A 56,868-nucleotide genomic window follows, 5' to 3' on the forward strand; every position below is an offset into this window, starting at 1 on the left:
CGGCGCAGAAATTCAGCCCCTCCGGCGTTTGAGGAGCGGGGGTCCAGGGGCGGAGCCCCGGAAGACGGGAAGGGTAGGGGCGGAGGGGCGAAAACCCCGTAGGGCCCCTACCCCGTCATCTCCCACAGCAGCAGCTCCGCCGACCGACCCGCCACCGCCTCCAGATCCTTCGCGTCCGTGATGCGGGCCGCGTCGCCCGGCCCCAACTCCTCGCCGCCCAGGCGCACTTCACCCCGCACCACATGCACGTACACATACGCCCCGTCCGGCACCGCCGTCCGCTCCCCCGCCGTCAGGCGGCGTACGTGGAGCAGCGCGCCCGCCTCGGGGACGGCGTACGGCGTGGAGTCGGCGATTCCGTGGACGACCTCGTAGGACGGGTCACCGCCCGGCGAGAGCGGGGCCAGCCACATCTGGACGAAGGTCAGCGGCGCCGGACCCTCGTTGCGCTCGACGTGGCGGACACCGCCCGCGGCGCTGAGCCGCTGGACGTCACCGGGCCGCACGACGGACGCGTGGCCGGCGGAGTCGCGATGGGTGAGCTCGCCCTCGACCACCCACGTGACGATCTCGGTGTGACTGTGCGGGTGCTCGTCGAAGCCCGCGCTCGGCGCGAGCCGCTCCTCGTTGCAGGCGATCACCGCGCCGAAGCGGAGATTGTCCGGGTCGTAGTGCGGGCCGAAGGAGAAGGCGTGGAAGGAGGAGATCCCGGCCTCCGGGTCCCCTCCGCGGTAACGCGCGTCGGCGCGCCGGACGTCCATCACGCCCACCACCGTAGCCCCGCCGCCGTACCGTCCCGTCGCTTACTTGTGACCCGCCACCGCACACCTCCGTCCTGATAAGGCAGTCTTGTCCCGTGCCCGAACCCGAATCCAGCAACACCGCACCCCCGGCGCCCGCAGTCCACGCGCACACCGCGACGCTGAAGCGGCTGGAGAAGTCGTCCGGCAGTCTCGCCGCGCAGGCCATCGCGCGCATGGACGACACACTGCCGTGGTACCGGGCCATGCCCCCGGAGAACCGTTCCTGGATCGGGCTGGTCGCCCAGGCCGGAATCGCCGCGTTCACCGAGTGGTTCCGGCATCCCGACGCCCCCCAGGCGATCTCCACCGATGTCTTCGGTACCGCACCCCGCGAGCTGACCAGGGCGATCACCCTGCGGCAGACCGTCGAGATGGTGCGCACCACCATCGAGGTGATGGAGAGCGCCATCGACGAGGTGGCCGCTCCCGGCGACGAGTCCGTGCTGCGCGAGGCCCTTCTCGTGTACGCCCGCGAGATCGCCTTCGCCACCGCCCAGGTGTACGCGCAGGCCGCCGAGGCACGCGGTGCCTGGGACGCCCGCCTGGAGTCGCTCGTCGTGAACGCCGTCCTGAGCGGCGAGGCCGACGAGGGCGCCGTCAGCCGGGCCGCCGCCCTCGGCTGGAACTCGCCCGAGCATGTGTGCGTGGTGCTGGGTACGGCACCCGACGGTGACAGCGAGCTGACGGTCGAGGCGATCCGGCGGGCCGCACGGCACGCCAAGCTCCAGGTCCTCACCGGGGTGCTCGGGGACCGGCTCGTGGTGATCGCCGGTGGCAGCGACAACCCGATCGGTGTCGCCAAGTCCCTGATCGGGCCCTACGCGGCGGGAGCCGTGGTCGCGGGACCGATCGTGCCCGATCTGCTCGCCGCGACCCGCTCCGCGCAGGCCGCCGCCGCCGGACTGAAGGCGTGTTTCGCCTGGCAGGACGCTCCGCGCCCGGTCCTGGCGGACGATCTGCTGCCGGAGCGCGCGATCGCCGGGGATCCCTCGGCCCGCGAGCAGCTGGTGGAGGAGATCTACAGACCGCTGGAGGAAGCCGGGTCCGCTCTCCTGGAGACGCTGAGCGTCTATCTGGAGCAGGCGAGCAGTCTCGAAGGCGCCGCCCGGATGCTCTTCGTCCATCCCAACACCGTGCGCTACCGGCTCCGACGTGTGACTGACGTCACCGGCTGGTCGCCCTCGGATGTACGCTCCGCGTTCACGCTGCGGATCGCGCTGATCCTGGGGCGTCTGGCCGATGGAGATCCTCAGGCCTAGGCTTTTGTCGGGGGCCTACAATTCCCCCTCCTGTTCTTCGTCCCTGTCCCCACGGGCGGCCTGGGCCGTCCACAAGAGAGAGTGTGAGAGTGCTCGTACTCGTCGCTCCCGGCCAGGGCGCTCAGACGCCCGGCTTCCTGACTCCCTGGCTCGACCTCCCCGGTGCCGCCGACCGCGTCGCCGCGTGGTCCGACGCCATCGGGCTGGACCTTGCCCACTACGGCACGCAGGCCGACGCGGACGCGATCCGCGACACGGCCGTGGCGCAGCCCCTCCTCGTCGCGGCCGGACTGCTGTCCGCCGCCGCGCTGGGCGAGGTGGCCCCGGGTGCCGTCGCGGGCCACAGCGTGGGCGAGATCACCGCCGCCGTGTTCGCGGGAGTCCTCGACGACGCCACCGCGCTGCAGCTCGTCCGTACGCGCGGCCTGGCCATGGCCGAGGCCGCCGCGATCACGCAGACCGGCATGTCGGCGCTGCTCGGTGGCGACCCCGCGACGACGGTCCCGCACCTGGAGAAGCTCGGCCTGACGCCGGCGAACGTGAACGGCGCGGGCCAGATCGTGGCCGCGGGCACCCTGGCCCAGCTTGCCGCCCTTGAGGAGGACAAGCCGGAAGGGGTGCGCAAGGTCGTCGCGCTGAAGGTCGCGGGCGCGTTCCACACGCTCCACATGGCGCCCGCCGTGGAGACGCTGCAGAAGGCGGCGGCCGATCTGACGCCCGCCGACCCGAGGATCACGTACGTCTCCAACAAGGACGGCCGGGCGGTCGCCACCGGCGACGAGGTCGTCTCGCGCCTGGTCGGCCAGGTCGCCAACCCGGTCCGCTGGGACCTGTGCATGGAGACCTTCAAGGAACTCGGCGTGAGCGCGCTGATCGAGGTGTGCCCGGGCGGCACTCTGACCGGTCTCGCGCGGCGCGCTCTGCCCGGCGTGAAGACGCTGGCGCTGAAGACCCCCGACGACCTCGACGCGGCTCGCGAGCTCATCGCTGAGCACAGTGCCTGAGAAGGAGCCCGAGAGCATGTCGAAGATCAAGGCTAGGAAGGGCGCCCCGTACGCGCGCATCCTGGGCGTGGGCGGCTACCGTCCCGTCCGGGTCGTGCCGAACGAGGTGATCCTGGAGACGATCGACTCCTCCGACGAGTGGATCCGCTCGCGCTCCGGCATCGAGACCCGGCACTGGGCCTCCGACGAGGAGACCGTCGCCGCGATGTCGATCGAGGCGTCCGGCAAGGCCATCGCCGACGCCGGGATCAACGCGGACCAGATCGGCGCCGTGGTCGTCTCCACCGTCTCGCACTTCAGCCAGACCCCCGCGGTCGCCACCGAGATCGCCGACAAGCTCGGCACGAACAAGGCCGCGGCCTTCGACATCTCGGCCGGCTGCGCGGGCTTCGGCTACGGCCTCACGCTCGCCAAGGGCATGATCGTCGACGGTTCGGCGGAGTACGTCCTCGTCATCGGCGTCGAGCGGCTGTCCGACCTGACCGACCTGGAGGACCGCGCGACGGCCTTCCTGTTCGGTGACGGCGCGGGCGCGGTCGTCGTGGGCCCCTCGGACGAGCCGCACATCGGCCCCACCGTCTGGGGTTCCGAGGGCGACAAGTCGAACACGATCAAGCAGACCGTGCCGTGGGACGAGTTCGCGGCAGGCAGCGTCTCGACGCTGCCGCTCGACTCCAAGGGCGAGATCAAGTTTCCTGCCATCACGCAGGAGGGCCAGGCGGTGTTCCGCTGGGCCGTGTTCGAGATGGCGAAGGTCGCCAAGGAGGCGCTGGACGTCGCCGGGCTTTCGCCGGACGACCTGGACGTCTTCATTCCTCACCAGGCCAACGAGCGGATCATCGACTCGATGGTGAAGACCCTGAAACTGCCGGAGCACGTCACGGTCGCCCGCGACGTACGCACCACCGGCAACACGTCGGCAGCCTCGATTCCGCTCGCGATGGAGCGGCTTCTGGCGACCGGCGAGGCAAAGAGCGGCGACACCGCGCTCATCATCGGCTTCGGGGCGGGTCTCGTGTTCGCCGCCACGGTCGTTACCCTCCCCTAGGCACACCGTGCCGGATCGGTTTCCGGCCGGAGTACCGCCACACCCTCTGGATACACAAGAAGGAGCGCCTGTCATGGCCTTCACGCAGGAGCAGATCGTCGAAGGTCTCGCCGAGATCGTGAACGAGATCGCCGGGATCCCCACCGAGGACGTCCAGCTGGACAAGTCCTTCACCGACGACCTGGACGTCGACTCGCTGTCCATGGTCGAGGTCGTCGTCGCCGCCGAAGAGCGCTTCGAGGTCAAGATCCCGGACGACGACGTCAAGAACCTCAAGACCGTCGGCGACGCGACCGACTACATCCTCAAGCACCAGGCCTGATCTTTCCGGTCAGTCCGTTTGCCCCGCCACCCGGCGGTGGCGCCGCTGAATCCTCGGATCCGTTGGAGAAAGAATTCCCGTGAGCCCGACCAATCGCACCGTGGTCGTCACCGGTATCGGCGCAACCACACCGCTGGGTGGCGACGCAGCCTCTACCTGGGAGGGCCTGGTCGCCGGACGTTCCGGTGTCCGCCCCCTGGAGCAGGAGTGGGCCGCCGACCAGGCGGTCCGTATCGCGGCGCAGATCGCCGTGGAGCCGGGCGAGGTCATTCCGCGCCCGCAGGCCCGCCGCCTGGACCGCTCGGCGCAGTTCGCGCTGATCGCGGCCAAGGAGGCCTGGGCCGACGCCGGTTACACCGACAAGGCCGGGGCGGACAGCAGCATCGACCCGGACCGGCTCGGCGCGGTCATCGCCTCCGGCATCGGCGGCGTGACCACCCTGCTCGACCAGTACGACGTGCTCAAGGAGAAGGGCGTCCGCCGCGTCTCCCCGCACACCGTCCCCATGCTGATGCCGAACGGCCCCTCCGCCAACGTGGGCCTGGCCGTGGGCGCCCGCGCGGGCGTGCACACGCCGGTCTCCGCCTGTGCGTCGGGCGCCGAGGCCATCGGCTACGCCATCGAGATGATCCGCACGGGCCGCGCCGACGTCGTCGTCGCCGGTGGCACCGAGGCGGCCATCCACCCGCTGCCCATCGCCGCGTTCGGCAACATGATGGCGATGTCCAAGAACAACGACGACCCGCAGGGTGCCTCGCGCCCCTACGACGTCGCCCGTGACGGTTTCGTCCTCGGTGAGGGCGCCGGTGTCCTCGTCCTGGAGTCCGCCGAGCACGCCGCGCGGCGCGGCGCCCGCGTCTACGCGGAGGCGGTCGGCCAGGGCATCTCGTCCGACGCCCACGACATCGTGCAGCCGGAGCCCGAGGGCCGCGGCATCGCGCAGGCCCTGCAGAACCTGCTCGACAACACCGACCTGAACCCGGCCGAGATCGTGCACGTCAACGCGCACGCCACCTCGACGCCGGCCGGTGACGTCGCCGAGCTGAAGGCGCTGCGCAAGGTCTTCGGCGACGACACCGACCACATGGCGGTCTCCGGCACCAAGTCGATGACCGGTCACCTCCTCGGTGGCGCGGGCGGCGTGGAGTCGGTCGCCTCGGTGCTCGCCCTGTACCACCGGATCGCTCCGCCGACCATCAACGTGGAGAACCTCGACCCGGAGGCCGAGGCCAACGCCGACGTCGTCCGCGGTGAGGCGCGCAAGCTGCCCGTCGAGGGCCGCATCGCCGCACTGAACGACTCGTTCGGCTTCGGCGGCCACAACGTGGTCCTGGCGTTCCGATCGGTCTGACCGGTCCGATCGGTCTGATTTCAGCCGTACGCCGGTGAATTCCGGTCGTACGTGACGAAGGGCCCCCACCTGCTGGTGGGGGCCCTTCGCGTGGTCCTGGCGTGGTGTCAGACGACCTGGTGGAGCCAGCGGACCGGGGCGCCCTCGCCCGCGTACCGGAAGGGCTCCAGCTCGTCGTCCCAGGGTTTGCCCAGGAGCTTGGCGAGTTCGGCCTCCAGGTCGGTCTCGCCGCGCTGGGAGCGGACCAGTGCGGCGCGCAGCCGGTCCTCGGGGATCAGGATGTCGCCGTGGATTCCGGTGACGGCGTGGAAGATGCCCAGTTCAGGGGTGCAGCTGTACCGCTCGCCCTCGGCGGTGGGGCAGGGTTCCGCGGTGACCTCGAAGCGCAGCAACTGCCAGCCGCGCAGTGCGGAGGCGAGCTTGGAGGCGGTGCCGACCTCGCCCTTCCAGGAGAACTCGGATCTCCAGGTGCCGGGCGCGGCCGGCTGCCGGATCCAGTCGAGGCTGACGCGCGTACCGAGCACTCCCGCGACCGCCCATTCGACGTGCGGGCACAGTGCACGTGGCGCGGAGTGCACGTACAGGACTCCACGTGTCGTCACCTGAACCTCCGGGCAGGACAGGACATCTTGTAACTTAGCGGAACGGCAGTGGCGGGGCGGCCACGGGGCGAGGCTACCGTGCGACGGCGCAAGGAGTGTGACGTACCGTCGGTCCCAGTGCCTTGAAACGCCGGGTTTCACCCATGGAGACGCGGGGCTGACCGTCCGTGTGCGCCCGGGTGCCGACGACCGCGTACGCCGGGGTCGCCGACCGGCCCTGTACAACGAACGAGGGGACCAGGGGATGCGGAAGCACAGTCACCGTTCGCGGACCGCTCTCGCCGTCGTGGCGGCGGCCGTGCTCGGGATCGCCGGGTGCGACGCGACGGGGGGCAACTCCCCGGCGCCGCACGGCGCGACCGCGAAGGCGGTGCGGCCGTCCCCGAAGTCCACGCCCGCCTGGGACCGTTCCCCGCGCTCCGTGGCGGCCGTCGGCGACTCCATCACGCGCGGCTTCGACGCGTGCAGCGTGCTGTCCGACTGCCCCGAGGTGTCGTGGGCGACGGGCAGCGACACGAAGGTCCGCAGTCTCGCGGTGCGGCTGCTGGGCAGGAGCGGGGCCGCCGAGCGCAGTTGGAACTACGCGGTGACCGGGGCGCGGATGGCGGACCTGCCCGGGCAGATGGCACAGGCGGCGACCAGGAAGCCGGAGCTGGTCACGGTGATGGCGGGGGCCAACGACGCCTGCCGTTCCTCCGTGTCGGCGATGACCTCGGTGGCGGACTTCCGCACCGGGTTCGAGGAGGCGCTGGAGACCCTGCGCAGCGCCCTGCCCAGGACCCAGGTGTACGTGTCGAGCGTGCCGGACCTGAAGCGGCTGTGGTCGCAGGGGCGCGGCAACCCGCTGGGCAAGCAGGTGTGGAAGCTGGGCATCTGCCCGTCGATGCTGGCGGACGCGGACGCGCTGGACTCGGCGGCGACCCTGCGGCGTACGACCGTGCAGGACCGGGTGGAGCAGTACAACAAGGTCCTTGAGGACGTGTGCTCCCGGGACGAGCGCTGCCGCTTCGACGGCGGCGCGGTCTTCGACTACCGCTTCGGCACCGAGCAGCTGAGCCATTGGGACTGGTTCCACCCGAGCAGGAACGGACAGGCCAGGCTGGCCGACATCGCCTACCGGAACATCACGGCGAAGCACGCGTGACCTAATGTTTCGCTCATGAACGAACTCTTCGGCACACTTTCCGACGGCACGCCGGTCCACCGCTGGACGCTGGAGCGTGCCGGGGTGCGGGTGCGGGTCCTGACGTACGGCGGGATCGTGCAGTCGGTCGAGGTTCCCGACCGGGACCGGCGAACCGTGGACGTGGTGCTGGGGTTCCCGGACCTGGAGGGCTACCGCACGCACCCGGAGCCGTACTTCGGCGCGCTGGTGGGACGGTACGCGAACCGGATCGGCGGCGCCCGCTTCACGCTGGACGGCCGGGTCTTCCCGCTGGAGCCGAACAACGCGCCCAACTCCCTGCACGGCGGCAGCGGCGGCTTCGACAAGCGTGTGTGGGACGCGGAGCCGGTCGAGCACGGGGTGCGGCTGTCCCGGGTCAGCGGCGACGGCGAGGAGGGCTTCCCGGGGCGGCTGACGGTCTCGGCGACCTACACGCTCGACGAACGGGGCGCGCTGCGGATCGCGTACGAGGCGGTCACGGATGCGCCGACCGTGGTGAACCTGACGAACCACACGTACTGGAACCTGAGCGGCTCGGGGAACACGGCCGGGCACGAACTCCGCATCGACGCCTCGCGGTTGACGCCGGTGGACGCGGACCTGATCCCCACCGGGGAGCTCGCGCCCGTGGAGGACACCCGCTTCGACTTCCGCGAGTCACGCAAGGTCGGCGCGGGCTACGACCACAACTTCGTGCTCGACAAGGGCCTCACGGACACCGCCGTCGAGGTCGCCGAGCTGTACGACCCGGCGTCGGGGCGGGCGCTGACCGTGTCGACCACCGAGCCGGGCCTTCAGTTCTACACGGCGGACCACCTCGACCCGTCGCTCCCGTACGCGCCCGGCGACGGCGTCGCCCTGGAGACCCAGCACTTCCCCGACTCCCCGAACCGGCCTCAGTTCCCGAGCACGGAGCTGCGGCCGGGCGGGGTGTACAGGTCGGAGACGGTGTACGGGTTCGCCGTGCGGGACTGACCCTCCCGAGGTCAGGTGGTCTCGCCGCGCATCCGCTTGGTGGCCTTGCCCAGGAGGGACATGGCGCCCAGGCAGATCGCGGTGACCGCGCCGCCGGCGATCGCGGGGACGGGCTCGAACGACTTGACGCCGTTGATGAGCACCATCGCCGAGAGAGCCGTGATGATCGAGTAGAGGCTCTGGCCGACCCGGGCGCCGGCCGGGATGACCTGGAGCAGCTGCGGGATGGTCGTCGCGGCGGCGAGGCCCATGCCGAGCGGGATGAACGCGCCGAGCAGCAGTCCGCCGAAGCCGAACGAGTTCCCGTACGCTCCCCAGTCGGCTCCCTTGACCAGCAGGTAGCCGGCGGCCGAGAGGGACAGCAGGACGAGGACGCCGTTGAGGTACGCGGCCTGGGTGGCGGCCTTGCGGGCGCTCGGCAGGTGCGCGGCCGGGGAGCGCCAGGCGTCCGGGGTGAGGCGGCGCAACTGCTCCTTGAGGCCTCGCGACTTCATGAGCGCGAGGACGCCGACGACCAGGCCGACGAGCCCGGCCGCGGTGGCGGCGAAGCCGATCGGCTTCTCGGTGATGCCGTAGTGGGCGCCGCCGAAGGTGAGCGGTATGCCCAGCACGAAGGCGAACGCGAACGCCTTGGTGTGCTGCTGGATCTTCAGCACCAGCTCGCGCTGCCCCGCGCTGAGATTCGGGTCGAGCCTCATCTGCCCGTCCCCCAGGCCCTGTTGGGGTGCCTGGGGGTGCTGCGGCTGCTGCGGCTGGGGCGGGTAGGGCTGGTACGGCTGCTGGGGTTGCTGCGGCTGTTGGGGTTGCTGGGGGTAGCCCTGCTGGGGCGGGTAGTAGGGCTGCTGACCCTGGTACGGGGCCTGCGGCGGCTGCCCGGGCCGGCCTTGGTACGGGCCCTGCGGGTAGGCCCCCTGCTGCGGATACGGACCTTGCGGCGGGTATGGACCTTGCTGCTGACCTGGGTACATGCGCATTCCCCCGAACCGTCGTGTGTGAGTCCGCGAGTCTGTCACATGTGTCTCGGAGGTCGTGTTACGCCTCGATGGTCACGCTCACACGGCGGTCGGCGATCGAGCGCCCGGCCTGGACTTCGTACGAACCGTGCACGGGAGTCCAGGAGTTGGCGCTCTCGTCCCAGATCTCAAAGGCGGAACGCCAGAGTTCGACGACGACCTCGGCGCTCTCGCCGGGGGCGGCCTCCGCGGCGGCGAATCCGGCGAGCACACGGAGCGGGCGCTCGGCGTCCTGCCCGACGGGCGCCACGTACACCTGGACCACCTCGCGTCCCGCGCGCTCACCGGAGTTGCGGACCCGGACCGTGGCCGTCGTACCGGCGACCTCGATCGACTCGTACGTCCAGTCGGTGTAGCCCAGGCCGTGCCCGAAGGCGTACGAAGGGGTCCTGCCCTCCTTCTCCCAGGCGCGGTAGCCGATGAACACGCCCTCGCTGTAGGGGAGTACGCCGTCGGCCGGGACCACCTGGGTGACGGGGGCGTCGTCCAGGGAGCCCCAGGTCGTGGGCAGCCGGCCGCCCGGCTCGTGGCCGCCGGTGAGGACGTCGGCGAGGGCCGCGCCGCCCTCCTGGCCGGGGAACCAGCCGAGCAGCACGGCGGCGACCTCGTCGCGCCACGGAAGCTCCACCGGGGAGCCGGAGTTGACGACCACGACGGTGTTCGGGTTGACGGCGGCAACAGCGCGGACCAAGTCGTCCTGTCGGCCCGGGAGTTGAAGGTTCCTGCGGTCGAAGCCCTCGGACTCGACGCGTTCGGTGGTGGCGACCACGACGACGGCGGTGTCGGCGGCGCGGGCCGACTCGACGGCCTCGGCGATCAGTTCGTCGCCGTCGCGCTGCGGTTCCTGGTGGGCGAGCGCGAAGCCGACGACCTTCAGGGGGATGCCGCCGGGCCGGCCGACGACATGGCGCAGTGCCACCTCGTAGGTGTCGCCCGCGGTGAGGTCCACTCGGGCGCGCTCGACGGGGGCGCCGAAGAAGGCCTCGAAGGGATCCTCCTTGTCGGTGCGCTGGACGTCGTCGTAGTACGTCGTGCCGTCGACGGTGAGGGTGAACGCGCCCAGGCCCTTGATGCCGAAGGTGTGCGGGCCGCTCTCGCGCGGGGTGAAGGTGCCGGTCAGTTCGACGGTGTGGAGGGTCTCGTGGGTGACTCCCTCGGGGAGGTCCTCGCCCATCCACTGGAGCTGGCCGTTGGGCGCCGAGCCCGTGCCGATGACCGTGCCGTCGGTGTCCCGGCAGACCGCGGTCAGCGCGAACCCCTTGTCGGCGACGGCGAGTTCCTCGTTCGGGTCGGCGCCGACGGCGTATGTCACGCTGCCCGCGGGCAGGGCGGCGGTGAGGCCGTCGAGGGGCGAGACGATCCGGGCCGGGAAGACGGTGGCGGAGCCGCCGCCGAGGACGCGGGCGTCGCGGGCGGCGGCTCCGATGAGGGCGAGGGTGCCCTGCCCGAGGGGCAGCACCGAGTTCTCGTTGCGGACCAGGACGAAGGAGCGGCGGGCGATCTCGCGGGCCAGTGCCTCGCCGTCGACGGTGGCGGGCGGTTCGGTGACGACGGGCTCGGCGCCGGTCAGGATGCCGACGCGGGCAGCGAGGCGGAGCACGTTGCGGACGGCGTCGTCGACCTTCGACTCGTCGACGCGGCCGTCCCGTACGGCCTGGGCCAGGGGTGCGCCGTAGACGGTCTCCGGGCCGGGCATGGCGACGTCGAGGCCGCCTTCGACGGCGGCGACGGTGGAGCGGGCGGCCGTCCAGTCGGAGACGTTGAAGCCGTCGAAGCCCCACTCCTCGCGCAGGATCTCGTTCACGAGGTGGTGGTGCTCGGTCATCGTCGTGCCGTTGACCGTGTTGTAGGCGGTCATGATGCCCCAGGGTCGGGCGTTCTCGACGATCATCTCGAAAGGGACCAAGTAGAGCTCGCGCAGGGCGCGTTCGCTCACGAGGTTGTTCACGGTGAAGCGGTCGGTCTCGGCGTCGTTGGCGACGAAGTGTTTGACGGTGGTGCCGACGCCGCCCGACTGGACGCCGTTCACATAGCCCGCACCGATCCGGCCCGTGAGGGAGGGGTCCTCGCTGTAGGCCTCGAAGTGGCGGCCGCCGAGCGGGGAGCGGTGCAGGTTGACGGTGGGCGCGAGCAGGACGTGGACGCCCTTGCGTCGGGCCTCCTGAGCCAACAACACCCCTGCCCTGCGGGCGAGTTCGGGATCCCAGGTGGCGGCGAGCGCGGTCGGGGACGGCAGTGCTATCGACGGGTCGTCGGCGGTCCAGTGGACGCCGCGGACACCGATCGGGCCGTCGGACATGACCAGGGACTTCAGGCCGATCTCCGGCAGGGCGGGCAGGGACCACACGTCCTGGCCGGACAGCAGCCGGGCCTTGGCGTCCAGGTCGAGCTTGCCGAGGGCCGCCTCGACAACCGCCTCGCGTGCCTCGTCGGCCGGGGTTCCCTGCATCGCGGTGCCTCCTCGTTGAAGTCCGTGGACGCCTCAATCCTGCCTCGGCGGCCTGCGAAGCACTCGGGACCGCGACCACTATTTGAGGAACCCGCACGACGCGCAACGACATCCGCGGGAAAGGGCGGCGGGTCAGCGGGAGTCGGCTCCGATTCCTACTGGTCCCAGGTGACGGCCAGCGCCTTGCTCACGGCGCAGACGGCGGCGAAGGCGATCGCCCAGCCGTAGGTGCCGGCGGCGGCCAGTGCGGCCACGCCTGCCCCGAACCAGAGCAGTTCGAAGCCGACGCGGACCGCGCCCCGCGTCTTGTGCTTCGCCTTCTGCGAGCCGAACTGGGACCACAGCCCGATCAGTACGGCCGGGGCGCCGAGGCCGAGGAGCCAGGACAACGGGGTGGCGACGTCGCGGGTGAAGCCCCAGTAGCCGACGGCCGCGAGGGCGCCGAGTTCGATGAGGAAGAGGACGCCCAGGTTCGCTGCCTTCATGACCTTCATGCGCGGCAGTATCACCCGACCGCGGGCACCGCCGCCACGATTTCGATCTCGACGAGCGCCTCCGGCCGGAAGAGGCGGGAGACCTCGAAGGTCATGCTGGTCGGCGGAGTGCCGGTGAGGAACTCCCGGCGTACGGCGCCGTACTCGTTCAGCCCGGTGATGTCGGTCAGGTAGGTGCGGATGCTGAAGATGTCGGCGAGGGTCGCGCCGTGTGCCTTGAGCAGGGCGTCGATGGTCTCGAAGACACCCCGGCTCTGTTCGGCGAGGTCCGCGCCCTCGGCGATCTGGCCCGAGAGGTACAACAGGGCGCTGCCGTCGGCGTGTTCGACGCGGGCGACCTGGGAGTAGTAGGGGCTGAACGGCTGCGGCGCGGAGGCCGGGTTGTCGAGGGTGACGCGCATGAGGTTCCTCAGAAGGCCGGTGTTCAGGGAAAAGGGAAGACGGGAGGGAGAGGAAGACGGGAGGGAGGGGGAGACGGGAGGGAGGGGCGAGAGTCAGGACGTGCCGCGGATGCGGGTGACGGCGTGCGCGATGTCGGCGTGGGCGGTCTCGGGGTCGTCGGCGGCGCGCCGGAAGTGGGCCGACACCGCTTCCATGGCGGGGAGCCGGGCCGACGCGGTGGCGAGGTCCATGTCCTTCGCGGCGAGGGCGGTCTCGAAGTGCACGCCTTCGGCGAAGGCCCGGCCCACTGCGCCGCCGAGCGGGCTGCCGGCGAGGGCGGTGCGTGCGGTGTCCTCGTCGATGCCAAGGGCCTTAGCGAGGACCAGGGCCTCGGCCACCAGGGCGACCCCGCCCAGGACGGAGGCGTTGACGACGAGTTTCAGTGCGGCGCCGGAGCCGAGCGGCCCGGTGCGGGTGACGGTGCCGAAGCGGGCGAGCACGTGCGCGACAGCGGCCGTTTCGCCGCCCGCGAGGATGCCGAGCTCCCCGGCCGCGGCCCTGTCCGTGCTGCCCATGACCGGTGCGTCGACGAGGGTCACGCCGTCCTTCAGCCGGGCGGCCAGCTCCTTGACCGCGCCCGGGCCGACGGTCGACATCTCCACCCAGTACGTCCCCGGGCCCAGCTCGGGCACGATCGCGTCGGCCACGGCGTCGAGCGCGGCCGGTCCGGCCAGCATCGTGACGACCACGTCCGCGTCCCGCACCGCCTCGGCGGGGGAGGTTGCGAGCGTGGCGCCTCCGGCGACCAGGGGCTCCGCCTTCGCGGCGGTGCGGTTCCAGACAGTCAACGAGTGGCCTGTGACAAGGAGTTGACGGGCCATCGGGGCGCCCATGTGGCCGAGCCCGAGAAAGGCGATCTTTTCCATGCAGGCGACGTTAGGCACGGCCGGGCGATGCGACAAGCGAATGTCTAGCATGGCTGCCATGCCGGATTCACATGTCGTACAAGGCGCAGCGTCCGCCTCCGCACCCGACCTCTCCACCGCCTGGCTGCGGGTGTTCCTGGACGTGGCCCGGTTCGGGTCGTTCACCGTGGCCGCGCGGACGCTGGGCTGGACGCAGTCCGCGGTGTCGCGTCAGATCGCCTCGCTGGAGTCGGCGCTCGGCGGTGCGGTGCTCTTCGACCGGCTGCCCCGGGGCGTACGGCTGACAGAGGCCGGGCGGGTGCTGGTCCCGCACGCCGAGGCGGTGGTGGAGCGGCTGCACGGCGCGGGGCGCGAGCTCGCGGCGCTGCGCGAGGTGTCGGGCGGGCAGCTGCGGGTCGGCGCGTTCGCCACGGCCGACGCGGCCCTCGTGCCCCGGGCCATCGCCGCGTTCCGCGCCCGCCACCCGGGGGTGCGGCTCACCCGCAGGGAGGGGCTCACGCCCGTCCTGCTGGAGCAGTTGAGCGCGGGCGGCCTGGACCTCGCGGTCGTCTCCACCACGGGCCGCGCCCCGCTCGACGCGTACGCCCTGCACCATCTCCTCGACGAGTCCCTGTACGTCGCCGTCCCCGCGGACCATCCGCTCGCGGACGCACCCTCGGTACGGCTGGCCCAACTCGCCGACGCCGACTGGATTTCCGGCAGCCCCCGCCCCGAGGGCACCCTCCTCGACGCGGCCGTGCGGCACGGCTTCCGGCCGCGCGTCGCGCATGTCGTCGCCGAGTGGACCGCGAAGCAGGGGTACGTCGCCGCCGGGCTCGGCGTGACCCTGGTCCCGGCGCTGGCCGCGGAGTCCGTACGGCCCGACATCGTGCTGCTTCCGGTGCACGACGAGGGCGCTCCGGCGCGGGCGGTGTACGCGGCCACGGCACGGGGGCGGTCGCTGTCACCGGCCGCCGCCGCGTTCCTGGGGGCACTGCGGGAGGCGGCGGCGAAGATCCCCACCTGAGTCCCAGGCATGGCGTACGCCCCGTCCGTCACGTGATACTGCCGTCGTCCGGCGACGACGGCTTCGGCTTCCCCCACGCGCGACGGAAGGACCTGATCCTCCTTGAGCTCCCTACGCGTTCGAATAAGTGCACTCGGCCTGGCCCTGCTGGCGGGACTCACCGCCCCGGGGACCGCGACCGCGGACGAGACAGCCTCGGCGACCGTCGAGGAGCAGCGGCTCGACCAGGCCGCGCCCCAGGAGATCCTGCGCCGTTCCGGATTCGATTCCGTGGCCCCCGGGTTCGCGCGGGCGCTCGCCGCGTCCCACTCGTACGCGCAGGCCGAGCGGGTCGTCGTACGACAGGGTTCCGGGCTGTGGAGGCGTGCTGTGGACCGGGCCCAGGGGCGCGGGCCCGCAGGCGGCGACCTGAGCCGTGACGACGACCGGCCGCTGTACTGGGCGCGGCTGGGGATGACCCGCGAAGTACGGCAGTGGGACCCGGCGTTCGGGCTGACCGACGCCCAACGTGCCGAGTTGCTGGACGAGTTGGAGCAGAACTCGCGCGGCCGGACGGCCATCCGTTATCCCGGGGGGAAGCATGTCCCGCACGGCAAGGCCGTGAAGCGGATTCTCGTCACCGGGTTCGACCCGTTCACCCTGGACCGGGACATCCGGATCTCCAACCCGTCCGGAGCCACCGCCCTCGCCCTCGACGGCACGACGATCGAGACCGCGAACGGTCCGGCGCGCATCGAGACGACGGTGTTCCCCGTCCGCTGGCAGGACTTCGCGGACGGGACGGTGGAGCGGGCCCTGCGGCACCATCTCCCCCAGGTCGATCTGTTCACCACGGTGAGTCAGGGCCGGATCGGCCACTTCGACGTCGAGCGGACCAACGGGGCCTGGCGGGGCGGCTTTCCCGACAACGAGAACATCTCCCGCACGGAGACCGTCCCGGTCACCGACCCGGCCTCGCAGCCGCAGTGGACGACGACCACGCTTCCGTACAAGGAGATCGTCGCGGCGAGCACCGGCCGCTTCCCCGTGTACGACAACACGAGCGTGACCGAGATCCCGGCGGGCGGCACCGACCCGGTCGTGCGACCCGACGGTCCGACCGCCGGCTCCACGGCGCGGGCCGGGGGCGGCGGGAACTACCTCTCCAACGAGATCGCCTACCGCGCCACCCTGCTGCGGGACCGGCTCGGACTGCACGGCTCGCTGCCGGGCGGGCATGTGCACACGCCGGTGCTCCAGTTCGGGGCGGGCAACACGGACCCGGCCACCGGGGCGGTCACCGATCCCGAGTTCGTGCGGAACCGGCTGGACATCATCGCCCAGATGCGGGCGATCCTGACGGTCGCTGCGGACGCGGCGGGCTCCGGTCAGGGGGTCGCGGCCGTGTCCTGATCGCCGTCGCGGTTCCTGCGCCCGGTCCCGTCCTCGTCGTCCGCGTCGTCCATGTCGCCATCGTCGTCGCCGCTCTCCGTCTCCTCGCCCAGCAGGTCGCGGGCCAGCAGGGTGGCGCCCGCGACCGCGCCCGGCATCAGGAACACGGCGACGAACGGGACCAGGAAGGCCAGGCCCAGCGGGGCGCCGAAGCCCCAGACCAGGGTCTTGCGGGAGCGGAGCAGGGTGAGGCGGTCGCGGAGTTGCACGCTGCGGCGCTGGAGAGCGACCGCCGTCAGCTCCTCCGTCAGGAAGAAGCCCGTGACGAAGAACCCGATCACCGGGATGACGGTCTGCCCGACGAACGGGACGAAGCCGAGGGCGAAGAGGAGTACGCCCCAGACAACGGCCCGAAACACGATGCGCAGGCTGTCGCGCGCCGAGATCAACAGCTCCCGCCAGAGCGGCAGGCCCGACTCGGGGGCCGTGCCGTCCGGGGACACGTCACGGTCGACCTTCTCCGAGAGGGACTCGTAGAAGGGCTGGCCGACGAGCAGGGTGACCGCGGTGAAGGTGAGGACGGCGAGGAGGAGGGCGAGGGCGACGAGTACGGCCGTGAGGAAGCCGCGGAAGAGTCCCAGCCAGGGGCTGGACCAGTCGTCCGCGAACGGGGTCGCCCAGGCGATGAAGTCCTCGCCGTAGACGGCGAGTGCGATCAGGGCGGCGGCGTACAGGACGAGGGTGATCAGGCCCGGGAGCAGACCGAAGCCGTACTGCTTCCCGTGCCGGGCCACCCATCGCTGGCCCTGCACCAAGTAACTGAAGCCCACCCCGAGATCGCGCATGGGGGAAACTTTACCGGGGACGCGCGGTGGGGCTGACGTGGGGTTTTTCGCCCCCTCCGCCCCCACCCGTCCCGTCTTCCGCAGCTCCGCCCCTGCGCCCCGCCCCTCGGACGCCGGAGGGGCTGATTCCTATCGCTACGCCGGGGTCACCGCCACCACCACCCCCCGATCCGCCGCGGGCGACACCGCCGCCTCCACGCGGACCGCTGCCGCTCGGGCGACGCGGCCCGCGCGGGAAGCTGCCGCGAGCAGGAGGGGCTGGACCTGCTCCAGGCCGGAGACGAGGAGTTCCTCGGCGGCGATCAGGACGGGGCCGGTCGCGCTCACGGTGGCGGCGGCCGCCTCCGTGAGGTCGGCGAGCGGGGGCAGCGCCGCCCGGACCACACCGGCGCCCGCGGCGGCGGCCCGCTCGGCCAGCGCCACCTGGAGGGGCATCAGCGGGGCGAGCGCGGCCGTCAACGCGTCGGCGATACGGCGGAGTTCAGGCGTCGAACCGCGCAGGACCTCGGCGGCGGCACGGACCACCGGGGTGAGCGCGAGGAGCGTGCCCGCGGTGACACCCGCGGCGGCGGGCAGCAGCGGGGAGGTCGCGTCGACGAGTTCGCCGAGCGCGTCGGCGGCCTCCTCGACGGCGGGTTCCACGGCGTCGAGGATCGGCAGCAGGCTGTCACCGAGCGCGGTGAGAAGGGCCTGCGCGGGCTCGCTGACGGGGTGCACCGCGAGCGGGGCGCCACTCGTGCCGAGCCGGGTCAGCGTGTCCACGATCCGGTAGAAGGCCTCCTGCGCCTGCGGGGAGGCGCTCGCCTCGGCGAGTTCGGCCGTGGTGCGGCGCAGGACACGCAGGACCTCGGCGCCCGATCCGTCCCTCGGGTCGAAGGTGTTGATGGCAATTTTGGTGATGTTCCCTGCCGTGTCCAGGAGTTGGCCGGTGATGTCGGTCGTGCTGCGCGCCATGCGCGCGACCTCCTCCCGGCTGGGCAGCCTGCCGGGAAGCGACGGAATCGGGGACATGAGCCCTCCTCGCCACGCGTGGTGCCACTCGGCCGTCCTGACGACGTCGGCCCTCCGTCGCGCCGGCGCCGAGTCCAGCATGCCCCGTTCGACCCGCCGGGGATGCACCGTTCCGGGCATCCGTGACGCCGACGCCCTCTCCCCAAAGGGGAATTCCAGCAAGCGGGCGGTGCGTTGTCGACCGTGACCCGAACCGGATCAAGAGGGAGCGCGGATGACGCAGCAGAGCGACAGCACCGTCCAGGGAACCGTCGCCGAGGGCTTCGAGGCGGTGCGCGAGGAGTTCGCCGCCGTTGTCGCGGGCGAACGTCCCGACTACGCCGGGCAGTTGAGCGCCTACGTCGCCGACCGGCGGGTCGTCGACCTGTGGGCGGGGCCGGACACCGACGGCGAGACGCTCTACGGCGTGTACTCCTCCTCCAAGGGCGCCGCCCATCTCGTCGTCGCGCTGCTCGTGCAGGACGGCACGCTGGACCTGGACCGCGAAGTCGCCCACTACTGGCCGGAGTTCGCGGCCGAGGGCAAGGGTGCGGTGACTCTGCGCGAGCTGATCGCCCATCGCGCGGGGCTCGTCGGTGCCGACGACGGGTTCACCGCGGAGGAGATCGCCGACGACCGGCTCATCGCCGAACGGCTCGCGCGGCAGCGGCCGTTCTGGCGGCCGGGCACCGCCTTCGGCTATCACGCCCTCGTGATCGGCGCGCTGACGGGCGAGGTCGTACGGCGGACGACCGGCCGCTCCCTCCAGGAGGTGTACGAGGAGCGGGTACGCGCCCCGTACGGACTCGACTTGTTCCTGGGTCTGCCCGAGGAGCACGAGGGCCGCTTCCACTCCGTCCTCCCGATGGACCCGACGCCCGAGCAGCAGGCGGTGTTCGACGCTCTCCCGGGCGGCCCGCACACAATGGCGTCGATCGCCTTCAACCGTCAGGGGGCGGAGCCCACGGACCTCGAGTCGCTGCCCAACGCGCGCGCGGTGCGTGCACTGGGCCCGGCGTCCGTCGGCGGGGTCGCGTCCGCGCGGGGGCTGGCCGGGATGTACGCGGCTGCCACCACCGGGGCCGACGGGCGGGCGCCCCTGCTGAAGCCCGACACGGTGGCCGCCTTCGGCCAGATCCAATCCATCGGCTACGACGTGGTGGCCCGCTCGCACAAGTCGTTCGCGCTGGGCTTCCAGGCGACCGCCGACACCTGGTACCCGTTCCTCGGTGCCGGGGCGATCGGGCACAGCGGCGCGGGCGGCTCGCAGGGCTTCGCCGATCCCCGCAGCGGCCTCGCGTACGGCTACACGCGGCGCCGGTTCGCCTTCCCGGGCGGGGCGGCACCGGAGAACGGCCGGCTGGCGAAGGCGGTGCACACGGCGGCGCTGACGACGTCCTGACGCACCTCACCGCACGCCCCACGCGCCGGACGCCCGCCCGACGCACCGCACACACAGAAGAGGCCGCACCCCCGTCCTGGGGTGCGGCCTCCGCCGTAAGCAACGAGCGACCTCAGACAAGCGTCACGGTGATGTTGCCGCGGATCGCCTTCGAGTACGGGCACACCTGGTGGGCCTTCTCCAGGAGGGCCCTGGCGGTGGCGGCGTCGACGTTCGGGATCGCCGCGGATATCTCCACGATGATCCCGAACCCGTCCCCGTTCTTGCCGATGCCCACCTGCGCGGTGACCGTCGAGCCGGAGACGTCGGCGTTCTCCTGGCGGGCGACCACGCCGAGGGCGCCCTGGAAGCAGGCGCTGTATCCGGCGGCGAAGAGCTGCTCCGGGTTGGTGCCGGCGCCGCTGCCGCCCATCTCCTTCGGCGGGTTGACGACGACGTCGAGCCTGCCGTCGTCAGTGGCGACCCGGCCGTCGCGCCCGTTCTCGGCGGTGGCGACGGCGGTGTACAGGACGTCAGAACGTCGGATTGCTGAGCTGCTCATGCGGTGCGTTCCTCCTTGGTCCGCCGCGACTCGCGCCCACGATCGCGACGACTTCGGAAAGAAGTTACCGTATGCCGGAAGTTCAGCGACAGGCTCCCCGGCAGTCGGCTGCCCTCAGAGCTTGACGATCATCTTTCCGGTGTTGTCGCCGCGCAGGACGCCGAAGAACGCCTCCAGGTTGTTGTCGATGCCCTCGACGACCGTCTCGGTGTACTTGAGCTCACCGGAGCGGACCCAGGCGCCGACCTCCTGGATGAACTGCGGCTGCATGTCGTAGTTGTCGCTGACGAGGAAGCCCTGGATGCGGCCGCGGGTCGCGATCAGACGGGCCAGGTTCTTCGGGCCGGGGGCGGGCTCGGTGTTGTTGTAGACGGAGATCATGCCGCAGACGGCGATCCGGCCGTCCTGGTTGAGCTCCCCGATGGCGGCCTCCAGGTGGTCACCGCCGACGTTGTCGAAGTAGACGTCGACGCCGTCCGGGGCGGCCTCGTGCAGCTGCTCGGCCACCGAGCCGGTCTTGTAGTTGAAGGCGGCGTCGAAGCCGTACTCCTCGACGAGCAGCTTGACCTTCTCGTCGGAGCCGGCGGACCCGATGACCCGCGAGGCACCCTTGAGCTTGGCGATCTGGCCGACCTGGCTGCCGACCGCACCGGCGGCACCCGACACGAAGACGGAGTCGCCCTCCTTGAAGGACGCGGTGCGCAGGAGCCCGGCGTAGGCGGTGAGGCCGGTCATGCCGAGGACACCGAGGTACGTGCTCAGCGGCGCGGCGGCGGCGTCGACCTTGACGGCCTGCTTCGCGTCCACGACGGCGTACTCGCGCCAGCCGAGGAAGTGCAGGACGTGGTCGCCGACGGCGATCCCCTCGGCGTTCGAGACGACAACCTCGCCGACCGCGCCACCCTGCATGGCCTTGCCCAGCTCGAAGGGGGCAACGTACGACTTGGCGTCGCTCATGCGGCCGCGCATGTACGGGTCGACGGAGACGTACAGGTTGCGTACGAGGACCTGGCCCTCACCCGGCTGCCGGACCTCCGCCTCGACCAGGGCGAAGTCCTCGGCCTTGGGGGCGCCGACCGGGCGGCTGACGAGGTGCCATTCGCGGCCGGTGGTGGGGAGCGTGGGGGTGTCGGACATGGGGTGCGCCTTCCTCGTGCATTGCGGCTCAAATACTTCAGTACCTGAAACAACAATGCTCCTGAATATTTCATGATGTCAAGTAACGGAGTATCGTGGAGAGCATGGCCACACCACCGAAGACCCGCCGCCCCGATGAACTGACTCTTGAGGTCGTCGGCCTCATCGGCACGGTCGTGGCCCGCTACCACGAGGAGTACGAGGAGGCCGCCGGGCGGCATGCCCTGACCGGGGCGCAGGCACGGCTGCTCGGACTGCTGTCCCTGGAGCCGCTGCCCATGCGGCGGCTGGCGCAGAAGCTGAAGTGCGAGCCGTCCAATGTCACCGGGATCATGGACCGGCTGGAGGCGCGGGGGCTGGTCGAACGGCAGGCGGACCCCTCCGACCGGAGGGTGAAGCTGGCGGTCGCCACGGAGGAGGGGGTGCGGGTGGCCGGGAGCCTGCGCGACTCCCTGGGCTTCGCCCGCGAGCCGCTGGCCGGGCTCTCCCGCGAGGAGCGGCTGTCCCTGCGGGACCTGCTCCAGCGGATGCTCTCGGCGTAGGGGAGTTCTTTCGCCCCTACGCCCCTACCTGTCCCGCGTTCCGGGGCTCCGCCCCTACCCTCGCCCGCTCCTCAAACGCCGGAGGGGCTGGATGGAGCCTGTCCACCCGCTACGTGCACCACCACAGGAACCGGTTGCACGCCTCCGAGGGAGACGGAGCCGGGGTGGGGGCCGCCGAGGTGGAGTCCGAAACGGGAGTGGCCGTGGCTCCGGGGGCCGACGTCGGGGCGGGGGGCGCGGCGGTGACGCCGGGGGACGGGTCCGTGGAGGAGGACTGACCCTCGGTCACCTTGCCGTCTTCGCCCTTGTCCTTGTCTTTGTCCTTGTCCGTCTTGTCGTCGCCGGACTTCGAGGCCGACGGCGAGGCGGAGGGATCGGGCGAGCCGGACGCCGTACGGGAACCGGTTCCGGAGTCGGAAGCGGAACCCGAGCCCTTGCCTGACCCGGGCGCGTCGGACGCGGCCGAGGAAGCCGAACCGTCCGTCGACTCGTCGGCGGTCGCGGCCTGCGGAGTGGATCCCGGCGCCTCGATCCCCAGCTCGGCGAGGCTCAGCCCGCCGGCGGCGAGCAGCAGCCCGGCTCCCACGAACAGGATCTTGCGGCGCCGGCGCCGATGCGCGGCGGCCTTGCGGTCGCGCCTGCTGGCCCCGGAGGCGGGCCCGCGGGCTCGTCGGCTGCGGGCCCGCCCGGGGCGTTCCGGAGCGCCGTCGTCGCCCTCGTACGGCTCCGCGGTCCCGCCGGCGTCCGTACCCGCGTCGTGCTCGGCCTCGTACGCGCGGAGCTCTTCGACGGAGGTGCCGCACCCCGGGCATACGAGGGCGCCATTCAGGTGCCTTCGGCACGGGTTGCAGTAGTCCATGACGCCGGAAGACTAAGTTCCTCACAGGTAACGTTCCTAGGCACTCCTGTGAAGGTTCTGTAGTGAACTGCCTGTTCCGGCATGCCGAGTTGAGGACACCCCGGACCATTCCCCGCCATCCCCGCCCCACCCTGTCCAAACCGTTATGCGCGCACCCCATTGACACTCCCGCCGCCACGTCCTTACTGTCACGCCAGCATTTCGAACGTGTGACGAAATTTCGAACAGACCGAAGAGCACAGGGGGCAATTGCCGTGCGCATCACCGGAATCAGCACTCACGTAGTCGGGACGCCCTGGCGCAACCTGACGTACGTCCAGGTGCACACCGACGAGGGCATCACCGGAGTCGGCGAGACCCGGATGCTGGGGCACACCGACGCACTGATCGGCTATCTGCAAGAGGCGCAGGCCAATCACATTCTCGGCTCGGACCCGTTCGCTGTCGAGGACCTCGTCAAGCGGATGAAGTACGGCGACTACGGCCGGGCCGGCGAGATCGTGATGTCCGGCATCGCCGTCATCGAGATGGCCTGCTGGGACATCAAGGGCAAGGCCCTCGGCGTGCCCGTCTGGCAGCTTCTCGGTGGCAAGGTCACCGACAAGGTCAAGGCGTACGCCAACGGCTGGTACACCACCGAGCGGACCCCGGAGGCCTATCACAAGGCCGCCCAGGGAGTGATGGAGCGCGGTTACAAGGCGCTCAAGATCGACCCCTTCGGCACCGGGCACTTCGAGCTGGACCACGAGCAGACCCTCTACGCCGTCTCGCTCATCGAGGCCGTACGGGACGCCATCGGTCCGGACGCCGAGCTCATGCTGGAGATGCACGGGCGCTTCTCCCCCGCCACCGCCATCCGGCTCGCGAACGAGCTCGCGCCCTTCAAGCCCGCGTGGCTGGAGGAGCCGTGCCCGCCGGAGAACCTGAAGGCGCTGGAGAAGGTCGCCGCCAAGGTCGACATCCCGGTTGCCACCGGTGAGCGCATCCACGACCGCATCGAGTTCCGCGAGCTCTTCGAGAGCCAGGCCGTGGACATCATCCAGCCCGACGTCGGCCACATCGGCGGCATCTGGGAGACGCGGAAGCTGGCCGCGACCGCCGAGGCCCACTACGTCCTGGTGGCCCCGCACAACGTGGGCGGCCCGGTCCTCACCGCCGCCTCCCTCCAGGTCGGCTTCAGCTCCCCGAACTTCAAGATCCTTGAGCACTTCAACGACTTCGCGGACGCGGACATCAAGAAGGTCGTGAAGGGCGCCCCCCAGGTCGTCGACGGCTACTTCCACCTCTCCGACGCGCCCGGCCTCGGTGTCGAGCTCGACGTCGACGCCGCCGCCGAGTTCCCGCAGCAGCAGGCCCGCTTCGACCTCTGGGCGGACGGCTGGGAGCAGCGCAAGCCGAAGGGGTCGCAGTGACCGCGACCGACAAGGCGCCCACCGCCGTCGTCATCGAGGCGCCGGGCGAGCACCGGATCGTCCCGCACGAGCGGGTACGGCCGGCGGCCGGTGAGGCCCTGGTCCGGGTGCACGCGGTCGGCATCTGCGGCAGCGACCGCGAGGTCTACCAGGGCAACCGGCCCGACGGGTACGTCCGCTACCCCCTCACCCCCGGCCACGAGTGGTCCGGCACGGTGGAGGCGGTAGGGGACTCGGTGCCCGCCTCGCTCGTCGGCCGCAAGGTCGTCGGGGAGGGCTTCCGCAACTGCCAGGTCTGCGACCGCTGTCACGCCGGCGAGACAACGTTGTGCACGGCAGGGTACGAGGAAACCGGTTTCACCCAGCCGGGCGCGATGGCCACCACCCTCACGCTCCCGGCCCGCCTCCTCCATGTCCTGCCGGACGACGCCGATCTGACGGCCGCCGCCCTGCTGGAACCGGCCGCCTGTATCGCGGCCGCCGCGCTGAAGGCGAACGCGGTGCCCGGTGAGCGGGTCGCCGTCGTCGGCACCGGCACCCTCGGGATGTTCGCGGTGCAGTTCCTGAAGGCGGGCTCGCCGGCCGAGCTGCTCGTGGTCGGCACCCGCCCGGACCGGGCCGCGCTGTCGAAGGATTTCGGCGCCACCGACTTCCGCACGAAGGACCAGGAACTGCCCGACGACTTCGACGTGGTGATCGAGACCGCCGGGTCCGCGTCCGCCGCGCGCACCGCCGCCTCCCTGCTCAGGCGCGGCGGACGCCTGGTCCTGACGGGCATCCCGGCGCCGGGCGCCGAGGGCCTGGACCCCACCGATCTCGTCGTACGGCAGCTGGAGGTGCACACCGTGTTCGGGGCGCCGCCGGCGGCCTGGGCGCACACGGTGCGGGTCTTCGGAGCCGGGCTGCTTGATCCGTCGCCGCTGATCACGCACGAACTGCCGCTCGCCGAGTTCCCACAGGCCATCGAGCTGGTGGGGTCCGGCGACCCGAAGGTCGGAAAAGTCCTTCTGCACCCCTGATCCGTGCGCCGGTACGGGGACCCTGACGCTCCGTACCGGCGCACGCTCCACGTCACGAACTCTGTTCGAAATGTCGAACAGACCTCACTGAACGCTCTCTCATCGAACGCGAAGGACAGCTTGTGACCGACGCCCCGCCCACGGCAGCCCGTCGACCCGGCGAGCAGGCGCTCGCCGCGCTCGGCCTGGGCGCGCCCGCCCTCTCCCCCGCCGACGCCTCGCCGCACACCTTCCCGGGAGGCGGCCGCTGGCGCACCGAGGTTCCCTCCGTGGAGGGCCCCGAGGCGCTCGCCGCGGTCCTCAAGGAGGCCTCGCGGCTCGATGTGCCGATCCACCGGATCAGCCAGGGCAGCGGCGTCTGGATGCTGACCGACGCCGAGATCACCGAGATGGTCGAGTCGACCGCCGAGCGCGACATCGAGCTCTGCCTGTTCACCGGCCCGCGCGGCACCTGGGACATAGGCGCCTCCGTGCGCACCGACTCACGGGGCGGCGGGCTGCGCGCCCGGGGCCACGACGCGGTCGCCGGATGCCTCGAAGACGCCGTACGGGCAACGGAGTTGGGCGTCAAGTGCCTGCTCGTCGCCGACGAGGGCGTGCTCTGGACGCTGCACCGGGCGCGGGTCGCCGGGATCATCCCGGCCGACACCACGCTCAAGGTGTCCGCGCTGATCGGACCGGTCAACCCGGCCGCGTACGCGGTGTACGAGCAGCTCGGCGGCGACTCGCTGAACGTGCCGAGCGACCTGACGCTCGATCACCTCACCGAGATCCGCCGGGTTTCCGCCGCCCCCATGGACATGTACATCGAGGCCCCCGACGACCTCGGCGGGTACGTCCGGATGTACGAGGTCGCCGAGCTGATCCGGCGCGGCGCACCGCTCTACCTGAAGTTCGGCCTGTCCAAGGCGCCCGCGATCTACCCCTACGGGCACCAGCTGCGGGACGTCACCCTGGCCACGGCCCGGGAGAGAGTGCGGCGCGGCCGGCTCGCACTGGACCTGCTCGCGCGGCACGGAGCGGACGGCGACATGGCGCCGCTCGGCTCACGGCTGCCGGGCGAACTGAAGCGTTTCGATATCTCGTCATAACGTTCCGGAAACGCGCCTTCACAAAAGAACACACGGCCGCGCACAATCCCACACACCACACCTTCTCGGTCTCTCTCCGCACGGTCTTCAGAGCCCCTTCCGCACCCACAGACCGAGCCCTGCACACATCAAGGATGATGATCATGCGTAACCGCAGAGCTGCACTCGCCGCCATAGCCGGAGCCGCCTCGCTCGCCCTCACGCTGTCCGCCTGCGGCCAGTCCGGCGAGGGTGGCAAGGACGAGAAGAAGGGCGACGCCAAGGGCGGGACGATCGGCATCGCGATGCCGACCAAGTCCTCCGAGCGCTGGATCACCGACGGCGCCAACGTCGAGAAGGACCTCAAGGCCAAGGGCTACAAGACCAAGCTGGTCTTCGGCGAGGACGACCCCGACCAGCAGGTCTCGCAGATCGAGAACCTGATCACGCAGGGCGTCAAGGCGCTGATCGTCGCCGCGATCGACAACAAGTCGCTGAACAACGTGCTGCAGCAGGCCGCCGACGCCCACATCCCGGTCATCTCCTACGACCGCCTGATCCTCGGCACGAAGAACGTCGACTACTACGCGTCCTTCGACAACGAGAAGGTCGGCAAGCTCCAGGCCCAGTACCTCGTCGACAAGCTGGGCGTGGCGAGCGGCAAGGGCCCCTTCAACATCGAGCTGTTCGCCGGCTCCAACGACGACAACAACACCAAGTACTTCTTCAACGGCGCGATGAGCGTGCTCCAGCCGTACATCGACAAGAAGAAGCTCGTGGTGAAGTCCGGCCAGACCGCGCTCACCAAGGTCACCACCCTGCGCTGGGACGGCGCCACCGCCCAGAAGCGCATGGAGGACATGCTCACCTCCACGTACACGAGCGGCCGGGTCGACGCGGTCCTCTCGCCCTACGACGGCATCTCCATCGGCATCATCGCCGCGCTGAAGTCGGACGGCTACGGCTCCAAGGCCAAGCCGCTTCCGGTCATCTCCGGCCAGGACGCCGAGCTGGCCTCGGTGAAGTCGATCATCGCCGGTGAGCAGTCGATGACCGTCTACAAGGACCTGCGCAAGCTCGCCCAGGTCGCCACGGACATGGTCGACGCCTCGCTCAACGGCAAGAAGCCCGAGATCAACGACACGAAGTCGTACAACAACGGCACCAAGGTCGTCCCCGCCTACCTGCTCCAGCCGGTGAGCGTCGACAAGTCGAACTACAAGAAGGAGCTCGTCGACGGCGGCTACTACACGGCCGACCAGCTCAAGTAACCGTCGAACTCCACGGATTGGAAGGCACGACCATGGCGGGACCCGTCCTGGAAATGCGCTCGATCGTCAAGACCTTTCCCGGCGTCAAAGCGCTGTCGGACGTCTCACTGACCGTCCGTCAGGGCGAGGTCCACGCCATCTGCGGTGAGAACGGCGCCGGGAAGTCCACCTTGATGAAGGTGCTCTCCGGCGTCCATCCGCACGGCAGCTACGAAGGGGACATCCTTTTCGAGGGAGAGATCTGCTCCTTCAAGGACATCCGGGCGAGCGAGCAGCACGGCATCGTCATCATCCACCAGGAACTGGCGCTGTCGCCGTATCTCTCCCTCGCGGAGAACATCTTCCTCGGCAACGAGCACGCCAAGGGCGGGTTCATCGACTGGAGGCAGACCCTCGGACACGCCTCGGAGCTGCTGCGCCGGGTGGGCCTGAGCGACCACCCGGAGACCCGCGTCGCCGACATCGGCGTGGGCAAGCAGCAGCTCGTGGAGATCGCGAAGGCGCTGTCGAAGAAGGTCAAGCTCCTCATCCTCGACGAGCCGACAGCGGCACTGAACGACGAGGACAGCGACAAACTCCTGGATCTCATCCTGGAGTTGAAGAACCAGGGCATCACCTCGATCATCATCTCCCACAAGCTCAACGAGATCCGCAAGGTCGCCGACTCGGTGACGATCATCCGCGACGGGCACTCCATCGAGACCCTCGACGTGAAGTCGGCGGAGACGACCGAGGACCGGATCATCAGCGGCATGGTCGGGCGCGACCTCGACCACCGCTTCCCGGAGCGCACCCCGCACCAGCCGGAGAAGGGCGCGGCACCGGCCCTGGAGATCCGCGACTGGACCGTGCTCCACCCGATCGACCACCAGCGCAAGGTCGTCGACGACGTGTCCATCCAGGTGCGGCGCGGCGAGATCGTCGGCATCGCGGGCCTGATGGGCGCCGGCCGCACCGAGCTCGCGATGAACGTCTTCGGGCGCTCCTACGGCCGGTACGCGGGCGGCACGGTCCTCAAGGACGGCAAGGAGATCCGGACGAAGTCCGTCGCGGAGGCGGTCCAGCACGGCATCGCCTACGTCACGGAGGACCGCAAGCACTACGGCCTCAACCTCATCGACACGATCAACCGCAACATCTCGCTCACCGCGCTGAGCAAGGTGGCCAAGCGCGGCGTCGTCGACGAGCAGGAGGAGCGGCAGGTCGCCGAGGGCTTCCGCAAATCCATGAACATCAAGGCCCCGACCGTGTTCGAGCGGGTCGGCAAGCTCTCCGGCGGCAACCAGCAGAAGGTCGTCCTCAGCAAGTGGATCTTCGCGGGTCCTGACGTGCTGATCCTGGACGAGCCGACACGCGGCATCGACGTCGGTGCCAAGTACGAGATCTACACGGTCATCGACCGGCTGGCGGCCGAGGGCAAGGCGGTCGTCTTCATCTCCTCCGAGCTGCCCGAACTGCTCGGCATGTGCGACCGCATCTACACCATGGCCGCCGGCCGGCTCACGGGCGAGTTCCCGCGCGCCGAGGCCACGCAGGAAGTGCTGATGCGTCAGATGACGAAGGACAAAGAGGTAACGCGATGAGCACCGATGTGACCAAGAGCCCGGCGGCCGCGCCGCCCGGCAAGAGCGGCGGGTCCGCTTCCGGCGACGGACTGCTCCAGCTCGTGCTGGACGGCCTGCGCCGCAACATGCGCCAGTACGGCATGCTGATCGCCCTCGGTCTGATCGTGATCCTGTTCCAGGTGTGGACCGGCGGCGACCTGCTGCTGCCTCGCAACGTCTCCAACCTGGTGCTCCAGAACAGCTACATCCTGATCCTCGCGATCGGCATGATGCTGGTGATCATCGCGGGACACATCGACCTGTCGGTCGGCTCCCTCACGGCGTTCACCGGCGCCTTCGCAGCCGTGCTGATGGTGCAGCACGACATGGCATGGCCCCTCGCGCTGCTGCTGTGTCTGGCCATCGGCGCGGTGGGCGGCGCGGCACAGGGCTTCCTGATCGCCTACCTCGGCATACCCTCCTTCATCGTCACCCTCGCGGGCATGCTGGTCTTCCGCGGTCTGACGGAGATGCTCCTGAAGGGGCAGACGCTCGGCCCGTTCCCGGACGGCCTGCAGAAGATGGGCAACGGCTTCCTGCCGGAGGTCGGCCCGAACACCAACTACCACAACCTCACGCTGCTGCTGGGCTTCGCGCTGATCGCCTTCTCGGTCATCCAGGAGGTCCGCGACCGCAAGCGGCAGCAGGAGTTCGCCCTCGAAGTGGCGCCCAGGAACCTCTTCCTGCTCAAGCTCGTCGCCATCGTCGCCGCGATCCTCACGGTCACGATGCTGCTCGCCAGCTACAAGGGCGCGCCGATCATCCTGATCATCCTCGCGCTGCTGGTGGTCGGCTACGGCTACGTGATGCGCAACGCCGTCTTCGGCCGTCACATCTACGCGATCGGCGGCAACCTGCCGGCCGCGCAGCTTTCCGGCGTCAAGGACAAGAAGATCACCTTCCTTGTCTTCCTGAACATGGGCGTGCTCGCGGCCCTGGCGGGCATGGTGGTCGCCGCCCGTCTGAACGCGGCCTCGCCGAAGGCGGGCCTCAACTTCGAACTCGAGGCGATCGCCTCGTCGTTCATCGGTGGAGCCTCCATGAGCGGCGGTGTCGGCACCGTCCTCGGCGCCATCATCGGCGGTCTCGTCCTCGGCGTGCTGAACAACGGCATGAACCTCCTCAGTGTCGGCACCGACTGGCAGCAGGTCATCAAGGGCCTCGCTCTGCTGGCCGCGGTCGGGTTCGACGTGTGGAACAAGCGCAAGTCAGGTTCGTAAACGACTGGGGCCCCGCCAACCGGCGGGGCCCGATGTCCTTTGCGGACTGTGCTTGCCCTTACGGGAGCCGCACACGTGACTCCGCCCGCCCCCGAAGGCGGCGGGCTTCCGGCACAAAGGCTGCCGTCCGGCCCGAACCGGTTCCCACAGGAACAACAGAAAGAAACTGCACGGCTACGCATCGCACATGTCGGGGAAGGGGAATTCCCCATCATTCACGAGGAGCCGCACATGGAACTGAACAGACGCACAGTCATCGCGGGCGCCGCGGCTGCGGGCATCGCCGCGACCACTCTCGGCACGGGTACCGCACAAGCAGCCCCGGGAGGCGGGAAGCCGGTGAAGTCGCTCTTCGGCAAGCTCGCCGACGGCACGAAGATCTACAGCTGGGCCCTGGAGAACGGCGGCACCCGCCTGAAGGTCCTCTCCTGGGGCGGCATCGTCCAGTCCCTGGAGATCCCCGACCGGCACGGCCGCTACACCAACGTCTCCCTCGGCTTCGACAACATCGAGGACTACGTCGCCAAGACGCCGTACTTCGGCGCCCTGATCGGCCGCTACGGCAACCGCATAGCCAAGGGCCAGTTCAGCATCGACGGCAAGGCCTACCAGGTCGACGTCAACGACGGCGTGAACAGCCTGCACGGCGGCGCCAAGGGCTTCGACAAGCGCGTGTGGGACGTCGAGCCGTTCACCAAGGGCTCCGACGTCGGCCTGCACCTGTACTACACCAGCGTCGACGGCGAGATGGGCTACCCCGGCACCCTCAAGGTGAAGGTCACGTACACCCTCACCAAGCAGGGCGACTGGCGCATCGACTACGAGGCCACGACCACCAAGGCCACCGTCGTCAACCTCACCAGCCACGTCTACTGGAACCTCGCCGGCGAGGGCAGCGGCACGATCGAGAACCACGAGCTCACGATCGCCGCCGGCCGCTACACGCCCACCGACTCGGGTCTGATCCCCACGGGCGAACTGGCGACGGTGCACGGCACGCCCTTCGACTTCCGCAAGACCAAGGCGATCGGCCGCGACATCCGCGACGGCCACGTCCAGCAGGTGCAGGCCAAGGGCTACGACCACAACTGGGCGCTCGACAAGGGCATCACCGCCAGGCCCGAGCACGTAGCGACCCTGCGCGAGCCGCACTCCGGCCGCACCCTGCGGATCTCCACCGACCAGCCGGGCCTGCAGTTCTACTCCGGCAACTTCCTCGACGGCACCCTCACCGGCACCGGCGGCCGCACCTACCGCCAGGGTGACGCCCTCTGCCTGGAGACGCAGCACTTCCCGGACGCGCCGAACCACCCGAACTTCGCGTCGACTCTGCTGCGGCCGGGCCAGAAGTACCGCACGACGACGGTCCACTCGTTCGACGCGTGACGTCACACTTCTTTCACATGAGTTGAACGGCGCAACGCCTGTCTCCGTATCTCTGGGTGGCCCGTGCTCCCCCGCACGGGCCACCCAGAGACGGAGGACCCGACCTCCCCACCGGGTCCGCCCCATACGGAGGTTCCATGCCCGACAACGTCACCTCGCTGTTCCGCGGCACGGCAGCGCACAGCCCCTCGATGGCTGCGCTGGCGCGTGAGGGCGACGGTACGGGTCCGGTGGACTTCTGCATTCCGTGCAACCCGTACTTCCCCACGCCCGCCATGTTCGACGACCTGGCCGGCCGGTTGCGCGAGATCATCACGTACTACCCGAGCAGCGCCGACACGATCACCGGCGAGCTCTGCAATCTGCTCCAACTGCCGCCGCAGTGCGTCGCGATGGGCAACGGCTCGACCGAACTCATCACCTGGATCGACCACTTGCTGGTCCGCGAGTCCATAGCCATCCCCGTCCCCACCTTCGGCCGCTGGACCGACCAGCCGATGGAGACCGGCAAGCGCGTCGACATGTTCCCGCTCCAGGAGTCCAGCGGATTCGCCCTGGACCTCGCGCAGTACGCCGACTTCATCCGCAAGCGAGGCACCCGGGTCGCCGTCCTGTGCAACCCGAACAACCCCGACGGCGGCTTCATACCCCGCCAGTCGCTCATCCAGTTCATGGACTCGATGGCGGACCTGGACCTCATCGTCATCGACGAGTCGTTCCTGGAGTTCGCCGACGCGGAAGCCGACCCGAGCGTCGTCGAGGACGCGGTGATGCGCCCCAACGTGATCGTGCTGCGCAGCCTCGGCAAGAACTTCGGCCTGCACGGCATTCGCTTCGGCTACCTCGTCGCCAACCCGGCCCTCGCGGGCAGAGTGCGCTCGATGCTGCCCAAGTGGAACCTCAACTCCTTCGCGGAGACCGTGGTGTTCATGCTCAAGGACCACGGCGCCGAGTACATGGAAAGCCTGCACATGGTCCGCCGCGACCGGCTCGACATGGCCCGCCAGCTCTCCGGGCTGCCCGGCCTGACGGTCTACCCGTCGCAGGGCAACTTCCTCTTCGTGCGCCTCCCCGTGGGCGCCGAAGGCACCGTGGTCCGGGACCGACTGCTCACCGAGCACCGGATCCTGGTCCGCGAGTGCGGCAACAAGATCGGTTCGTCCAGCCGCTTCCTGCGGCTCGTGGTGCGCCCCCAGGTGGACGTGCGTCGCCTGGTGTCCGGCCTGGAACAGGTGCTCTACGGGACCAGGAGGGGAGCCGCCGTGCCCGAGCTGGGCACCGGGACCAGCTACAGCTCGGGTACGGCGGCGGTGGACCGTCTGGTCAGCGCGACCAACGGGGCGGGGATGCAGGGGCTGGCCGCGCAGGCGAACGCGTGGCCGGGACCCGCGGCGGCCCAGCCCGCGCCGATGCCCATGCCGGCGCCCGCCCCGGTACCGAGCCTGCCGCCCGCTCAGCCCGCGCCACAGCCCGCGGCAGCGGCGGTGAGCTACCCGGCCCCCCAGCCCGCCGCCGTGGCGAACTACCCGACTCCGCAGCCCGCCGCCGCCGCGGCCGGCTACCCGAACCCGCAGCCCGCTGCCGTACCGAACTACCCGGCCCCGCAGCAGCCCGCCGTCTGGCCCGCACCTGCGGCGGCCCAGTCACCGGCGCAGACCCCCGGGGCGATGCCGGGCCTGGCGCCGGCCCCTGCACCCGTCCAGGCCGCCGCCGTGGCCGCCGGGCTGCAGCCCGTCGTACAGACCGGCATGCCGGGCCTCGCCGCCTCCCAGGGCGCCCAGGGCGGTCTGACCGCCGCACAGGTGCGCGGCCGCACCCAGCCGGAACCGCAGCCGCAGCCCACCGGATGGCCGGCCGCGGCGCGGGCCCTCTACAACCAGGCCGGATAGGGCCCGGGGGCCGGTCGGTCCGTCAGTACGCGACCGGCCAACCGGTGCTCCAGCTCAGCAGGTTGATGCCGAGCTTGGGAGTGCCGTTGTCGTTGCCGTCGTAGTAGTGGTAGACGATCAGGTCGCCGTCGGTGTCGGCCATGATGGACTGGCCGCCGGGGCCGATGACCCTGCCGTGCGACTCCAGGACGGGCGTGCCGCCGTTGCTCATCATGGCGACGCCGTTCTTGTCGTAGTACGGCCCGGTGATGCTGGTCGCGCGGCCGACCTTGACCTTGTACGTCGAGCTGGTGCCGTTGCAGCAGACGTCGTACGAGGCGAACAGGTAGTAGTAACCGTTTCGCTTGACGATGTACGGCGCCTCGACGGCCTTCGTGCCGGTCGGCCGGGAGGCGATCGAGTAGCGCGTGGTGTTGGAGGAGAGCTGCTTCGCGGTCGAGGGGTCGATCTGGATCATCTTGATCCCGGTCCACCAACTGCCGAAGGAGAGCCACCACTTGCCGTTGTCGTCGACGAAGAGGTTCGGGTCGATGGCGTTGTAGTCGCTGGAGGTCGTGGACGTGTAGACGACCCCGTAGTCGGTCCAGGATCCCGGCAGTCCCGTGCTCGAACCGGCCACGCCGATGGCGGACTTGTTGGATCCGAAGGTCGAGACGGCGTAGTACATCAGGTACTTGCCGCCGTGGTACGAGATGTCGGGCGCCCAGGCCTCGGTCGCGTACGTCGACCACCAGCTCGGCTTGGTGGTGAAGGCGTCGCTCCCGGCCGTGAAGGCGGTGCGGTCGGTCGAGGTCTTGTAGCCGAGACCGCCGCCGGTGGCGTACAGCAGGTAGCGGCCCGACGAGGTCTTGACCATCGTCGGATCGTGCACGATCACGGACCCCGTGACGGTGCCGGGGTTGGGGTAGGCGTTCGCCGTGCTCGGCACGAGGGCGAGCAGAACGGCCGCGGGGACGGCGAGGAGGGCGGTTCTGCGGGACGTACGCGAGGTGCGGGAGCTACGTGGGGTGCGGGAGGTACGGGAGGTACGGGAGGTGCGGGAGGTGCGGCTCATGCGGATCCTCCGGGCTCTAGGGGCTCTAGGGGCTCTATAGGTTCGAAGTCTCGAACGGCGACCGTGTTCTCGGACGGCTCTGGCTGCGAAACGTAGAATCGAAGCGCTTGCGCGTCAACGCTTCGGACGCAGAAGTTAAAACGATTCACGAACTCCCTTGGCCGAACACAGGGCTTGACGGTTCGTCACTTTGCCCAACGCACAGGCCTCCGACAGCATGCGTCCCTACGGTGCCGTGTTCATGACAGACAACCCGCTGAACAACAGCGCAGAGCCCAGAGTCGGGCGTCGTACCGTCCTCATCGCCACCGGCGCCACGGCCGCCGCACTGGCCGTGGCCGCGGCGGCACCCACATCCCCCACCGCCGACGCGGCGTCCGCCGCGGACGCGGCCCCGGTCGCCGCCGCGGCCGTCTGCACCCTCACCAAGGAGATGACCGAAGGCCCCTACTACCTCGACGGACAGTACGTCCGCGCCGACGTCACCGAAGGCAAGGCCGGCGCCCCGCTCAAACTCGTCCTCACCGTCGTCGACGACGACACCTGCGTGCCGCTGAGCAACGCGCTCGTGGAGATCTGGCACTGCGACGCGCTCGGCGAGTACTCCGGATTCGTCGGCGGCAACGGCCACTCGGAGCCGGACGACGGGACCTTCCTGCGCGGCGGTGTGCTGACGGGCACCGACGGCGTAGCGAAGATCACGACGATCTACCCGGGCTGGTACCGCGGACGCTGCGTCCACATCCACCTCAAGGTGCACACGGGCGTCACGCTCACCTCCGACGGCTCGTTCACGGGCGGCCGCGAACTCCACACCGGCCAGCTCTTCTGCAACGAGACCATCACCGCGGCGATGGCGAAGGTCAGCCCGTACTCGACCAACACCGTCACCCGCACCACCCTCGCCCAGGACTCCATCTACGACGACGGAGGCGCCGCGTCCGGCCTCCTCACCCTTACCGCGCTGGGCAGTTCGGCCTCCGCGGGCTACACCGGCACGCTGACGGTGGGCGTCGAGACGAGCTGAGGCGACAGGCGCAACGGGCCGGTCGGTGCGCGCACGGGCTGGTCGGCGGGCGCACGGGCCGGTCGGCGGGCGCTTTCAACTCCCCAGTGGTGCACCGCAGATGGAGTCGGAGGGCCTGCCGTCCGGTCCGACCGGGACCTCCCCGGCGAGCATCACCCGGTGCATGATGCGCGGGAAGTCGAGGTGCCCGGTGTCGCTGGGGGCCAGGTGGATGGTGGCGCGGTTGTCCCAGAACGCCACGCTGCCCGGCTCCCAGCGGAAGCGGACGGTGTACTCGGGCCGGGTGACCTGCTCGACGAACAGTTCGAGCAGCAGCCGGTTCTCCGCGCGCGACACATCGAGGATCTGCTCGACGTAGTAGCCGTTGACGAACAGCAGCCGCTCGCCGCTCTCGGGATGCACGCGCACCACCGGGTGGACGGTGGCGACCTGGTGGTCCTGGAGGTGCTGGACGTAGGCGTCATGGCCGGGGCGCGGCTGGTAGCCGACCCCGAGGCGGTGCTCGGCGCGCAGCCGGTCGGCGAACTCCCTTACCGGCTCCGAGAGTCCGGCGTACGCGGCCGCCAGGTTCGACCACGTGGTGTCCCCACCGTACGGCGGCACGGTCTCGGCACGCAGGATGGTCGCGGCGGGCGGATTCACCCGGGCACCGTGGTCGCAGTGCCACCCCCGGGACAGGGTGTGCCGCCGCCGCTCCAGCCATTCCTGGTGGTCCATCCCGTAGCGTCCGGCCAGCTCCAGCCGGTCGGCCGTGGTCTCCACCTCAGGGAAGTCCTCCGGCGAGGCCTTGCCCCGGGAACGCAGCACAACCGGCTCACCGAAGCGCCGGGCCAGCGCGACATGGGCGGCATGGTCGAGCCGCTGATCCCGGAAGAACAGCACCTTCCAGCGCAGCAGCGCCGCCCGGATCACCGCGACGGCCTCGTCGTCCAGCGGGCCCGCCAGATCGACGCCGGTGATCTCGGCCCCGGTGTACCCGGTCACGGGATTGACCTTGGCCCCGACCCCGGCACCGGCCTCGGCCTCGGCCTCGGCCTTCGCAGTATGCGTCGTCACGTCCGCCTCACTCCGCTTTCGCTCGTGCAGGAACTGGTGCGGCCAGTAGATCAGCTGCAAGGCGGGCGGCAGCGCCCGAACAGATCGACCCCGGCCCGCACGGTCTTGCCGGACGGCTCCAGCTCTCGTTCCAGCACCTCCGAGCGGTCGGCGGGCGCCCGTACGAGCACCTGTACGCCTTCACCACGTACGCCACCAAGTGACCGTAGGGTCCGCCCGCTTCTTTGCCAGTGTCGTGCTTCCGCGCCCCGAGTAAAGGGCGCTACGCGTCGGCTACGCCGATTCCGCTGCGCTCCACCCTTGACTCGGGCCACTCCAGCACGGGTGAGAAGCGAGCGGGCGGCCCAGGGGTGAGGGGTCCCCAGCCGAGTGCCCGCTTACGTCGGCTGCGTCGCGGGCCGGGAGTGAGGGGCGCGATCGCGCCTCGCCAGCACGCCGGGCAGGCTTAGCGAGTGACGGTCAGTGGATGGGCCGCACCCCCCACCTCGCCAGCACGCCGGGCGGGTTCAGCGGCGAGCGGGTGAGTGGGCGGCGGGGATGGGGAAGTGGAAGGTTTCGGACAGGCAGGGGTCGTAAAAGCCCAGGATGTGGGGACCCGGGATGTCCGAAACCCTCCACTTACTCCTCATCACTCCTCCCTGGCCCCCTCAGATGGGAGGGGTGGGGGTTGTGTGACTTCGTCACCCGGCACGCCCGACCCGCCGTGCCTCCCCTGCGCCCCACCCACTCGCCGTCACCCGCTGAACCCGCCCGGCGTGCCCCCGACGCAGGGGACGCGCCCGCCCCCACTCACCGCTCGCCGCTAAGCCCGGCCGGCGTGCTGGCGAGGCGCGGTCGCGCCCCTCGCCCCCGGCCCGCTCCCCAGCTGACGTAAGGGGGCACTCGGCTGGGACCCCTCACCCCTGGGCCGCCCGCTCGCTTCTCACCCGTGCTGGAGTGGTCCGAGTCAAGGGTGGAGCGAAGCGGAATCGGCGTAGCCGACGCGGAGCGCAGCGCAGCGCCCTTTACTCGGGGCGCGGAAGCACGACACTGGCAAAGAAGCGGGCGGACCCTACGGCCACTGCCTGACCGGCGCCCACACGAACCGCACCAAGCTTGCCCTGGGTGGGTCACGCGGAGTGGCGGACGATCCGGAACGTAGGGTGGTCGGCCGGTTCGGGGAGTTCGCGGAACGTCTCGCTGACCGTGGGGAACTTGCCGAACTGGCTGAGGTAGTCCTCGATCAGCGGTGGCCGTTCCGCGACCGGCACCTCGACCGCGTCGAACTCCTCGACCCGGCCCTTGCGGGTGAGGCGCCCGCTCCCGGCGGCGCGCAGATTGCGCGACCACTCGGTCTGCCCGCGCGGGGCTATCAGGTAGCGCTCGCCCTCGTGTTCGAGGACAGCCACCGGCACCTTGCGCCACTGGCCGCTCTTGCGGCCTCGGACGGACAGCGTGCTCAGGACGCTCCTGGCGAAGAGCTTGGCCATCCGGTTTCCGATGACCCGCGCGCCCCAAGGGGGCCGCAGGTAGCGCGACTCGGCTGTCATCGTGCCTCCTCATACGGAATACGGAATTCTGTGGGACCCCACGGAGTCCTAGGGGCCCTTACGAGGCCCTACGAGGGCCCACGAGGACCTACGAGGCCCCTTGGATACGGGTCTATCGCGAACGCGCCCATCAGATCCAGCCCTGTTGCCACGCGTGATGGGCGGCGGCGTGACGGGTGGGCGTGCCCAGCTTGGACATGGCGGCGGACAGGTAGTTGCGGACCGTGCCGGGCGCCAGGCTGACCGCGGTGGCGATCTCGGCGACCGAGGCTCCGGTGCGGGCGGCCCGCAGGACCTCCAACTCCCGGTCGGTGAGCGGGCAGTCGTTCTCGGTCAGCGCCGACGCGGCGATGTCGGGGTCGACGTATCGGCGTCCGGCGGCGATGTCGCGGATGATCTCCGCCAGTCTGGCCGCCGGGGTGGTTTTGGTGACGAAGCCGCGCACGCCGGCGGACAGGGCGCGGCGCAGCACGGCGGGTCGGGCGTGCCGGGTGACGATGACGACCTGGGTGGGCAGTTGGCCGTCCCGGATCTCCTCGGCGGCGCGCAGGCCGTCGGTGGGCGGCATCTCCAGGTCGAGTACGGCGATGTCGGGGCGGTGCTCGCAAGCCAGCCGTACGGCGTCGGTGGAGGTCGCCGCCTCGGCGACCACGGTGAGGTCGTCCTCAAGACCGAGCAGCGCGACGAGGGCGCTTCTGAGGAGGTCCTCGTCGTCGGCGATCAGCAGCCGGATCATCGTCAGGCCTTCCGTTGCGTCGGCAGCGACGCCTCGACCACGAAGCGGTCGCCGTCGCGGTTCCAGGTCAACTCGCCGCCAGCCGCCTCCAGTCGCTCCGCGAGGCCGCGCAGGCCTGTGCCCTCCAGGCCGGCGGGGTGCTCGTCGGCACCGTCGTTGCTCACCCGGAGACGGGCAAGACCACCGGTGACGCGATAGTCGACCTCGGCGTGCCGCGCCTGGCTGTGCCGGAGCACGTTGGTGGTGGACTCGCGCATCACCAGACCGAGGAGGTGACGGGCCGGGTCGGCCAGACCGGAGGTCAAGTCGGTCGCTGAGGCGGCGGGTTCGAGGTTCAGCGTGGCATCGATGTCGGCGGCGGCCAGCACCCGCGTCGCGTTCACGATCTCGTCGTCCAGCGTCGTACGGCGGTAGCCCTGCACCACGGCCCGGGTGTCGCTGAGGGCGTCGACCGCGAGTCGCTGGACGTCCTTCATCTCCGCCGCCGCCCGCGCCGGATCCCTCTCGACGAGCCGGGCCGCCAACTCGCTCTTCAACGCGATGACTTGGAGGTGATGGCCCTGAATGTCATGCAGGTCTGCGGCGAACCGCAGCCGCTCGTCCTTGACTGCCACCTCCGCCTCCAGCCGCCGCGCGTCATCCAGTCGCCGCGCGGTGTCCCAGGCCCACAGGGGGCCGAGCGTCACCCAGACGGTGAGGGCGACGAGCCCGGCCGGGAAGAGGACGGCGTATGCCAGGTCGTGGCCGCCGTCGCCGTAGGCCAGGGCGACGGCGCCGCCTGGGAGCAGCGCGAGGACGACGGCGTAGGCGATGAGTTGGCGTCTGCGGCGCGGTGGGAGGTACGTCGCGGCGATGGCCACGACCACGGCCGGCGCGACCGGCCATAGCCCGTAGTTGTGCCGGGCGAGCGGGAGCACTGCGAGGACAACTCCAGCCGCGCTGGCGGCGATCAGCCATCCCATGGGCGGCCCGCTGTCGTCCGTGTCCGGCATCGGCCGCAGCGCCAGCCGCCGACTGAGCAGCACCACGCTCGCCACCACCTCGACCACAAGTGCGGCGGCACTCGGGCCGCGGGCCCACAGCGGGACATCGCCGTCGAGGGTCCACTCCCCGACGAAGGCGACCAGGACGCACGCGGTCATGCCCGGCACGGTCCACCAGGTGTAGCGCCGAAAGCCCGCCAGTCCGGGCCCGCGCACGTCCGTGCCGTGAACGATCGATCCGTCGTCCCCCATCGGGCCATTGTGGCCCAGGCCGCGCCGCATGACACCGCATGACAGATGTCACGCGAGGACGTGACAACTCCACGCGCTCCCCTGCGGATTCGCCACTACTGGGCGGCATCGCCCCGCAGCAGGCTGAAGACATCCCACCGAACCACCCAAGCACCCAACCACCCAACCACCCAAGACCGGAGGCCACCATGACCGCTCGACCCACCGCTCGACCCGCCGCTCGACCCACCCCTCGACCCACCTCCCGTACCCCTGACACGACCACGCCCCCTCCGGCGCCCGACGCGCGGCACCCGGCCGCGGCGCTGATACGACGGCGCCTGCCCACGCTGCTGGCCGTGGCCGTCTGGATCCTCAACCTGGTCGTGTCCGGCTCGCAGGACGTGACGGACGCCGTCGACGGTTTCGGGGAGGTCCTGCCGCTGCTGCCCCTGATCTACGTGATCGTCCACCAGCTCGGCACGCCCCGGGCGACCTGGCCGGTCCTCGGCGCGGGTGTGGTGGCCATCTTCGTCCTCCCCTTGCAGGACGCGGTCGCCCCCTCCACCGTCCTCGTCGCTCTCGCCCTGGCCGTACTGGTCTGGGGCGCCCTTCGCGGGACCCCGCACGACGGACGAACCGGTCTCGGCATTCAGGCCGCGGGCACCCTCGTGTTCGCGGGGCTCGCCCTGGCCGGCCTCGCGGTGGACCCGGACCTGGGCCGGTACTTCGTGGCGGCCGGCTGGTTCTTCCACGGCGGCTGGGACTTCGTCCACCTGAGGCGCGACCAGGTCGTCTCCCGTACGTTCGCCGAGTGGTGCGGCGTCGTGGACGTGCTCGTCGCCGCCCAGCTGCTGTTCCTGGTGTGACGACAGCGGTAGCGAGCCGCTGCCCGACGTCAACGGGCCGCTTCCCCTTCACCAGCCCGCCCCCTCCCCGTCACCAGGCCGTACGGCAGGCCCACGCGGCGCCCCTGCCGTCCAAACCGCGTAATCCGCCCGCGTCGAGCACCCCGGGCGGCCGTGCCGACCGGTTGCTGCGTGGAGAATGGCCCCCACACCCGCACCGCCCGCACCACGCAGGTTTTGCCCAGGAGGCTTCTTTTGGCGCTCAGCAGACGTACCTTCGGAGCCTTCGCCGGTACGACCGCGCTCGGTCTCGCGCTGAGCGGCAGCGCCGGGGCGGAGGCGCCCTCGGCCCATGCGGCGCGGTCCGTGCCGACGGGGCCCGCGCCCGAGCCGCCGGGAGCCGACGGACAGAAGCACACGGTCGGCTTCGACCGGTACTCGCTGCTGGTCGACGGCAGGCGTCTCGTCGTGTGGTCGGGCGAGCTGCATCCCTTCCGGCTGCCGAGCCCGTCGCTGTGGCGGGACGTGCTGCAGAAGATGCGGGCGCACGGCTACAACGCGGTCAGTATCTATGTGGCGTGGAACTACCACTCCGCGGCGCCCGGTCACTACGACTTCACCGGCGTCCGCGACCTGGACCTGTTCCTGCGCATGGCCGCCGAGACCGGCCTGTATGTCATCCTGCGCCCCGGCCCTTACATCAACGCCGAGGTCGACGGCGGCGGTTTCCCCGGCTGGCTGACGGCGACGAAGGGGACGGCGCGGACCGCCGACCCGACGTATCTGTCGTACGTCGACGAGTGGTTGACCGCCGTGAACCGCATCGTGGCCAAGCACCTCTACACCAAAGGCCGTGGCACGGTCCTGCTCTACCAGATCGAGAACGAGTACGACGCCCATGTCACCGAGCCCACCGGCCGCGCCTACATGTCCCACCTGTACAAGAAGGTGCGTGCCGACGGCATCGATGTGCCGCTGTTCCACAACGACAAGGGCAGGAACGGCTATTGGGTGCCCGGCTCCTTCGACACCGGTGGGGAGAAGGGGCGTTGGCTGTACGGCTTCGACGGCTACCCGTCGCCGTCCGGGAACCCGCCGGACTGGGGGCACTTCGGGATCGGCGGCGGGCAGGGCGGCGCCACCGCCAGCCCGCGGACGCCCGGGTTCGTCCCGGAGTTCGGCGGCGGCTGGTTCGACCCGTGGGGCGGCGGCTGGTTCAAGGGCAAGGGGTACGAGGAGTCGCGCCGCACGCGTGACGCGGCGTACGAGCGGCGGTTCTATCTGACCAACCTCGCCAACGGCATCACGCTCCACAACGTCTACATGACCTTCGGCGGCACCTCGTGGGGCTGGCTGCCCGCGCCGGTCGTCTACACGTCGTACGACTACGGGGCGGCCTTCGACGAGGGGCGCAACGCGACCGCCAAGCTGGCCCCGATGCATCAGCTCGGCCATCTGCTGCGGCACGTACCGGACTTCGCCAAGCTGGAGCGGGCCGCCGCGGTGAAGGCCGGGGACGACCGGATCAAGGTGTATCACCTGACCAACCCCGACACCGGCTCCCATGTGTACGTGCTGCGCAACGACAGTACGGAGGAGGTCACTTCGGACCTTCCCGCCGCCGACACCCAGGTGCCGGTCACGATTCCGGCGCGCGACGCCCGGCTGATCACCACCGGACTCGCCCTGGGCAGGCGGAAGTTGAAGTACGCCACCGCGCAGCCCATGCTGTCGTTCACCGCGGGGCGCCAGGACATCGCCCTGTTCGTCGGGCGGCCCGGCGAGCGGGCGCAGATCGTGCTGGAGTGCCCGACCGAGCCGACGGTCACCCGGCTGGACGCCGAGGCCGGATGGCTGTGGGACCGCGGCCTGCTGTACGCGTCCGCCACCCTCGGAGTCGGCGGCCTGACCCGGCTGCTGATCGAGGGCGACGGCATCGACACCCCGCTGCTGCTCCTGCTCGCCGACGACGCGACCTCTCTGCAGCTGTGGCCCTACGAGACCCCGTCGGGCCCGGTCCTCGTGTACGGTCCGGCGCTGCTGCGAAGCGCCTCTCTGCGCGGGGACACGGTCCACCTCACCGGCGACACGGTCGCGAACGGGACGGGCCTGGAGGTGTGGGGGCCGCGCGGCATGGGCGAGGTGGTGTGGAACGGGGGCACCCTGCGCACGCTGCCCACCCTGGGCGGGAGTCTGCGGGCCGAGCCGGTGATCCCGGGGGTGGGCGAGGTGAAGCTGCCCGCGCTCGGCGGCTGGCGGCGGCGCACGGAGAACCCCGAGTCCGAGCCCGGCTTCGACGACAGCGAATGGCAGGAGGCCGACAGGACCTCGTCGTACAGCACGACACCCGTGCCCGCCGGACAGCCCGTGCTGTTCGCGGACGACTACGGCTTCCATTACGGGGATGTCTGGTACCGGGGCCGCTTCACGGACACGACCGGCACGGAGTCGGTGTCGCTGTCGTACAGCACGGGCACGCAGGGGTTGCTGATGGCCTGGCTGGACGGGGAGCCGTTGGGCACCCATCGGATGCCCGTGCCGGACAATGCCTCGGTGCGGCAGGGCAGTTGGGCGGCGACCGCCACCTGGCCGGTGCCCAGGAAGCAGCGCACGTCCGGCCCTCATGTGCTCTCGGTCCTCGTCCGGCGCATGCAGCACGATCAGGACGGCAAGGCGCTCGACACTCACAAGGCGGCCCGCGGCCTGACGGCGGTGACCTTCGAGGCAGCCTCCACGGAGGCCTCCACGGGGTCCTCCAAGAGGACTTCCAAGCAGGCTTCCCCGAAGGTGAGTTGGCGTCTTCAGGGCGAGACGGCCGTCGATCCGGTGCGCGGGGTGATGAACAACGGCGGGCTGTTCGGGGAGCGCGAGGGGTGGCATCTGCCGGGGTTCGCGGACCGCGGCTGGCAGCTCGTCGACCTGCCGCGGGCGGACCGGCGGCAGGGCGTGACCTGGTACCGGACGGGTTTCCGGCTCTCCGTCAATCCGGGTGTGGACGCCTCGATCGGGCTCACCCTGACCGACGACGCGTCCCGCGCCTATCGCGTCCAGATCTTCCTGAACGGCTGGAACATGGGCCAGTACATCAACGATGTGGGCCCGCAGCACACCTTCGTCCTGCCGAACGGGATCCTCCGCACACGGGGCGCCAACACACTCGCCCTCGCGGTCCTGTCCGACGGGACCACACCCGCAGGCCCGGGTGACGTGAAGCTGACACTGCTGGGCAGCGCGGCCGGAGGAGTGCCGGTGACACCGGTCGACTCCCCCGGCCACGCGTGAACTAGGCCAGCCTGATCACGTTCCAGGACAGCGGCTCCAGGACGGCGGACAACCGGCCGTCCTGGAGAGCGGTCCCCTCGACCGCGTGCGGGGCGACCCGCTCGGGCTCGGCGAGGGTGTTTCGGGCGTCGGGGTCGGCGTCGGCGAGCGCGCTGTGCTCCACCACCGACGTCAACTCCAGCCCGCTCAGGGCGACTTCGAGCGTCAGGGACTCGGTCCGGCTGCGGTTGACCGCGAAGACCGTGACCGTGCCGTCCTCCGCGCGCACGGCGGTGGCATGCAGCAGGTCCGCCTCGCCGTACTTCTTCGTCTCGTACGTCGGCGAGTCCACGCGGACGTCGAGGACCTCGCCGCGGCCGTACCGGGCCGCCTGCGCGAACGGGAAGAACGTCGTCTGCTTCCACGCCGGGCCGCCCGGCTCGGTCATGATCGGCGCGATGACGTTGACCAGCTGGGCGAGACAGGCGACCGTGACGCGGTCGGCGTGCCGGAGCAGGGCGATGAGCAGCGAGCCGAAGACGACGGCGTCCATGACGCTGTAGTTGTCCTCCAGGAGACGCGGGGCCTGAGCCCAGTCCCGCGCGCCGGAGTTCTCGATCTCGTGCCACTCCGAGATGTACCAGACGTTCCACTCGTCGAAGGAGAGGTTGATCTTCTTCTTCGACTTCAGCTTCGCGCCGATGTGGTCGGCGGTGGCGACCACGTTCTCGATGAAGGACTCCATGTCGACGGCGGAGGCCAGGAAGGAGTCGACGTCACCGCCCTCGGGCTGGTAGTAGGCGTGCAGGGAGATGTGGTCGACGAGGTCGTACGTCTCCTCCAGGACCGTCGCCTCCCACGCGGCGAAGGTGGGCATGGCCTGGCTGGAGGAGCCGCAGGCGACCAGTTCGACGGACGGGTCGATCTGGCGCATGGCGCGCGCGGTCTCGGCGGCGATCCGGCCGTACTCCTCGGCGGTCTTGTGACCGGTCTGCCAGGGGCCGTCCATCTCGTTGCCGAGGCACCACAGCTTGATGCCGAAAGGGTCCTTGTCGCCGTGCGCGGCCCGGAGGTCCGAAAGGGCCGTGCCGGCGGGGTGGTTGGCGTACTCCTGCAGTTCGAGGGCCTCGGCGACGCCGCGTGTGCCGAGGTTCACCGCCATCATCGGCTCGGCCTGCGGGCCGACCTTCTTGAGGAAGGCGATGTACTCGGAGAGGCCGAAGCGGTTGGTCTCGGTGGAGCGCCAGGCCAGGTCGAGGCGGCGGGGGCGCTCGTCCGCCGGGCCGACCGAGTCCTCCCACTTGTAGCCGGAGACGAAGTTGCCGCCGGGGTAGCGGATGGCGGTGACGCCCAGCTCCCGGACCAGCTCCAGCACGTCGGTGCGCAGGCCCGCCTCGTCGGCCGAGGGGTGCCCCGGCTCGAAGATGCCGGTGTAGACGCAGCGGCCGAGGTGTTCCACGAAGGAGCCGAAGAGACGGGGGTTGACCTTGCCGATGGTGAAGGCCGGGTCGAGGGTGAAGCGGGCGGTGCTCATGTGCGCCTTTCGGGGTGGGTGCTTACTTGACAGTGGGCCAGCCGTCATGGCTCCAACTCAGCTTGTTCAGGCCGAGCTTGGGCGTGCCGTTGTCGTCGCCGTCGTAGTAGTGGTACGCGAGCCAGTCCTGGCCCTTGTCGCGGAACACGGACTGGCCGCCGGTGCCGAAGTACTGCCCGTGGCCGGCCAGCAGCAGGTCGCCGCCGCCTTCCAGCATCGGCGTGCCGGCGCTGTCGACGTAAGGGCCCGTGATCGATGTGGACCTGCCGACCCTGATCTTGTACGTGGAGTTCACGCCGGCGCAGCAGGCGTCGTAGGAGGCGAAGAGGTAGTAGTGGTGGCCGTGTTTGACGATGTAGGGGCCCTCGACGGCGTACGGCGCGTCGGGGCGGGTCGCCAGGTGGCGGACGGTCGCGCCGGGGACGGCCTTGCCGGTCTTCGGGTTCAGTTCGACCATGCGGATGCCGGTCCAGTACGAGCCGAAGGCCATCCACAGCCTGCCGTCGGCCTTGATGACGCCGGGGTCGATGGCGTTCCAGGTGTCGGTCGTCTCGGAGGTGAAGACCTTGCCCTGGTCGGTCCAGGTGCCGGGCATGCCGGACTTGGAGGTGGCGACGCCGATCGCGGAGTGGTTGGTGCCCCAGGAGGAGACGGCGTAGTACAGCCAGTACCGGCCGTCGCGGAAGGAGAGGTCGGGCGCCCAGGGGTCACCGGTGGAGTTGTACTCGTACCACCAACTGGGCGGCGTGACGAAGGCGTTGCCCGCGTCGTCCCAGTGCTTCATGTCCGTCGACAGGCGGGCGCCGATGATGCCGCCGGTCGAATAGGCCACGTACTGGCCGTTCTTGAGGTGGGAGACGGTCGGGTCGTGGATGATCTCCTGCCCGGTGAGGGGCAGCGGATCGGGGTAGTCGGCAGCCCGCGCGGTGGTGGGCAGCAGGGCGAGGAAGGCGGCGGCGAGTACCGCCGCGAGTCTCGTACGTATCACTGCGCTGACTCCTGCTCCTACTGTCCGGCCAGGCCGGTGTGCGCGACACCCGCCACGATCTGGCGCTGGAAGAAGACGAACACGACGATCAGCGGGAGGCCCGCCATGAGGCCGCCGGCCATGAGCTGGGCCCACTGGATGCCGTAGGAGTTCATGACGGTCGCGATGCCGTTGGGCATGGTCATCAGGTCGGGGTTGTTGGTCACCATGTAGGGCCACAGGAAGTTGTTCCAGGAGGCGATGAAGGTGAAGATGCCGACCGCCGAGAGCGACGGCCTCGACAGCGGCAGGATGATGGTGAAGAAGACCCGCCAGCGGCCCGCGCCGTCGATGAAGGCGGCCTCCTCCAGCTCCTTCGGGATGCCCTGGAAGAACTTGTAGAGGATGTAGACCATCGCGGCGGGCGCGCACTGCGGCAGGATCATGCCCCAGTAGGTGTCGACCATCCCCATCTGCTGGACCGTCGTGAACAGCGGAACGCCGAGGACGGCCGGGGAGATCATCAGGCCCGACATCACCACGCCCATGAGAAGGCCCTTGCCGCGGAACTCCGTACGGGCGAAGCCGTAGCCGGCCAGCGCCGCGACCGTGACCACGATCGCGGTCACGCACACGGAGACGACGAACGAGTTCACGAACCAGTTCGAGATGTTGCCGGTCTCCCACAGCGCCTTCCAGGCCTGGACCGTCCAGACCTTCGGCAGCCAGTGCGGCGGGATCTCGGCCGCCTCCGCCTCGGACTTGAGCGAGGTGAACAGGGCCGCGGCGATCGGCGCCAGGAAGACGGCGGAGACGGCGACGCCGATCAGCGTGAGGACGATCTGGCTGGGTGTCCACGGCTTGCGGGACTTGGTGCGTACGGTGCGTGCGGTCGTCTCGGCGGTGGTCATCGGCCGCCCTCCTCACGGTTGCGCAGCAGCCACATCCGCGCGAGGGCGACGGCTGCGATGATCACGAAGAAGATGATGGACATCGCGGAGGCGTAGCCCACGCGGTAGCTGGTGAAGCCCTGTTCGAGGGTGTACTGGACGAACGAGCGGGTGCTGAGCTCGGGTCCGGGGCCGAAGTCCATCATCACGACGGCCTGGTCGAAGAGCTGGAGCGAGGCGAGGATCTGGAGCGCGATCACCAGGCCGGTGATGTTGCGCAGCATGGGCAGGGTGATGTGGACCATGCGGTGCCAGGCGTTGGCGCCGTCCAGCTTCGCGGCCTCGTACAGGTGGGCGGGGATGCCCTGGAGGGCTGCGAGGTAGAGCAGGAAGCTGAAGCCGACGGTCCACCACAGGGTGGTGATGACGATGGCGAGCATCGCGTACGACTTGTCGGTCAGCCAGGGTGTGTCGAGCCCGAAGGTCTCGTTGAACAGGCCGATTCCCTGGGTGAACAGCCACTGCCACATGTTGCCCGCGACGGTGGAGGGGAGCAGGAACGGCGCGAAGAAGCACAGGCGCCACAGCCATTTGCCGCGTTCGATGTTGTGGGCGAGCATCGCGAGGAGGAAGGCGAGCACGGTGATGCAGGGCACGACCAGGAGTGTGAAGTACGCGCTGTGGCCGAGCGCGTCCCACATCATCGAGTCGCCGAGCGCCTCGCGGTAGTTGTCGAGGCCGATGAAGTTCGCGCCGTCGCCGGAGATGTTGGCGTCCGTGAAGCTGAGGTAGACGCCGCGTATCAGCGGCCAGATCACGAACAGGGCGAAGAGCGCCACGAACGGGGCGACGAACCATCCCCCGTGCTGGAAGCCCTGCTTGCGGCGGACTGTGGCACTCGCGGCGGCGGTCTTCACCCGCGCCGGTGCGACGACGGTCTGGGCACTGGTCGTCATGCGGACGCACCTCCCTGCGCGGCGGTCTTGCCGTCCATCGGGTTCTTCGAGGCGAGCAGCTTGGTGAGGTGGCTCTTCATGGTGGCCGCGGCGGCGGCGGGCTTGGCCGAGCCCATCGTCGAGGAGACGGCGACCGGGCCGAGGTCCTGGGCGAGGACACCGGTGGAGCCCGCGAACCACACCTTCGGCTCGGTGGCCTGGTGGTCCATGGCGCGCGCGTACTCGTTCTGCGGGGTGAGCTTCTTGTACGCGGCCGTGGACAGCGTCGGTGTGTACGCGGGGATGTGGCCGCCGGCCGCCCACTGCAGGGCGTGCTTGACGACGTAGGCGGCCAGTTGGTGCGCGTCCTCGTTGGTGGTGCCGCCGCGGTTCGCCTGGTGGGGCAGGACGAAGGAGTGCGACTCGGCGTGGGTGGCCTGCTTGCCGAAGACGGGCGGCAGCGGGGTCGCGCCGTAGTCGAGCTTGGCGCCGGAGAAGACCGGCACGGACCAGTTGCCCTCCCAGGTGAAGGGGGCGCCGTTGATGAACTGTTCGCCGGTGGGGGCTCCGGGGATGACGTACCCGTCGGCGACGTGCTGCCGCAGGAACTCCAGGACCTGGGTGGCCTTGTCGGCGTCGAAGGTGACCTCGGTCTTGGCGTCGTTGAACCAGGTGCCGCCGAGCTGGGTGTAGAAGGCGACGAAGAACCACCACTGGAAGTTCTGGTCCTGGGTCCACAGACCGATCGTCTGCAGGCCCTTCTTCTGGACCGCCTTGGCCTTCTTGAGGATGTCGAACCACTCGGTGGTGGAGCCGACCGGGATCATCCGGCCGTCGTCACCGAGGAGGTCCGCCTTCTTCAGGACGTCCTTGCGGTAGAAGCAGAGCTGTACGTGGATGTCGAGCGGCAGGGCGTAGAGCTTGCCGTCGATGACGCCGCGGTTCCACAGCGCCGGGTTGTAGTCCTCCTTGCGGACGCCGTACCTGGCGAGGAGGGCCTCGTCCCACGGGTCCAGAAGGCGGCCCGGCGAGAAGCCCGCGACGCGGCCCATGTGCATGACGCCCAGCTCCGGCGCGCGGTTGCCCGCGGCGGCCATGGCCAGCTTGGTGTAGAAGGGATTGCCCCACTGGAGGGTCGAGTCCTTCACGTCGATGGAGGGGTTCGCCTTACGGAAGGCGTCCAGCATCGCGATCATGTTGGCGCCGTCGCCGCCGCTGAAGAGGTTCCAGTAGCGCACGCGGCTGCTCGCGCTGGAGGCCAGTGCGTCCGCTCCGGTGCCGAGCGCGGCGAAGCCGAGGCTTCCCGCAACCGTCAACCCGCCGATTCCGGCCAGGAGTTGCCTACGGTTCAGGCCAGGTTGTCCCATGCCCTGCCCTCACTGTTCGAGATTTCGATAGATGCTCGTAACTTCGAACGGGACCGTAGATAGGAAGCGCTTTCTCGTCAATGGTTTGCGCAAAAATCGACGACCCCCGTCCAGCGACTGGACGGGGGCCTCGGACCTCATGGGGCGCGCTGCCCGGGAATCGCTACCCGGCGAACGCGGGCTGCGGCAGGCCCTTCCCCGCGCCGGGCAGCACCAGCACCGAGCCCGACATCGGGTGCGGCGCCTCCAGCCCCGTACAGGCCGTGGTGATGTACAGATCGGTCAGGTCCGCGCCGCCGAAGGCGCAGGCCGTGGGGCGGCGCACAGGCAGCTCCACGACCCGGTCCAGCTCGCCGGACGGCGTGTAGCGGCGGACCGCGCCGCCGTCCCACAGCGCGACCCACACGCACCCGTCGGCGTCGACGGTGAGACCGTCCGGGAAGCCGTCCTCGACGGTCGCCAACGTCCGCCTGTTTACGGGCAGTTGATCCTCACCCACGTCGAACACGTCGATCCGCCGGGTCGGCGAGTCGATGTAGTACATCAGCCGTCCGTCCGGGCTCCAGCCGGTGCCGTTGCTCACCGCCACGTCGTCGAGGACCGCCTCGGCCGTGCCGTCCGCGGAGAAGCGGGACAGCGTGCCGCCGCCCGCCGCCTCGTCGTAGCGCATCGTGCCGGCCCACAGCGTGCCGTCGGGTGCGACCGCCGCGTCGTTGCCCCGGCGCCCCGGGACGACCTCCCGGTGCAGCCACCGGAAGTCCTGGCCCTCGGGCCCGTAGAGCGCCACGCCGTCGCGGAGGTTGACGACCAGACCGCCGCCCGCCCGTGGCTTCGCCGCGCCCACGTGCTGCTCGGTGACCATGACCGTACGGCGCCCGGATGCGGGGTCGTAGGTGTGCACCCGGGAGCCGAGGATGTCGACCCAGATGAGCCGCTGCCGTGCCGTGTCCCAGGTCGGCCCCTCGCCGAGCGCCGCCTCCTCGCGGACGGCGACCTCGATCGCGCTCACGCCACGCTCCGGTGGCCGAGCCGCTCCGACAGCTCGGCCGCACCCTTCGCGGCGAGCTGCTCCAGCTCGATACGGCGGTCGTCGCTCCAGCGGATCATCGGCACGGAGATGGAGAGCGCGGCGACGACCCGGCCCGTGCGGTCGCGCACCGGGGCGGCGACGCAGCTGACGTCCGGATTGGACTCACGGCGCTCCACGGCGATGCCGCGCGCGCGGATCTCGACGAGGGCCTCGCGCAGGGCGGCCGGGTCGGTGATGCTGTTGGGCGTCATCGCGACCAGGTCCGCGTCGCCGGGGATGCGCGCGGTCAGCTCCGGCTCGGGGAGCGAGGCCAGCAGCATCTTGCCGACGGAGGTGCAGTGGGCGGGCAGCCGGCGCCCGGCGGCGGACACCATGCGCACGGCGTGCGTGGAGTCCACCTTCGCGATGTAGATGACATCCGTGCCCTCGAGGATCGCCACGTGGACGGTCTCGTCGCATGTCTCGGCGACCGAGCGGGCGACCTGCTGCCCCTCGGCGGCGAGGTCCAGCTGCTCGGCGTAGCGGCTGCCGAGCTGGTACGGGCGTACACCGAGCCGGTAGCGTCCCGGCTGACCCGGCACCTGGACGATGTACGAACGGGCGGCCAGGGTGGTCACCAGCTCGTGCACGGTCGTGCGGGGCAGCTGGAGCCTGCGCACGATGTCGGGGGCGGAGAGCGTTCCGTCCCCGTCCAGGAAGAGTTCGAGTATGTCGAGAGCCCGGGTCACGGCAGGTACTAGGCGTCCCACAACCGGCCCCCTCCCTATATGTCTCAGTGCCTGTGTTCGAAATTTCAACAGACGATCGGCATGACGAACACAGGCTAGTCATAGTGGGCGGGGGCGGCAATGGGCGGGCCCCAGGTCGATTGCGGAGTCCTGGCGTTTCCGGGTGCGGCCGGACGGGAAGAGCCCCCACACGCATCCGCCACGGGGGAAGGCCAGGGTGAGAAGGCATGACGGAACCGCCCGGCCCGTTCGCACCTCCGCCGATGCCCGCCTCCGCTCCGCCCGCTCCGGGCCCACCAAGAGCCGCCTGGTACGCCCGGCCGGTGACGGTGGGCCTCGCGGGCCTGCTCCTCGGTGCGGCCGTCATCGGCGTGCCCTGGCTGCTGACCAGGGACGACACCTCCGCGGCCGGCGGGCAGGGTGCCCTGACCGGCGGGTCGACGGCCGCCCTGTCCGCGCCGGAGAAGCTCGGCGAGTTCCTGCACCAGGACGCCGCGGCGAAGGCTCTGCGCAAGGACGGGAGCGCGGACAAGAACGCGAAGCAGTTCGCCACGGCGGACCGGCGCAGCACCGGTCTGCTGTCCACGGCGTACGGCGGCGCCCCGGCCGTCGTCCAGAGCTTCGCCGACCGCAAGTTCGAGAACCTCTTCCAGCTGACGGCCGTCCGCGCGCGCTCCCCACGGCCGTTCGTCGCGTATCAGGATCCCGTCCAGCTGGGACTGGTCGTGGCCCCGAACAAGCTGAGCAGCTTCCGGAAAGTGGACTGCGTGATCTACAACGACCCCACGAACTCCGGCGGCACCCCGGCTTCCGACAGCGTGCACGTCATCTCCTGCCAGCGCACCGCCGACGGCCTGACCGTGCAGATCCGTCAGGTGTCCGGTGACGTGGGCCATGATCCGCAACAGGTCGCCGGGCTGGTCGACCAGGCGTGGACGGCGCTGTCCTGACGCCCGGCGACCGCCCACGTCAGCGGCGCGCCCGGGGGTCTCCCAGTTCCCCGCGCAGCCGTTGTGCCCGTAACACCAGTTCCAGTTCGAAGCGGCGGTCCGGGTCGTCTATCTCGTCGCCCCACAGTTCGCGGATCTGTCGCAGGCGGTAGCGGACGGTCTGGGGATGGACGCCGAGGCGGGCCGCGACCTCGGGGGCGCCACCGCGTGTTTCCAGCCATGCGAGCAGGGTCTCGGCGAGGCGGCGGCCGTGGGTGGGGCCGCAGTGTTCGAGGGGGGCCAGGCATCGCAGGGCGAGGTCGTCGATGAGTTCCTCGGGCTGGAGGAGGACCAGGGCCTCGGTGTGTTCCGTGCAGTGCAGCACCTCACCGGCGGGCAGCAGCCGCCGCTCCATCAGCCGTACGGCGGCCTCCGCCCAGCGCAGCGACTTCGCCGCGTCGGCCAGCGGCACCGGGGGCCCGACCGCGCCCGCCCACCCGGCGAGGGCGCGGTGCAGCAGCTCCGGGCGGCCGGCGGCGGCCGGCTCGGGCACGACCATGCGCGGCTGCTCGTACTCCATGTCCAGGAGCACGTCCTGTCCGACGGCGGGCGCGACGGCCTCGCGGGCCGGGCGCAGCAGCACGGCGACGGCGACCCTCTTGGGCAGCGGCCAGCCGATGCGGGCGGCGCGCTCGACGAGTGCCTCGGCGGGGTCGCCGCGGTGGTGCTCGGCGAGCAGCAGTTCCATGAGGCGGCGCTGCAGCCGCAGCCGTTCCCCGGCCTGGCGTGCCGCGGCCTCGGCGTAGCCGCGTACGGACTGGTCGACGAGGCCGTCCAGGTACTCGTATCCGGCGTCGACGAGTTCGTACATCGCCGGTGGCGGGATCTCGACCATCTGCCCGATCTCGGCGAAGCGGCGCCAGGCGAGCCGGACGCCCAGTCGGTAGATGGCCTGAAGGGAGTCGAGGCTGCGGCCGTGCAGGCCCTCGCCGCGGCCGAATTCCTGGAAGACCTCGGGGTGGACGCGCGGGTGGCCCTCGGCGCTCTCCAGGTGCTGCACGAAGACCTCGATGGCCCGGCGGATGCCGATCAGCGCCATGGGTTCGCCGGAGTCGTCGAGCACGACGGGCAGGTGCGGGTACTCGCGGCGGATCTCGCGCAGGATCTCCTCGGCGAGGGCCGGGGCCTGTTCCATGGCGAGCGCCGCGAACCGGCGCACCTGGAGTCGGGGAACGTCGCGCCAGGCCGAGCCGGTGGTGACGGTTCCCGGGTGAGGGATCACGGTCAGCGCTCCTGGCCGGCATTCTCGTAGGTGATCAGCGGCGTGTTCGGCTGGTCCGGGGTCGCGTCGAGCAGGGCGACGATGCCTAGGGCGGCGCCCACGGCGAGTGCGGCGGCGGCCGCCATGGTCAGGGCGGCGGCGAGCAGTCTGGACATGGCAGGGTGAGCCTCTCTGTCGGAGGTCGTCCCCATCCCGGCGCTCCGCGCGGCCGTGTCCCTCGGCCCCGCGGTTCCCACCCGTTGCCGAACAGCGGCCCGGCAGTGGCCAGTCTCGACAATGCATTGACACCCCGTCAAGGGTGCGCCTACGGTTCCCGGCCCGTACCGCACGTGCATTTCCTCCCACGGTGTCGACCCACCCGTATGCACCTGTATCCATCCGTACCTCCCGGTGAGTCGAGCCCCTCACGCCCCTGGAGTGCCCGGATGCGCAGAACCGCCTCACCCGTCTCCCTGATCCTGCTGGGGCTCGGGACGTTCCTCCTGGTCCTGGCCCCGCTGCTCGCGTGGTACGTGCAGCCGCGCGCCGCCGTGAACCCGGTCGACATCGACACCACCGCGATCTACACCGGCACGGGCAGCGTCTTCGACGTCGACAAGGTCAAGACCGTGCCCGACCAGCACATCACCGTCACCCAGCAGGTCCGCGGCGATGTCGCCGACAGCGAGAAGAGCGGGAAGGCGGTCTGGGACGTGACGACCACCGTCGACACGGACAAGTCGCTGCCGGCGGCCGACCCGCACGACGCCCTGGAGTTCATGCCGGGCCGCTGGGTCACCGACCGCAGGACCAACGAGCCCGTGCACTGCTGCCGCGAGAAGCCCTACTTCGAGGGTGACGCCTACCTGAAGTTCCCCTTCGACGTGCAGAAACACTCGTACCGCTGGTGGGACAACTCCCTTGGCGCGACAGTCACTTTGCACTACAAGGGCACCAAGAAGGTGCAGGGGTACCAGGGTTACCGGTTCACCGGCACCGTGCCCGCCACCCGGACCGGAACACGCCTGGTCCCGGGCGCGATCGTGGACGAGCCGGAGCGCAGTCAGGTGCTCGCCGAGGAGTGGTACGCCAACCACCTCATCGAACTCGTCGTCGACCAGCGCACCGGCCGGGTGATCTACGCCCAGGTCGGCCCCCGGAAGACGCTGCGTGCCCCCGGTTCGAAGAAGGACGCCGCCGTGCTCCTGGACAGCGAGAAGCTGGGATTCACCACCGCGACGCAGAAGGACCAGGTGAAGCAGGCGAAGAAGGAGAGCGGTCAACTGCGCATGGTGGGGCAGACGTTGCCGATCGGTGCCGCTGTGGCCGGATTCGTCCTCGTGGCGGTGGGGGGCGTTTTGGTGGTACGAGGACGGCGGCGCCCCGATACGTCCGAGATGCCGCCGCCTCCGCTCACGATGTGACGTGACGTCAGTTCTAATAACCCCGGAAATTGTCACTTCGGTGAGTAGCCGTGGCGAACGGCTGGGCGAAAACTGTCCACCCACCCGAGCACAACCCGTCCACATCCCTCACCCAAGAAGAGCTCAGTCCCCCCACAGCAACCCGCACCGCGTGTCCGACCAGATCCGCACCGTGCCCTGTACGCCCCCCACGCTGAGTTCCGCACCCTGACGAGTTGGAGCACCTATGCCCCAGCACGTGCCTTCCCCACTGCGCGAAGCGTTCCCGCGCTCCGCGCAGTACCCTCCGGCGCACCCCCCACACCCGCGCCGAATCGTTTTCCTCGCCCACCGCGACCTGGACAATCCGGCCGCCGGCGGGTCCGAACTCCTCGTCGACCGGCTGGCCGACGGGCTGACCCAGCTCGGCCACCAGGTCACCCTGCTGTGCGGCGGCCCCGCGTCCTACCGCGACTACCGGGTCGTCTCCGCCGGCGGCGACTACGGCCACTTTCTGCGCGCCCGCTCGGCGTTCCACCGTCAGGTGGGCGACTGCGACCTGCTGGTCGAGGTGTGCAACGGCATGCCGTACCTGGCGCCGCTGTGGCACCACGGGCCGACGCTCTGCCTGGTCAACCACGTCCACACCGACCTGTGGCGGATGCGGTTCGGCGGGCCGCTGGCGCCCGCGGCGCGGCTGGGCCGAAGACTTGAGCACTGGGCGCTCGCGGGCGCGCAACGCCACAACCTCCTGGTCGCCGTCTCGCCGTCGACGGCCCACGCCCTGAGTTCGATCGGGGTCGAGCACGACCGCATCCGCGTCGTGCACAACGGGGTCGAGGAGCCGGGTCCGCGGACCCCGCGTTCACCGGAGCCGTTGTTCCTGGCGATGGGGCGGCTGGTCGAGTACAAACGGATCGATCTCCTCCTACGGCTCTGGGAGCGTGTGCGCCCTGTGACGGGCGGCCGGCTCGTGATCGTCGGCGACGGCCCCGAACGCGAACGCCTCTCCCAACTCGCGGGTCCCGGCGTGGAGTTCGTCGGCCATGTCTCCGAGACCGAGAAGCACCGGCTGATGTGCGCGGCGTGGCTGCTTCTGCACCCTTCCGCGGTCGAGGGCTGGGGCCTGGTGGTCACCGAGGCCGCGACACGCGAGACCCCGACGATCGCCTTCGACGTACCCGGACTGCGGGACTCCGTCGAGGACGGCGAGACGGGCGTCCTGGCCCGCGGCGAGTCCTCCTTCGCCGCCGCCTGGTGCACCCTCGCCCTCTCCGCCCACCGCCGCGAACTCATGGGCAAGGCGGCTCGCGACCGTGCCGCCCAGTACCGCTGGAATCACACGGTCCGCCAGTTCAGGACGGTGGCCGCGGAGGCGGTCACCTCCTGGCAGGGGTGACGCCCATGAGCCCCGGCCCCGACGACCGCCGCCCGGCCACGTCTTCCGCTGACTCCCCGGCGTCCGAGACGGTCGGCGGTGGCCTGGTGCGCCCGCACGGCGCCGCCGCCCACTGGAAGGATCCCTCCCTTCGCCGTTCCCTCGCGCTCTTCCGGGCCTTCCTTCATGAGCAGGACGATCCCGAGGCCTGTTACTCGCTGCTCGCGCGTGACGCGGCCGACCAGGTCGAGGCGTACGGGGGCGGCGTGCGGGGGCGGACCGTCGTCGATGTCGGCGGGGGCAGCGGGTACTTCACCGAGGAGTTCCGGCGGCGGGGGGCCAATGCCTACCTGTTCGAGCCGGAC

At 70.4% G+C, this 56,868-nt stretch carries 52 protein-coding genes (1 of these 52 only partly in view); 26 read left to right on the plus strand and 26 right to left on the minus strand.

Annotated features, from left to right (window positions below; all coding sequences use genetic code 11):
- Positions 1-107: 107 nt before the first annotated feature.
- Positions 108-761, minus strand: a complete 654-nt coding sequence (locus ABZS97_RS02885; RefSeq protein WP_356132958.1) for a pirin family protein — start codon at positions 759-761, stop codon at positions 108-110.
- Positions 762-856: 95 nt separating this feature from the next.
- Here ABZS97_RS02885 and ABZS97_RS02890 point away from each other — a divergent pair, with 95 nt between their 5' ends.
- From ABZS97_RS02890 to fabF, 5 genes are all read left to right on the plus strand, one after another.
- On the plus strand, positions 857-2,062 hold the full coding sequence (locus ABZS97_RS02890; protein WP_356132781.1) for a helix-turn-helix domain-containing protein: 1,206 nt from the start codon (positions 857-859) through the stop codon (positions 2,060-2,062).
- A gap of 89 nt (positions 2,063-2,151) precedes the next feature.
- Positions 2,152-3,066 (plus strand): ACP S-malonyltransferase, encoded by a 915-nt coding sequence (locus ABZS97_RS02895; protein ID WP_356132783.1) that lies wholly within the window; start codon positions 2,152-2,154, stop codon positions 3,064-3,066.
- A gap of 16 nt (positions 3,067-3,082) precedes the next feature.
- Positions 3,083-4,114 (plus strand): ketoacyl-ACP synthase III, encoded by a 1,032-nt coding sequence (locus tag ABZS97_RS02900; RefSeq protein WP_356132785.1) that lies wholly within the window; start codon positions 3,083-3,085, stop codon positions 4,112-4,114.
- Between the two features lie 73 nt (positions 4,115-4,187).
- Positions 4,188-4,436, plus strand: coding sequence for an acyl carrier protein (locus tag ABZS97_RS02905; RefSeq protein ID WP_356132787.1), 249 nt, complete (start codon positions 4,188-4,190; stop codon positions 4,434-4,436).
- 79 nt (positions 4,437-4,515) lie between these two features.
- Positions 4,516-5,787: a beta-ketoacyl-ACP synthase II gene (gene fabF, locus ABZS97_RS02910; protein WP_356132789.1), complete on the plus strand. Its 1,272-nt coding sequence runs from the start codon at positions 4,516-4,518 to the stop codon at positions 5,785-5,787.
- A gap of 107 nt (positions 5,788-5,894) precedes the next feature.
- Here the strand turns inward: fabF and ABZS97_RS02915 are convergent, their stop codons facing one another.
- The gene (locus ABZS97_RS02915) at positions 5,895-6,389 is read right to left on the minus strand and encodes a DUF3145 domain-containing protein (protein ID WP_356132791.1); all 495 of its coding nucleotides are present in this window, start codon (positions 6,387-6,389) and stop codon (positions 5,895-5,897) included.
- 244 nt (positions 6,390-6,633) lie between these two features.
- On the opposite strand from ABZS97_RS02915, the gene ABZS97_RS02920 reads away from it, so the two are divergent.
- Together ABZS97_RS02920 and ABZS97_RS02925 are read left to right on the plus strand one after the other, a co-directional pair.
- Positions 6,634-7,533 carry an SGNH/GDSL hydrolase family protein gene (locus tag ABZS97_RS02920; RefSeq protein ID WP_356132793.1) on the plus strand — a complete coding sequence of 300 codons (900 nt, stop codon included), beginning with the start codon at positions 6,634-6,636 and terminating at the stop codon, positions 7,531-7,533.
- A gap of 15 nt (positions 7,534-7,548) precedes the next feature.
- A complete protein-coding gene (locus tag ABZS97_RS02925) occupies positions 7,549-8,529 on the plus strand; it encodes an aldose epimerase family protein (RefSeq protein WP_356132795.1) in 981 nt (326 codons plus the stop codon).
- An 11-nt stretch (positions 8,530-8,540) separates the two neighbouring features.
- Here ABZS97_RS02925 and ABZS97_RS02930 read toward each other — a convergent pair whose 3' ends face one another.
- The 5 genes from ABZS97_RS02930 to ABZS97_RS02950 form a co-directional block, all read right to left on the minus strand.
- Entirely contained in the window at positions 8,541-9,497 is a 957-nt protein-coding gene (locus tag ABZS97_RS02930; RefSeq protein WP_356132797.1) for a hypothetical protein, read from the minus strand.
- A 64-nt stretch (positions 9,498-9,561) separates the two neighbouring features.
- Entirely contained in the window at positions 9,562-11,991 is a 2,430-nt protein-coding gene (locus ABZS97_RS02935) for a glycoside hydrolase family 3 C-terminal domain-containing protein (protein ID WP_356132799.1), read from the minus strand.
- A 155-nt stretch (positions 11,992-12,146) separates the two neighbouring features.
- On the minus strand, positions 12,147-12,485 hold the full coding sequence (locus tag ABZS97_RS02940) for a YrdB family protein (RefSeq protein WP_356132801.1): 339 nt from the start codon (positions 12,483-12,485) through the stop codon (positions 12,147-12,149).
- 11 nt (positions 12,486-12,496) lie between these two features.
- Positions 12,497-12,886, minus strand: coding sequence for a RidA family protein (locus ABZS97_RS02945; protein ID WP_356132803.1), 390 nt, complete (start codon positions 12,884-12,886; stop codon positions 12,497-12,499).
- A 93-nt stretch (positions 12,887-12,979) separates the two neighbouring features.
- Complete coding sequence (locus tag ABZS97_RS02950) at positions 12,980-13,792, minus strand: NAD(P)-dependent oxidoreductase (protein WP_356132805.1); 813 nt, start codon at positions 13,790-13,792, stop codon at positions 12,980-12,982.
- A 49-nt stretch (positions 13,793-13,841) separates the two neighbouring features.
- On the opposite strand from ABZS97_RS02950, the gene ABZS97_RS02955 reads away from it, so the two are divergent.
- Complete coding sequence (locus ABZS97_RS02955; RefSeq protein WP_356132807.1) at positions 13,842-14,798, plus strand: LysR family transcriptional regulator; 957 nt, start codon at positions 13,842-13,844, stop codon at positions 14,796-14,798.
- Positions 14,799-14,900: 102 nt separating this feature from the next.
- A complete protein-coding gene (locus ABZS97_RS02960; RefSeq protein WP_356132809.1) occupies positions 14,901-16,190 on the plus strand; it encodes a pyroglutamyl peptidase in 1,290 nt (429 codons plus the stop codon).
- Here ABZS97_RS02960 and ABZS97_RS02965 read toward each other — a convergent pair.
- Together ABZS97_RS02965 and ABZS97_RS02970 are read right to left on the minus strand one after the other, a co-directional pair.
- Positions 16,166-17,014: an EI24 domain-containing protein gene (locus ABZS97_RS02965; protein WP_356132811.1), complete on the minus strand. Its 849-nt coding sequence runs from the start codon at positions 17,012-17,014 to the stop codon at positions 16,166-16,168. The two genes, ABZS97_RS02960 and ABZS97_RS02965, sit on opposite strands and share 25 nt — an antisense overlap.
- Before the next feature lie 135 nt (positions 17,015-17,149).
- Entirely contained in the window at positions 17,150-18,025 is an 876-nt protein-coding gene (locus ABZS97_RS02970; RefSeq protein ID WP_356132813.1) for a hypothetical protein, read from the minus strand.
- 214 nt (positions 18,026-18,239) lie between these two features.
- Between ABZS97_RS02970 and ABZS97_RS02975 the strand changes: the two genes are divergently transcribed.
- Entirely contained in the window at positions 18,240-19,406 is a 1,167-nt protein-coding gene (locus ABZS97_RS02975; protein ID WP_356132817.1) for a serine hydrolase domain-containing protein, read from the plus strand.
- A gap of 112 nt (positions 19,407-19,518) precedes the next feature.
- On the opposite strand, the gene ABZS97_RS02980 is transcribed toward ABZS97_RS02975, so the two are convergent.
- Both ABZS97_RS02980 and ABZS97_RS02985 read right to left on the minus strand, forming a co-directional pair.
- Positions 19,519-19,947, minus strand: a complete 429-nt coding sequence (locus tag ABZS97_RS02980; protein WP_356132819.1) for an organic hydroperoxide resistance protein — start codon at positions 19,945-19,947, stop codon at positions 19,519-19,521.
- A gap of 114 nt (positions 19,948-20,061) precedes the next feature.
- Positions 20,062-21,084: an NADP-dependent oxidoreductase gene (locus ABZS97_RS02985; protein ID WP_356132821.1), complete on the minus strand. Its 1,023-nt coding sequence runs from the start codon at positions 21,082-21,084 to the stop codon at positions 20,062-20,064.
- Positions 21,085-21,188: 104 nt separating this feature from the next.
- On the opposite strand from ABZS97_RS02985, the gene ABZS97_RS02990 reads away from it, so the two are divergent.
- On the plus strand, positions 21,189-21,626 hold the full coding sequence (locus tag ABZS97_RS02990) for a MarR family transcriptional regulator (RefSeq protein ID WP_356132823.1): 438 nt from the start codon (positions 21,189-21,191) through the stop codon (positions 21,624-21,626).
- A 109-nt stretch (positions 21,627-21,735) separates the two neighbouring features.
- Here ABZS97_RS02990 and ABZS97_RS02995 read toward each other — a convergent pair whose 3' ends face one another.
- Positions 21,736-22,485, minus strand: coding sequence for a hypothetical protein (locus ABZS97_RS02995; RefSeq protein WP_356132825.1), 750 nt, complete (start codon positions 22,483-22,485; stop codon positions 21,736-21,738).
- 254 nt (positions 22,486-22,739) lie between these two features.
- Here ABZS97_RS02995 and ABZS97_RS03000 point away from each other — a divergent pair, with 254 nt between their 5' ends.
- The 8 genes from ABZS97_RS03000 to ABZS97_RS03035 all read left to right on the plus strand — a co-directional run bounded on the left by ABZS97_RS03000 (position 22,740) and on the right by ABZS97_RS03035 (position 33,356).
- Positions 22,740-23,897, plus strand: a complete 1,158-nt coding sequence (locus ABZS97_RS03000) for a mandelate racemase/muconate lactonizing enzyme family protein (RefSeq protein ID WP_356132827.1) — start codon at positions 22,740-22,742, stop codon at positions 23,895-23,897.
- On the plus strand, positions 23,894-24,916 hold the full coding sequence (locus ABZS97_RS03005; protein ID WP_356132829.1) for an alcohol dehydrogenase catalytic domain-containing protein: 1,023 nt from the start codon (positions 23,894-23,896) through the stop codon (positions 24,914-24,916). Before ABZS97_RS03000 ends, ABZS97_RS03005 begins: the two co-directional genes overlap by 4 nt.
- A gap of 122 nt (positions 24,917-25,038) precedes the next feature.
- Positions 25,039-26,007 (plus strand): hypothetical protein, encoded by a 969-nt coding sequence (locus tag ABZS97_RS03010; RefSeq protein ID WP_356132831.1) that lies wholly within the window; start codon positions 25,039-25,041, stop codon positions 26,005-26,007.
- A 143-nt stretch (positions 26,008-26,150) separates the two neighbouring features.
- Positions 26,151-27,257, plus strand: coding sequence for a multiple monosaccharide ABC transporter substrate-binding protein (gene chvE, locus ABZS97_RS03015; RefSeq protein ID WP_356132834.1), 1,107 nt, complete (start codon positions 26,151-26,153; stop codon positions 27,255-27,257).
- Positions 27,258-27,289: 32 nt separating this feature from the next.
- A complete protein-coding gene (gene mmsA / locus ABZS97_RS03020) occupies positions 27,290-28,840 on the plus strand; it encodes a multiple monosaccharide ABC transporter ATP-binding protein (protein ID WP_356132837.1) in 1,551 nt (516 codons plus the stop codon).
- Positions 28,837-30,081, plus strand: coding sequence for a multiple monosaccharide ABC transporter permease (gene mmsB, locus ABZS97_RS03025; protein WP_356132839.1), 1,245 nt, complete (start codon positions 28,837-28,839; stop codon positions 30,079-30,081). Before mmsA ends, mmsB begins: the two co-directional genes overlap by 4 nt.
- A gap of 231 nt (positions 30,082-30,312) precedes the next feature.
- A complete protein-coding gene (locus ABZS97_RS03030; protein WP_356132841.1) occupies positions 30,313-31,467 on the plus strand; it encodes an aldose epimerase family protein in 1,155 nt (384 codons plus the stop codon).
- A 137-nt stretch (positions 31,468-31,604) separates the two neighbouring features.
- The gene (locus ABZS97_RS03035) at positions 31,605-33,356 is read left to right on the plus strand and encodes a histidinol-phosphate transaminase (protein WP_356132843.1); all 1,752 of its coding nucleotides are present in this window, start codon (positions 31,605-31,607) and stop codon (positions 33,354-33,356) included.
- Positions 33,357-33,378: 22 nt separating this feature from the next.
- On the opposite strand, the gene ABZS97_RS03040 is transcribed toward ABZS97_RS03035, so the two are convergent.
- The gene (locus tag ABZS97_RS03040; RefSeq protein ID WP_356132845.1) at positions 33,379-34,410 is read right to left on the minus strand and encodes an arabinan endo-1,5-alpha-L-arabinosidase; all 1,032 of its coding nucleotides are present in this window, start codon (positions 34,408-34,410) and stop codon (positions 33,379-33,381) included.
- A 241-nt stretch (positions 34,411-34,651) separates the two neighbouring features.
- Between ABZS97_RS03040 and ABZS97_RS03045 the strand changes: the two genes are divergently transcribed.
- The gene (locus ABZS97_RS03045; RefSeq protein ID WP_356132847.1) at positions 34,652-35,437 is read left to right on the plus strand and encodes an intradiol ring-cleavage dioxygenase; all 786 of its coding nucleotides are present in this window, start codon (positions 34,652-34,654) and stop codon (positions 35,435-35,437) included.
- A gap of 75 nt (positions 35,438-35,512) precedes the next feature.
- Here the strand turns inward: ABZS97_RS03045 and ABZS97_RS03050 are convergent, their stop codons facing one another.
- From ABZS97_RS03050 to ABZS97_RS03065, 4 genes are all read right to left on the minus strand, one after another.
- Positions 35,513-36,493, minus strand: a complete 981-nt coding sequence (locus ABZS97_RS03050) for a TauD/TfdA family dioxygenase (protein WP_356132849.1) — start codon at positions 36,491-36,493, stop codon at positions 35,513-35,515.
- A gap of 1,109 nt (positions 36,494-37,602) precedes the next feature.
- Positions 37,603-38,022, minus strand: a complete 420-nt coding sequence (locus tag ABZS97_RS03055; protein WP_356132851.1) for a nitroreductase family deazaflavin-dependent oxidoreductase — start codon at positions 38,020-38,022, stop codon at positions 37,603-37,605.
- Positions 38,023-38,152: 130 nt separating this feature from the next.
- Complete coding sequence (locus tag ABZS97_RS03060) at positions 38,153-38,758, minus strand: response regulator transcription factor (protein ID WP_356132853.1); 606 nt, start codon at positions 38,756-38,758, stop codon at positions 38,153-38,155.
- A gap of 2 nt (positions 38,759-38,760) precedes the next feature.
- Positions 38,761-39,993 (minus strand): histidine kinase, encoded by a 1,233-nt coding sequence (locus ABZS97_RS03065; protein WP_356132855.1) that lies wholly within the window; start codon positions 39,991-39,993, stop codon positions 38,761-38,763.
- Between the two features lie 188 nt (positions 39,994-40,181).
- Here ABZS97_RS03065 and ABZS97_RS03070 point away from each other — a divergent pair, with 188 nt between their 5' ends.
- Together ABZS97_RS03070 and ABZS97_RS03075 are read left to right on the plus strand one after the other, a co-directional pair.
- Positions 40,182-40,841: a hypothetical protein gene (locus ABZS97_RS03070; RefSeq protein ID WP_356132857.1), complete on the plus strand. Its 660-nt coding sequence runs from the start codon at positions 40,182-40,184 to the stop codon at positions 40,839-40,841.
- A 234-nt stretch (positions 40,842-41,075) separates the two neighbouring features.
- Positions 41,076-44,102: a beta-galactosidase gene (locus ABZS97_RS03075; RefSeq protein ID WP_356132859.1), complete on the plus strand. Its 3,027-nt coding sequence runs from the start codon at positions 41,076-41,078 to the stop codon at positions 44,100-44,102.
- Between the two features lies 1 nt (position 44,103).
- Here ABZS97_RS03075 and ABZS97_RS03080 read toward each other — a convergent pair whose 3' ends face one another.
- The 7 genes from ABZS97_RS03080 to ABZS97_RS03110 form a co-directional block, all read right to left on the minus strand.
- A complete protein-coding gene (locus ABZS97_RS03080; protein ID WP_356132861.1) occupies positions 44,104-45,615 on the minus strand; it encodes an alpha-N-arabinofuranosidase in 1,512 nt (503 codons plus the stop codon).
- A gap of 22 nt (positions 45,616-45,637) precedes the next feature.
- Complete coding sequence (locus ABZS97_RS03085; RefSeq protein ID WP_356132863.1) at positions 45,638-46,603, minus strand: arabinan endo-1,5-alpha-L-arabinosidase; 966 nt, start codon at positions 46,601-46,603, stop codon at positions 45,638-45,640.
- A 17-nt stretch (positions 46,604-46,620) separates the two neighbouring features.
- The gene (locus ABZS97_RS03090; protein WP_356132865.1) at positions 46,621-47,493 is read right to left on the minus strand and encodes a carbohydrate ABC transporter permease; all 873 of its coding nucleotides are present in this window, start codon (positions 47,491-47,493) and stop codon (positions 46,621-46,623) included.
- A complete protein-coding gene (locus ABZS97_RS03095; protein ID WP_356132867.1) occupies positions 47,490-48,428 on the minus strand; it encodes a sugar ABC transporter permease in 939 nt (312 codons plus the stop codon). Before ABZS97_RS03095 ends, ABZS97_RS03090 begins: the two co-directional genes overlap by 4 nt.
- Positions 48,425-49,774 carry an extracellular solute-binding protein gene (locus ABZS97_RS03100; RefSeq protein ID WP_356132869.1) on the minus strand — a complete coding sequence of 450 codons (1,350 nt, stop codon included), beginning with the start codon at positions 49,772-49,774 and terminating at the stop codon, positions 48,425-48,427. Before ABZS97_RS03100 ends, ABZS97_RS03095 begins: the two co-directional genes overlap by 4 nt.
- 163 nt (positions 49,775-49,937) lie before the next feature.
- Positions 49,938-50,783, minus strand: coding sequence for an SMP-30/gluconolactonase/LRE family protein (locus ABZS97_RS03105; protein WP_356132871.1), 846 nt, complete (start codon positions 50,781-50,783; stop codon positions 49,938-49,940).
- Positions 50,780-51,553, minus strand: a complete 774-nt coding sequence (locus ABZS97_RS03110; protein ID WP_356132873.1) for an IclR family transcriptional regulator — start codon at positions 51,551-51,553, stop codon at positions 50,780-50,782. The genes ABZS97_RS03105 and ABZS97_RS03110 overlap by 4 nt, the downstream gene beginning before the upstream one ends.
- Before the next feature lie 206 nt (positions 51,554-51,759).
- Between ABZS97_RS03110 and ABZS97_RS03115 the strand changes: the two genes are divergently transcribed.
- Complete coding sequence (locus ABZS97_RS03115; RefSeq protein WP_356132875.1) at positions 51,760-52,482, plus strand: hypothetical protein; 723 nt, start codon at positions 51,760-51,762, stop codon at positions 52,480-52,482.
- Between the two features lie 19 nt (positions 52,483-52,501).
- On the opposite strand, the gene ABZS97_RS03120 is transcribed toward ABZS97_RS03115, so the two are convergent.
- Positions 52,502-53,743, minus strand: a complete 1,242-nt coding sequence (locus ABZS97_RS03120; protein WP_356132877.1) for a helix-turn-helix domain-containing protein — start codon at positions 53,741-53,743, stop codon at positions 52,502-52,504.
- A 2-nt stretch (positions 53,744-53,745) separates the two neighbouring features.
- Positions 53,746-53,898 (minus strand): hypothetical protein, encoded by a 153-nt coding sequence (locus ABZS97_RS03125; protein ID WP_356132879.1) that lies wholly within the window; start codon positions 53,896-53,898, stop codon positions 53,746-53,748.
- A 270-nt stretch (positions 53,899-54,168) separates the two neighbouring features.
- On the opposite strand from ABZS97_RS03125, the gene ABZS97_RS03130 reads away from it, so the two are divergent.
- The 3 genes from ABZS97_RS03130 to ABZS97_RS03140 form a co-directional block, all read left to right on the plus strand.
- On the plus strand, positions 54,169-55,146 hold the full coding sequence (locus ABZS97_RS03130) for a DUF3068 domain-containing protein (protein ID WP_356132881.1): 978 nt from the start codon (positions 54,169-54,171) through the stop codon (positions 55,144-55,146).
- A gap of 226 nt (positions 55,147-55,372) precedes the next feature.
- Positions 55,373-56,524: a glycosyltransferase family 4 protein gene (locus ABZS97_RS03135; protein ID WP_356132883.1), complete on the plus strand. Its 1,152-nt coding sequence runs from the start codon at positions 55,373-55,375 to the stop codon at positions 56,522-56,524.
- A 5-nt stretch (positions 56,525-56,529) separates the two neighbouring features.
- Positions 56,530-56,868, plus strand: partial view of a class I SAM-dependent methyltransferase gene (locus ABZS97_RS03140; protein ID WP_356132885.1) — the 5' portion only. It continues 495 nt past the right edge of the window; 339 of the gene's 834 nt are visible here — the first part of the coding sequence; it begins with the start codon at positions 56,530-56,532; its stop codon lies off the right edge, out of view.

This window comes from Streptomyces sp. NPDC005485 (genome assembly GCF_040606085.1).
Lineage (GTDB): Bacteria > Actinomycetota > Actinomycetes > Streptomycetales > Streptomycetaceae > Streptomyces.

Coding starts and splice junctions, on each gene's coding strand:
- ABZS97_RS03060 (WP_356132853.1), bottom strand. CDS start 38,758: ATGATCCGGCTGCTGATCGCCGACGACGAGGACCTCCTCAGAAGCGCC.
- ABZS97_RS02920 (WP_356132793.1), top strand. CDS start 6,634: ATGCGGAAGCACAGTCACCGTTCGCGGACCGCTCTCGCCGTCGTGGCG.
- ABZS97_RS03100 (WP_356132869.1), bottom strand. CDS start 49,774: ATGGGACAACCTGGCCTGAACCGTAGGCAACTCCTGGCCGGAATCGGC.
- ABZS97_RS02985 (WP_356132821.1), bottom strand. CDS start 21,084: ATGTCCGACACCCCCACGCTCCCCACCACCGGCCGCGAATGGCACCTC.
- ABZS97_RS03090 (WP_356132865.1), bottom strand. CDS start 47,493: ATGACCACCGCCGAGACGACCGCACGCACCGTACGCACCAAGTCCCGC.
- chvE (WP_356132834.1), top strand. CDS start 26,151: ATGCGTAACCGCAGAGCTGCACTCGCCGCCATAGCCGGAGCCGCCTCG.
- ABZS97_RS03130 (WP_356132881.1), top strand. CDS start 54,169: ATGCGCAGAACCGCCTCACCCGTCTCCCTGATCCTGCTGGGGCTCGGG.
- ABZS97_RS03115 (WP_356132875.1), top strand. CDS start 51,760: ATGACGGAACCGCCCGGCCCGTTCGCACCTCCGCCGATGCCCGCCTCC.
- mmsB (WP_356132839.1), top strand. CDS start 28,837: ATGAGCACCGATGTGACCAAGAGCCCGGCGGCCGCGCCGCCCGGCAAG.
- ABZS97_RS03055 (WP_356132851.1), bottom strand. CDS start 38,022: ATGACAGCCGAGTCGCGCTACCTGCGGCCCCCTTGGGGCGCGCGGGTC.
- ABZS97_RS02950 (WP_356132805.1), bottom strand. CDS start 13,792: ATGGAAAAGATCGCCTTTCTCGGGCTCGGCCACATGGGCGCCCCGATG.
- ABZS97_RS03065 (WP_356132855.1), bottom strand. CDS start 39,993: ATGGGGGACGACGGATCGATCGTTCACGGCACGGACGTGCGCGGGCCC.
- ABZS97_RS03040 (WP_356132845.1), bottom strand. CDS start 34,410: ATGAGCCGCACCTCCCGCACCTCCCGTACCTCCCGTACCTCCCGCACC.
- ABZS97_RS02995 (WP_356132825.1), bottom strand. CDS start 22,485: ATGGACTACTGCAACCCGTGCCGAAGGCACCTGAATGGCGCCCTCGTA.
- ABZS97_RS03030 (WP_356132841.1), top strand. CDS start 30,313: ATGGAACTGAACAGACGCACAGTCATCGCGGGCGCCGCGGCTGCGGGC.
- ABZS97_RS03080 (WP_356132861.1), bottom strand. CDS start 45,615: ATGAGCACCGCCCGCTTCACCCTCGACCCGGCCTTCACCATCGGCAAG.
- ABZS97_RS02940 (WP_356132801.1), bottom strand. CDS start 12,485: ATGAAGGTCATGAAGGCAGCGAACCTGGGCGTCCTCTTCCTCATCGAA.
- ABZS97_RS02980 (WP_356132819.1), bottom strand. CDS start 19,947: ATGAGCAGCTCAGCAATCCGACGTTCTGACGTCCTGTACACCGCCGTC.
- ABZS97_RS02975 (WP_356132817.1), top strand. CDS start 18,240: ATGACGCAGCAGAGCGACAGCACCGTCCAGGGAACCGTCGCCGAGGGC.
- ABZS97_RS03125 (WP_356132879.1), bottom strand. CDS start 53,898: ATGTCCAGACTGCTCGCCGCCGCCCTGACCATGGCGGCCGCCGCCGCA.
- ABZS97_RS02945 (WP_356132803.1), bottom strand. CDS start 12,886: ATGCGCGTCACCCTCGACAACCCGGCCTCCGCGCCGCAGCCGTTCAGC.
- ABZS97_RS02935 (WP_356132799.1), bottom strand. CDS start 11,991: ATGCAGGGAACCCCGGCCGACGAGGCACGCGAGGCGGTTGTCGAGGCG.
- ABZS97_RS02885 (WP_356132958.1), bottom strand. CDS start 761: ATGGACGTCCGGCGCGCCGACGCGCGTTACCGCGGAGGGGACCCGGAG.
- ABZS97_RS02990 (WP_356132823.1), top strand. CDS start 21,189: ATGGCCACACCACCGAAGACCCGCCGCCCCGATGAACTGACTCTTGAG.
- ABZS97_RS02955 (WP_356132807.1), top strand. CDS start 13,842: ATGGCTGCCATGCCGGATTCACATGTCGTACAAGGCGCAGCGTCCGCC.
- ABZS97_RS03070 (WP_356132857.1), top strand. CDS start 40,182: ATGACCGCTCGACCCACCGCTCGACCCGCCGCTCGACCCACCCCTCGA.
- ABZS97_RS03095 (WP_356132867.1), bottom strand. CDS start 48,428: ATGACGACCAGTGCCCAGACCGTCGTCGCACCGGCGCGGGTGAAGACC.
- ABZS97_RS02930 (WP_356132797.1), bottom strand. CDS start 9,497: ATGTACCCAGGTCAGCAGCAAGGTCCATACCCGCCGCAAGGTCCGTAT.
- ABZS97_RS03045 (WP_356132847.1), top strand. CDS start 34,652: ATGACAGACAACCCGCTGAACAACAGCGCAGAGCCCAGAGTCGGGCGT.
- ABZS97_RS02970 (WP_356132813.1), bottom strand. CDS start 18,025: ATGTCCCCGATTCCGTCGCTTCCCGGCAGGCTGCCCAGCCGGGAGGAG.
- ABZS97_RS02905 (WP_356132787.1), top strand. CDS start 4,188: ATGGCCTTCACGCAGGAGCAGATCGTCGAAGGTCTCGCCGAGATCGTG.
- ABZS97_RS02900 (WP_356132785.1), top strand. CDS start 3,083: ATGTCGAAGATCAAGGCTAGGAAGGGCGCCCCGTACGCGCGCATCCTG.
- ABZS97_RS03135 (WP_356132883.1), top strand. CDS start 55,373: ATGCCCCAGCACGTGCCTTCCCCACTGCGCGAAGCGTTCCCGCGCTCC.
- ABZS97_RS02965 (WP_356132811.1), bottom strand. CDS start 17,014: ATGCGCGATCTCGGGGTGGGCTTCAGTTACTTGGTGCAGGGCCAGCGA.
- ABZS97_RS02925 (WP_356132795.1), top strand. CDS start 7,549: ATGAACGAACTCTTCGGCACACTTTCCGACGGCACGCCGGTCCACCGC.
- ABZS97_RS03035 (WP_356132843.1), top strand. CDS start 31,605: ATGCCCGACAACGTCACCTCGCTGTTCCGCGGCACGGCAGCGCACAGC.
- mmsA (WP_356132837.1), top strand. CDS start 27,290: ATGGCGGGACCCGTCCTGGAAATGCGCTCGATCGTCAAGACCTTTCCC.